General features: G+C 68.8%; 62 protein-coding genes (2 of these 62 cut by a window edge). 39 read left to right on the forward strand and 23 right to left on the reverse strand.

What is annotated here, in order from left to right; translation table 11 throughout:
- Positions 1–13, forward strand: partial view of an NAD-dependent epimerase/dehydratase family protein gene (locus AC1DWT_RS07055; protein ID WP_083395791.1) — the 3' end only. It extends 1,031 nt beyond the left edge of the window; only the last 13 of its 1,044 coding nucleotides appear in the window; its start codon lies beyond the left edge, outside the window; the stop codon is at positions 11–13.
- Positions 10–1,029: a lysophospholipid acyltransferase family protein gene (locus tag AC1DWT_RS07060; protein WP_072939868.1), complete on the forward strand. Its 1,020-nt coding sequence runs from the start codon at positions 10–12 to the stop codon at positions 1,027–1,029. The genes AC1DWT_RS07055 and AC1DWT_RS07060 overlap by 4 nt, the downstream gene beginning before the upstream one ends.
- 15 nt (positions 1,030–1,044) lie before the next feature.
- On the opposite strand, the gene AC1DWT_RS07065 is transcribed toward AC1DWT_RS07060, so the two are convergent.
- On the reverse strand, positions 1,045–2,031 hold the full coding sequence (locus tag AC1DWT_RS07065) for an HAD family hydrolase (RefSeq protein ID WP_072939871.1): 987 nt from the start codon (positions 2,029–2,031) through the stop codon (positions 1,045–1,047).
- 179 nt (positions 2,032–2,210) lie between these two features.
- On the opposite strand from AC1DWT_RS07065, the gene AC1DWT_RS07070 reads away from it, so the two are divergent.
- The 9 genes from AC1DWT_RS07070 (at position 2,211) to AC1DWT_RS07110 (ending at position 10,260) form a co-directional block, all read left to right on the forward strand.
- Positions 2,211–2,471: a glutaredoxin family protein gene (locus tag AC1DWT_RS07070; protein WP_072939874.1), complete on the forward strand. Its 261-nt coding sequence runs from the start codon at positions 2,211–2,213 to the stop codon at positions 2,469–2,471.
- Positions 2,472–2,611: 140 nt separating this feature from the next.
- Positions 2,612–3,466, forward strand: a complete 855-nt coding sequence (locus AC1DWT_RS07075; protein ID WP_072939876.1) for a redox-sensing transcriptional repressor Rex — start codon at positions 2,612–2,614, stop codon at positions 3,464–3,466.
- On the forward strand, positions 3,463–4,899 hold the full coding sequence (locus AC1DWT_RS07080; RefSeq protein ID WP_378686498.1) for a glutamyl-tRNA reductase: 1,437 nt from the start codon (positions 3,463–3,465) through the stop codon (positions 4,897–4,899). Before AC1DWT_RS07075 ends, AC1DWT_RS07080 begins: the two co-directional genes overlap by 4 nt.
- Complete coding sequence (gene hemC, locus AC1DWT_RS07085) at positions 4,896–5,861, forward strand: hydroxymethylbilane synthase (RefSeq protein ID WP_072939883.1); 966 nt, start codon at positions 4,896–4,898, stop codon at positions 5,859–5,861. Before AC1DWT_RS07080 ends, hemC begins: the two co-directional genes overlap by 4 nt.
- Before the next feature lie 75 nt (positions 5,862–5,936).
- A complete protein-coding gene (locus tag AC1DWT_RS07090) occupies positions 5,937–7,502 on the forward strand; it encodes a bifunctional uroporphyrinogen-III C-methyltransferase/uroporphyrinogen-III synthase (protein ID WP_005251986.1) in 1,566 nt (521 codons plus the stop codon).
- 78 nt (positions 7,503–7,580) lie between these two features.
- Positions 7,581–8,555 carry a porphobilinogen synthase gene (gene hemB, locus AC1DWT_RS07095; RefSeq protein WP_072940421.1) on the forward strand — a complete coding sequence of 325 codons (975 nt, stop codon included), beginning with the start codon at positions 7,581–7,583 and terminating at the stop codon, positions 8,553–8,555.
- Between the two features lie 28 nt (positions 8,556–8,583).
- Complete coding sequence (locus AC1DWT_RS07100) at positions 8,584–9,189, forward strand: hypothetical protein (protein WP_072939885.1); 606 nt, start codon at positions 8,584–8,586, stop codon at positions 9,187–9,189.
- Positions 9,190–9,445: 256 nt separating this feature from the next.
- Entirely contained in the window at positions 9,446–9,928 is a 483-nt protein-coding gene (locus AC1DWT_RS07105) for a hypothetical protein (RefSeq protein ID WP_477920069.1), read from the forward strand.
- Positions 9,925–10,260: a hypothetical protein gene (locus AC1DWT_RS07110; protein WP_477920071.1), complete on the forward strand. Its 336-nt coding sequence runs from the start codon at positions 9,925–9,927 to the stop codon at positions 10,258–10,260. The genes AC1DWT_RS07105 and AC1DWT_RS07110 overlap by 4 nt, the downstream gene beginning before the upstream one ends.
- On the opposite strand, the gene AC1DWT_RS07115 is transcribed toward AC1DWT_RS07110, so the two are convergent.
- On the reverse strand, positions 10,192–12,138 hold the full coding sequence (locus tag AC1DWT_RS07115) for an acyl-CoA dehydrogenase family protein (protein ID WP_477920072.1): 1,947 nt from the start codon (positions 12,136–12,138) through the stop codon (positions 10,192–10,194). The genes AC1DWT_RS07110 and AC1DWT_RS07115 overlap by 69 nt on opposite strands.
- A gap of 224 nt (positions 12,139–12,362) precedes the next feature.
- Here AC1DWT_RS07115 and AC1DWT_RS07120 point away from each other — a divergent pair, with 224 nt between their 5' ends.
- On the forward strand, positions 12,363–12,695 hold the full coding sequence (locus AC1DWT_RS07120) for a DUF3099 domain-containing protein (protein WP_072939893.1): 333 nt from the start codon (positions 12,363–12,365) through the stop codon (positions 12,693–12,695).
- A gap of 18 nt (positions 12,696–12,713) precedes the next feature.
- On the opposite strand, the gene AC1DWT_RS07125 is transcribed toward AC1DWT_RS07120, so the two are convergent.
- Both AC1DWT_RS07125 and AC1DWT_RS07130 read right to left on the reverse strand, forming a co-directional pair.
- A complete protein-coding gene (locus AC1DWT_RS07125; RefSeq protein ID WP_072939897.1) occupies positions 12,714–13,217 on the reverse strand; it encodes a DUF427 domain-containing protein in 504 nt (167 codons plus the stop codon).
- A 19-nt stretch (positions 13,218–13,236) separates the two neighbouring features.
- The gene (locus tag AC1DWT_RS07130) at positions 13,237–14,079 is read right to left on the reverse strand and encodes an alpha/beta fold hydrolase (protein ID WP_072939900.1); all 843 of its coding nucleotides are present in this window, start codon (positions 14,077–14,079) and stop codon (positions 13,237–13,239) included.
- A gap of 78 nt (positions 14,080–14,157) precedes the next feature.
- On the opposite strand from AC1DWT_RS07130, the gene AC1DWT_RS07135 reads away from it, so the two are divergent.
- A complete protein-coding gene (locus AC1DWT_RS07135; RefSeq protein WP_179377614.1) occupies positions 14,158–14,616 on the forward strand; it encodes a MarR family winged helix-turn-helix transcriptional regulator in 459 nt (152 codons plus the stop codon).
- Here AC1DWT_RS07135 and AC1DWT_RS07140 read toward each other — a convergent pair.
- Positions 14,613–15,092, reverse strand: coding sequence for an Lrp/AsnC family transcriptional regulator (locus tag AC1DWT_RS07140; protein WP_012688922.1), 480 nt, complete (start codon positions 15,090–15,092; stop codon positions 14,613–14,615). The two genes, AC1DWT_RS07135 and AC1DWT_RS07140, sit on opposite strands and share 4 nt — an antisense overlap.
- Before the next feature lie 115 nt (positions 15,093–15,207).
- On the opposite strand from AC1DWT_RS07140, the gene hppD reads away from it, so the two are divergent.
- The 8 genes from hppD (at position 15,208) to AC1DWT_RS07180 (ending at position 24,136) form a co-directional block, all read left to right on the forward strand.
- A complete protein-coding gene (gene hppD, locus AC1DWT_RS07145; protein WP_477920075.1) occupies positions 15,208–16,416 on the forward strand; it encodes a 4-hydroxyphenylpyruvate dioxygenase in 1,209 nt (402 codons plus the stop codon).
- 180 nt (positions 16,417–16,596) lie between these two features.
- Positions 16,597–17,922: a glutamate-1-semialdehyde 2,1-aminomutase gene (gene hemL, locus AC1DWT_RS07150; protein WP_072939911.1), complete on the forward strand. Its 1,326-nt coding sequence runs from the start codon at positions 16,597–16,599 to the stop codon at positions 17,920–17,922.
- A gap of 79 nt (positions 17,923–18,001) precedes the next feature.
- Positions 18,002–18,661, forward strand: coding sequence for a histidine phosphatase family protein (locus tag AC1DWT_RS07155; RefSeq protein ID WP_043826371.1), 660 nt, complete (start codon positions 18,002–18,004; stop codon positions 18,659–18,661).
- Complete coding sequence (locus AC1DWT_RS07160) at positions 18,658–19,257, forward strand: TlpA disulfide reductase family protein (RefSeq protein ID WP_477920076.1); 600 nt, start codon at positions 18,658–18,660, stop codon at positions 19,255–19,257. The genes AC1DWT_RS07155 and AC1DWT_RS07160 overlap by 4 nt, the downstream gene beginning before the upstream one ends.
- A complete protein-coding gene (locus AC1DWT_RS07165) occupies positions 19,254–20,084 on the forward strand; it encodes a cytochrome c biogenesis CcdA family protein (protein ID WP_072939917.1) in 831 nt (276 codons plus the stop codon). The genes AC1DWT_RS07160 and AC1DWT_RS07165 overlap by 4 nt, the downstream gene beginning before the upstream one ends.
- On the forward strand, positions 20,081–21,745 hold the full coding sequence (gene resB / locus AC1DWT_RS07170; protein ID WP_477920077.1) for a cytochrome c biogenesis protein ResB: 1,665 nt from the start codon (positions 20,081–20,083) through the stop codon (positions 21,743–21,745). Before AC1DWT_RS07165 ends, resB begins: the two co-directional genes overlap by 4 nt.
- A complete protein-coding gene (ccsB, locus tag AC1DWT_RS07175; protein ID WP_477920078.1) occupies positions 21,742–22,719 on the forward strand; it encodes a c-type cytochrome biogenesis protein CcsB in 978 nt (325 codons plus the stop codon). Before resB ends, ccsB begins: the two co-directional genes overlap by 4 nt.
- Positions 22,720–22,813: 94 nt before the next feature.
- Complete coding sequence (locus AC1DWT_RS07180) at positions 22,814–24,136, forward strand: MinD/ParA family ATP-binding protein (RefSeq protein ID WP_072939924.1); 1,323 nt, start codon at positions 22,814–22,816, stop codon at positions 24,134–24,136.
- A gap of 47 nt (positions 24,137–24,183) precedes the next feature.
- Here the strand turns inward: AC1DWT_RS07180 and AC1DWT_RS07185 are convergent, their stop codons facing one another.
- Positions 24,184–24,387, reverse strand: a complete 204-nt coding sequence (locus AC1DWT_RS07185) for a hypothetical protein (protein ID WP_072939927.1) — start codon at positions 24,385–24,387, stop codon at positions 24,184–24,186.
- Positions 24,388–24,601: 214 nt separating this feature from the next.
- Positions 24,602–24,829, reverse strand: a complete 228-nt coding sequence (locus AC1DWT_RS07190; RefSeq protein ID WP_005252019.1) for a BldC family transcriptional regulator — start codon at positions 24,827–24,829, stop codon at positions 24,602–24,604.
- 187 nt (positions 24,830–25,016) lie between these two features.
- Here AC1DWT_RS07190 and AC1DWT_RS07195 point away from each other — a divergent pair, with 187 nt between their 5' ends.
- Both AC1DWT_RS07195 and cds1 read left to right on the forward strand, forming a co-directional pair.
- On the forward strand, positions 25,017–25,385 hold the full coding sequence (locus AC1DWT_RS07195) for a DUF4229 domain-containing protein (protein WP_072939929.1): 369 nt from the start codon (positions 25,017–25,019) through the stop codon (positions 25,383–25,385).
- On the forward strand, positions 25,382–26,491 hold the full coding sequence (gene cds1 / locus AC1DWT_RS07200) for an L-cysteine desulfhydrase Cds1 (protein ID WP_477920080.1): 1,110 nt from the start codon (positions 25,382–25,384) through the stop codon (positions 26,489–26,491). Before AC1DWT_RS07195 ends, cds1 begins: the two co-directional genes overlap by 4 nt.
- Here the strand turns inward: cds1 and AC1DWT_RS07205 are convergent.
- Positions 26,479–27,024, reverse strand: a complete 546-nt coding sequence (locus AC1DWT_RS07205; RefSeq protein WP_072939935.1) for a GNAT family N-acetyltransferase — start codon at positions 27,022–27,024, stop codon at positions 26,479–26,481. The genes cds1 and AC1DWT_RS07205 overlap by 13 nt on opposite strands.
- Before the next feature lie 126 nt (positions 27,025–27,150).
- Between AC1DWT_RS07205 and AC1DWT_RS07210 the strand changes: the two genes are divergently transcribed.
- The 4 genes from AC1DWT_RS07210 to AC1DWT_RS07225 all read left to right on the forward strand — a co-directional run bounded on the left by AC1DWT_RS07210 (position 27,151) and on the right by AC1DWT_RS07225 (position 29,185).
- Positions 27,151–27,903 carry a lysophospholipid acyltransferase family protein gene (locus AC1DWT_RS07210; protein ID WP_072939937.1) on the forward strand — a complete coding sequence of 251 codons (753 nt, stop codon included), beginning with the start codon at positions 27,151–27,153 and terminating at the stop codon, positions 27,901–27,903.
- A 64-nt stretch (positions 27,904–27,967) separates the two neighbouring features.
- Positions 27,968–28,183 (forward strand): hypothetical protein, encoded by a 216-nt coding sequence (locus tag AC1DWT_RS07215; RefSeq protein WP_005258323.1) that lies wholly within the window; start codon positions 27,968–27,970, stop codon positions 28,181–28,183.
- Positions 28,184–28,189: 6 nt separating this feature from the next.
- The gene (locus tag AC1DWT_RS07220) at positions 28,190–28,756 is read left to right on the forward strand and encodes a Clp protease N-terminal domain-containing protein (RefSeq protein WP_477920081.1); all 567 of its coding nucleotides are present in this window, start codon (positions 28,190–28,192) and stop codon (positions 28,754–28,756) included.
- Between the two features lie 48 nt (positions 28,757–28,804).
- Positions 28,805–29,185, forward strand: coding sequence for a phage holin family protein (locus AC1DWT_RS07225; RefSeq protein WP_072939943.1), 381 nt, complete (start codon positions 28,805–28,807; stop codon positions 29,183–29,185).
- A 9-nt stretch (positions 29,186–29,194) separates the two neighbouring features.
- Here AC1DWT_RS07225 and AC1DWT_RS07230 read toward each other — a convergent pair whose 3' ends face one another.
- On the reverse strand, positions 29,195–30,064 hold the full coding sequence (locus tag AC1DWT_RS07230) for a 1,4-dihydroxy-2-naphthoate polyprenyltransferase (protein ID WP_072939946.1): 870 nt from the start codon (positions 30,062–30,064) through the stop codon (positions 29,195–29,197).
- A 103-nt stretch (positions 30,065–30,167) separates the two neighbouring features.
- On the opposite strand from AC1DWT_RS07230, the gene AC1DWT_RS07235 reads away from it, so the two are divergent.
- Positions 30,168–33,470: an AfsR/SARP family transcriptional regulator gene (locus tag AC1DWT_RS07235; protein WP_477920093.1), complete on the forward strand. Its 3,303-nt coding sequence runs from the start codon at positions 30,168–30,170 to the stop codon at positions 33,468–33,470.
- Here the strand turns inward: AC1DWT_RS07235 and AC1DWT_RS07240 are convergent.
- Both AC1DWT_RS07240 and AC1DWT_RS07245 read right to left on the reverse strand, forming a co-directional pair.
- The gene (locus tag AC1DWT_RS07240; protein WP_477920082.1) at positions 33,426–34,169 is read right to left on the reverse strand and encodes an IclR family transcriptional regulator; all 744 of its coding nucleotides are present in this window, start codon (positions 34,167–34,169) and stop codon (positions 33,426–33,428) included. The genes AC1DWT_RS07235 and AC1DWT_RS07240 overlap by 45 nt on opposite strands.
- Positions 34,169–35,683 carry an APC family permease gene (locus tag AC1DWT_RS07245; protein WP_072939952.1) on the reverse strand — a complete coding sequence of 505 codons (1,515 nt, stop codon included), beginning with the start codon at positions 35,681–35,683 and terminating at the stop codon, positions 34,169–34,171. Before AC1DWT_RS07245 ends, AC1DWT_RS07240 begins: the two co-directional genes overlap by 1 nt.
- A gap of 226 nt (positions 35,684–35,909) precedes the next feature.
- Here AC1DWT_RS07245 and AC1DWT_RS07250 point away from each other — a divergent pair, with 226 nt between their 5' ends.
- From AC1DWT_RS07250 to tatA, 3 genes are read left to right on the forward strand one after another with little or no spacing between them, the layout of a single operon-like run.
- Entirely contained in the window at positions 35,910–37,490 is a 1,581-nt protein-coding gene (locus AC1DWT_RS07250) for a flavin monoamine oxidase family protein (RefSeq protein WP_477920094.1), read from the forward strand.
- Positions 37,491–37,520: 30 nt separating this feature from the next.
- Complete coding sequence (locus AC1DWT_RS07255; protein WP_072939958.1) at positions 37,521–38,195, forward strand: Rid family hydrolase; 675 nt, start codon at positions 37,521–37,523, stop codon at positions 38,193–38,195.
- On the forward strand, positions 38,195–38,362 hold the full coding sequence (tatA, locus tag AC1DWT_RS07260) for a Sec-independent protein translocase subunit TatA (protein WP_005252050.1): 168 nt from the start codon (positions 38,195–38,197) through the stop codon (positions 38,360–38,362). Before AC1DWT_RS07255 ends, tatA begins: the two co-directional genes overlap by 1 nt.
- A gap of 53 nt (positions 38,363–38,415) precedes the next feature.
- Here the strand turns inward: tatA and AC1DWT_RS07265 are convergent, their stop codons facing one another.
- Positions 38,416–39,246: an ABC transporter permease gene (locus AC1DWT_RS07265; protein WP_072939961.1), complete on the reverse strand. Its 831-nt coding sequence runs from the start codon at positions 39,244–39,246 to the stop codon at positions 38,416–38,418.
- Positions 39,243–40,235 carry an ATP-binding cassette domain-containing protein gene (locus tag AC1DWT_RS07270; RefSeq protein ID WP_072940429.1) on the reverse strand — a complete coding sequence of 331 codons (993 nt, stop codon included), beginning with the start codon at positions 40,233–40,235 and terminating at the stop codon, positions 39,243–39,245. The genes AC1DWT_RS07265 and AC1DWT_RS07270 overlap by 4 nt, the downstream gene beginning before the upstream one ends.
- A 237-nt stretch (positions 40,236–40,472) precedes the next feature.
- On the opposite strand from AC1DWT_RS07270, the gene AC1DWT_RS07275 reads away from it, so the two are divergent.
- The gene (locus AC1DWT_RS07275; protein WP_477920084.1) at positions 40,473–41,387 is read left to right on the forward strand and encodes a hypothetical protein; all 915 of its coding nucleotides are present in this window, start codon (positions 40,473–40,475) and stop codon (positions 41,385–41,387) included.
- A 92-nt stretch (positions 41,388–41,479) separates the two neighbouring features.
- Here AC1DWT_RS07275 and menE read toward each other — a convergent pair whose 3' ends face one another.
- The 7 genes from menE to AC1DWT_RS07310 all read right to left on the reverse strand — a co-directional run bounded on the left by menE (position 41,480) and on the right by AC1DWT_RS07310 (position 45,801).
- Complete coding sequence (menE, locus tag AC1DWT_RS07280) at positions 41,480–42,625, reverse strand: o-succinylbenzoate--CoA ligase (RefSeq protein ID WP_477920085.1); 1,146 nt, start codon at positions 42,623–42,625, stop codon at positions 41,480–41,482.
- 60 nt (positions 42,626–42,685) lie between these two features.
- Complete coding sequence (locus AC1DWT_RS07285) at positions 42,686–42,985, reverse strand: DUF3349 domain-containing protein (protein ID WP_005252058.1); 300 nt, start codon at positions 42,983–42,985, stop codon at positions 42,686–42,688.
- Positions 42,986–42,987: 2 nt separating this feature from the next.
- Complete coding sequence (locus AC1DWT_RS07290; RefSeq protein WP_072939967.1) at positions 42,988–43,341, reverse strand: DUF3349 domain-containing protein; 354 nt, start codon at positions 43,339–43,341, stop codon at positions 42,988–42,990.
- 46 nt (positions 43,342–43,387) lie between these two features.
- Positions 43,388–43,654, reverse strand: coding sequence for a hypothetical protein (locus AC1DWT_RS07295; protein WP_072939970.1), 267 nt, complete (start codon positions 43,652–43,654; stop codon positions 43,388–43,390).
- Between the two features lie 10 nt (positions 43,655–43,664).
- Positions 43,665–44,873 carry an inorganic phosphate transporter gene (locus AC1DWT_RS07300; protein ID WP_072939972.1) on the reverse strand — a complete coding sequence of 403 codons (1,209 nt, stop codon included), beginning with the start codon at positions 44,871–44,873 and terminating at the stop codon, positions 43,665–43,667.
- 79 nt (positions 44,874–44,952) lie between these two features.
- Complete coding sequence (locus tag AC1DWT_RS07305; RefSeq protein WP_072939974.1) at positions 44,953–45,348, reverse strand: VOC family protein; 396 nt, start codon at positions 45,346–45,348, stop codon at positions 44,953–44,955.
- Between the two features lie 3 nt (positions 45,349–45,351).
- Positions 45,352–45,801: a hypothetical protein gene (locus AC1DWT_RS07310; RefSeq protein WP_072940431.1), complete on the reverse strand. Its 450-nt coding sequence runs from the start codon at positions 45,799–45,801 to the stop codon at positions 45,352–45,354.
- A 153-nt stretch (positions 45,802–45,954) separates the two neighbouring features.
- On the opposite strand from AC1DWT_RS07310, the gene AC1DWT_RS07315 reads away from it, so the two are divergent.
- Complete coding sequence (locus AC1DWT_RS07315) at positions 45,955–48,282, forward strand: arylsulfatase (RefSeq protein WP_477920087.1); 2,328 nt, start codon at positions 45,955–45,957, stop codon at positions 48,280–48,282.
- 12 nt (positions 48,283–48,294) lie between these two features.
- Here AC1DWT_RS07315 and AC1DWT_RS07320 read toward each other — a convergent pair whose 3' ends face one another.
- Positions 48,295–49,188 carry a 1,4-dihydroxy-2-naphthoyl-CoA synthase gene (locus AC1DWT_RS07320; RefSeq protein WP_072939980.1) on the reverse strand — a complete coding sequence of 298 codons (894 nt, stop codon included), beginning with the start codon at positions 49,186–49,188 and terminating at the stop codon, positions 48,295–48,297.
- A gap of 73 nt (positions 49,189–49,261) precedes the next feature.
- Between AC1DWT_RS07320 and AC1DWT_RS07325 the strand changes: the two genes are divergently transcribed.
- Genes AC1DWT_RS07325 through AC1DWT_RS07335 form a run of 3 tightly spaced genes read left to right on the forward strand, consistent with a single transcriptional unit; the run spans position 49,262 to position 51,412 of the window.
- Entirely contained in the window at positions 49,262–49,915 is a 654-nt protein-coding gene (locus AC1DWT_RS07325; protein ID WP_072939983.1) for a PaaI family thioesterase, read from the forward strand.
- Positions 49,916–49,918: 3 nt separating this feature from the next.
- Complete coding sequence (locus AC1DWT_RS07330) at positions 49,919–50,920, forward strand: o-succinylbenzoate synthase (protein ID WP_387491058.1); 1,002 nt, start codon at positions 49,919–49,921, stop codon at positions 50,918–50,920.
- Between the two features lie 45 nt (positions 50,921–50,965).
- Positions 50,966–51,412 (forward strand): DUF6918 family protein, encoded by a 447-nt coding sequence (locus AC1DWT_RS07335; RefSeq protein ID WP_477920089.1) that lies wholly within the window; start codon positions 50,966–50,968, stop codon positions 51,410–51,412.
- A 54-nt stretch (positions 51,413–51,466) separates the two neighbouring features.
- Here the strand turns inward: AC1DWT_RS07335 and AC1DWT_RS07340 are convergent, their stop codons facing one another.
- On the reverse strand, positions 51,467–52,294 hold the full coding sequence (locus AC1DWT_RS07340; protein WP_095862573.1) for a siderophore-interacting protein: 828 nt from the start codon (positions 52,292–52,294) through the stop codon (positions 51,467–51,469).
- A 60-nt stretch (positions 52,295–52,354) separates the two neighbouring features.
- On the reverse strand, positions 52,355–52,951 hold the full coding sequence (locus AC1DWT_RS07345; RefSeq protein WP_378685230.1) for a flavin reductase family protein: 597 nt from the start codon (positions 52,949–52,951) through the stop codon (positions 52,355–52,357).
- Positions 52,952–53,044: 93 nt separating this feature from the next.
- Here AC1DWT_RS07345 and menD point away from each other — a divergent pair, with 93 nt between their 5' ends.
- The 3 genes from menD to AC1DWT_RS07360 form a co-directional block, all read left to right on the forward strand.
- Positions 53,045–54,667, forward strand: coding sequence for a 2-succinyl-5-enolpyruvyl-6-hydroxy-3-cyclohexene-1-carboxylic-acid synthase (gene menD, locus AC1DWT_RS07350; RefSeq protein ID WP_477920090.1), 1,623 nt, complete (start codon positions 53,045–53,047; stop codon positions 54,665–54,667).
- A complete protein-coding gene (locus tag AC1DWT_RS07355) occupies positions 54,664–55,104 on the forward strand; it encodes a DUF3592 domain-containing protein (RefSeq protein ID WP_072939998.1) in 441 nt (146 codons plus the stop codon). Before menD ends, AC1DWT_RS07355 begins: the two co-directional genes overlap by 4 nt.
- 72 nt (positions 55,105–55,176) lie before the next feature.
- Positions 55,177–55,707, forward strand: the 5' end (the start) of a protein-coding gene (locus AC1DWT_RS07360) for a glycosyltransferase family 4 protein (RefSeq protein WP_206013061.1). It continues 615 nt past the right edge of the window; only the first 531 of its 1,146 coding nucleotides appear in the window; it begins with the start codon at positions 55,177–55,179; its stop codon lies beyond the right edge, outside the window.

A 55,707-nucleotide genomic window follows, 5' to 3' on the forward strand; every position in this document is an offset into this window, starting at 1 on the left:
AGGGGAGAGGTGAACGAAGTGGCGAAGGTCATTCCGTTGCACGGTGCGACAGCCGCGCGCGGGACCGCTATCGGACGTTCGAGGCGTGAGCAGAGCGAGAGCAGACATCCGTCCGCGATGCCGCCGCCCTCCGTGATCACCCCACCCCAGCCCGTCACCGAGTCCTCGGCGGTCGACGCCGTCCGCCACGCCCTGGCCGAGCAGATCGTCAACACCGCCGAGTTCGTGCGCCGCCGGCTCTCGGGCGACTATCACGTCGACGACTTCGGCTACGACCCCCACTTCGCCGAGAACGTGTGGCTCCCCATCCTGCGTCCGCTGTTCGACAAGTGGTTCCGCGTGGAGGTCAGCGGTCTGGAGAACATTCCATCGACCGGCGGTGCGCTGGTGGTCGCCAACCATGCCGGTGTGCTGCCCATCGACGGCCTGATGACCTCGGTCGCCGTTCACGACCATCACCCTGCGCATCGCCCGCTGCGGATGCTGGCCGCCGATCTCGCGTTCGAGATGCCGCTCGTCGGTGGTGTCGCACGCAAGGCCGGGCACACGCTCGCGTGCCACCCGGACGCCGTGCGCCTGCTGCAGGACGGGGAGGTCGCGGCCGTGTTCCCCGAAGGTTTCAAGGGCATCGGCAAACCGTTCAGCGAACGGTACAAGTTGCAGCGGTTCGGCCGCGGTGGCTTCGTGTCCGCCGCCATGCGGACCGGTGCGCCGATCATTCCGTGCTCGATCGTGGGGTCCGAGGAGATCTACCCGAAGATCGGTGAACTCGGGACGCTCGCCCGACTGCTGGGGATGCCGTACTTCCCGGTGACCCCGCTCTTCCCGCACTTCGGGCCGCTCGGGCTCGTGCCGTTGCCGTCGAAGTGGTACATCGAGTTCGGCAAGCCGATCGTCACCGACACGTACGACGCGTCGGCGGCCGACGACCCGATGGAACTGTTCGAGGTCACCGACCACGTCCGGGAGACCATCCAGCAGACGCTGTACCGGCTCCTCGCGAAGCGCCGGAACGTGTTCCTGGGCTGAGCCGCGGCGGGCGGCTCAGGCCGCCTGTTCGCGGCGGCGCGCGACGACGGCGGCGAGTGCGCCGCCTGCCGCGCCGAGGAGCAGCGCGGTGGGAACGCCGATCTTGGCGGCCTTGCGTCCGGTCCGGAAGTCGCGGATCTCCCAGCCCCGGTTCTTGGCGAGCTCACGCAGATCGGTGTCGGGGTTGATCGCGACCGCGGTCCCGACGAGCGACAGCATCGGCACGTCGTTGTGGCTGTCCGAGTAGGCGGTGCAGCGCTTGAGGTTGAGGCCCTCGCGGACCGCGAGGGCACGCACGGCGTGTGCCTTGCCGAGGCCGTGCAGGATGTCGCCGACCAGACGTCCGGTGAACATCCCGTCCTCGCTCTCGGCGACCGTGCCGAGGGCGCCGGTGAGGCCGAGGCGTTTCGCGATGACCTGCGCCAGTTCCACCGGGGTCGCGGTGACGAGCCACACCTGCTGTCCGGCGTCGAGGTGCATCTGCGCCAGCGCCCGGGTGCCGGGCCAGATCTTGTCGGCGATCACCTCGTCGTAGATCTCCTCACCGAGGCGGGCGAGTTCGGCCGTCGACCGTCCGGAGACGAACGACAGGGCCTTCTCCCGGCCGGAGGCGACGTCGTCGCTGCTCTCCTTGCCGGTGACGCGGAACTTGACCTGCTTCCACGCGAAGTCGAGGAGGTCGGACGTCTTCAGATACTTGCGGGCGGCGAGCCCGCGCGCGAAGTGGATGATCGAGGCGCCCTGGACCATCGTGTTGTCGACGTCGAAGAACGCGGCGGCCGTCAGGTCGAGGGGAACGTCGTGTTCGACCAGTTCGGTGTCCTCGCCGGACGCGACGTGAAGTGCGAGGGCCGCGTCGGCGCTCGCCTCACCTGCGACGTTGGCACGTACCTCGGCTTCGCTGGGTCCCAGCGGATTCCTGAACTGGCGTCGGCCCGGGAGGATGATCCCCGCCAGACCTGAACCGAAACCCGAGCCGTTCGGTAGTGATCGCGCAGGCACTCGCACCTCCCGTATCGCAGAAGCCTCTGGGAGCAGCCTATCCCCCGAATCGGGGACGGGGCGGGTGGATGGCCCCGCGGGGGGAACTGTGTGACGTTCATCTCCGAGCCGATTGGCGTCCGCGGACCCCGAAACGGCACAGTGACTCCACCGGAGGCGTCGAAAGGAAGTGGCGGGGCATGAGCACGGGTGGACACGAGGTGACGCTTCTCACGAGGGCGGGGTGCGGTGCGTGCGCGCCGGCCCGCGAGCGGTTGCTGGTTCTGTGCGAGGAGTTCGGGCTGGAACTGACGTGCATAGACGTCGACGCGGCGGCGGCCACGGACCCCGAAATCCGGGCCGAATTCGGCGACCGGTTGCCGGTGGTGTTGCTCGACGGACGTGAGCACAGTTACTGGGAGGTCGACGAAGAGCGCCTTCGCTCGGATTTACGCAAGTAAGGGAACCCTAAAAGTGGGATCGTCCGATGCCGTGCAGGTAGGACCGCATGTCGCGCAGTCGCAGCGACTTTGTGCATGGGTTCACAAGCAGTTACCGTGGTGTGAACAATTCCCCGGAGCATCGTGAAGAACGGCATCGAATGCCGGTCGGACGAGGAGCCAACGACGTGACCGAAACGCACCAGACGCATGGGTCTGTGGCCCCTGGCGTCACGGGGGCGGTCGGGCAGTCTGTGGTCGGGTCGCCGGCCCCCTCGGGCACCGGCGCGGCCCCGCTCGCCGAATCGCGGGACATCCCCCAGGCTACGGTGACGCGCCTCGCGACATACCTGCGGGTCCTCGGAGTGCTGACCGAACGCGGCACGATCATCGTCTCGAGCGAGGAACTCGCCGCCGCCTCCGGTGTCGGCTCCGCGAAGCTTCGCAAGGACCTTTCCTTCCTGGGCCCGAATGGTGTGCGGGGCGTCGGTTACGACGTGACGCGCCTGCGGGCCCGCATCGAGCGGGCGCTCGGCCTGGACCGCGGACACAAGGTGGTGCTCGTCGGCGTCGGGAACCTCGGCCAGGCGCTCGCCGGCTACGGCGGTTTCGGCCGGCGCGGGTTCTCCATGGTCGGACTGTTCGACAGCGACCCGGCGCGGGTCGGTGCGCCGGTGGGCGACCTCACCGTGCGGCACGTCGACGAACTCGAGCAGGCCTGCGCCGAACTCGAGGCCACCATCGGAGTCATCTCGACCCCCGACGAGGCGGCGCAGGAAGTCGCCGACCGTCTCGTGCGCGCCGGACTGCGCTGCATCCTCAGCTTCTCGCCCACCTCCCTCGACGTCCCCGATCACGTCGAGATGCGCCGCGTCGACCTCGCGGTCGAAATGCAGGTCCTGTCGTTCAACAGCGCACGCAACACGGAATCGGTACCCACCGCTCCCCGCGTCCGCATCGGACATTCGGCTGTCCCGTCCACCGCACCAAGAAACGGATCAGTGATCGCGCCGTGAGTGTTCTGCTTGTCGGGGTCTCGCACAGGACGGCCCCGGTGCCGGTTCTCGAGCGGGTGGCTGTCACCGACACCGATCGCCCGAAGTTGACGGACAAGCTTCTGGCGTCGTCGCACATCTCGGAGGCGATGATCGTCTCCACCTGCAACCGGGTGGAGATCTACGCCGTCGTCGATGCGTTCCACGGTGCGCTGGCCGAGGTCGGCGAACTGCTCGCCGACCATTCGGGGCTCGATCTGACCGATCTGCACCGGCACGCGTACGTCCGCTACAGCGAGGCTGCGGCGGAGCACCTGTTCGCCGTGGCCAGTGGTCTCGACTCGATGGTGATCGGCGAGCAGCAGATCCTGGGGCAGATCCGGACCGCGTACGCGTCCTCCGACGCCCAGCAGGCCGCGGGCCGCACGCTGCACGAACTCGCGCAGCAGGCGCTGCGCGTCGGCAAGCGGGTGCACTCGGAGACCGGTATCGACTCCGCGGGCGCGTCCGTCGTGTCCGTGGCCCTCGACCGCGCCGCCGGCATCGTCGGCGCAGGCGGACTGACCGGACGGACCGCAGTCGTGGTCGGCGCCGGATCGATGGGCGGATTGTCCGTCGCACACCTCACGCGTGCCGGGATCGGCCGCATCGTCGTCGTGAACCGCACCAAGGAGCGCGCCGAACACCTCGCCGACACGGCCCGGTCCAACGGCGTCGTGGCGGAGGCCCTCGACCTGGCCGAACTCGCGGACGCGATGGCCCAGGCGGATGTCCTCGTGACCTGTACCGGCGCGGTCGGCGCCGTCGTCACGCTCGCGGACACCCACCGCGCGCTGGCGCAGCCCGGCCGCGCTCCCGAACGCCCCCTCGTCATCTGCGACCTCGGACTGCCCCGCGACGTCGAACCCGCCGTGTCCGGTCTGCCCGGGGTCACCGTCCTCGACATGGAATCGCTGCAGCGCGATCCCGCCGCGGGCGCGGCCGCATCCGACGCCGACGCCGCCCGGACGATCGTCGCCGCCGAACTCGCCAACTACCTCGCAGGCCAGCGGCTGGCGGAGGTCACGCCGACCGTCACGGCCCTGCGCCAGCGCGCGGCGGACGTGGTCGAGGCGGAGCTCATGCGACTGGATTCGCGTCTGCCCGGACTCGACGATCCCGAGCGCGACGAGGTCGCCCGCACGGTGCGGCGAGTGGTCGACAAGCTCCTGCACGCGCCCACCGTCCGCGTGAAACAGCTCGCCTCCGCGCCCGGTGGCGACTCCTACGCCGCCGCTCTGCGCGAATTGTTCGAACTCAGCCCCGGATCCGTCGAGGCCGTAGCGAAGCCCACCGAACTCGGTGGCGCCGACCTGGGTGCCATCGACATCACCGACGGCTTCATCGCAGGCCAGGACCCGCGCCTGCGCCGCTTCGTCGGAGACGACAACCATGGGAAGGAATCGCAGGCATGAGCGCCGTCGGCACCCGTACGCTGCGGATCGGAACCCGTGGGAGTGAGCTCGCGACCACCCAGGCCGGAACCGTGCGCGACGCACTGATCTCGGCCGGGCACGACGCCGAACTCGTCATCATCAAGACCAAGGGCGACCAGTCCATGGAATCGGTGGAGAAGATCGGTGTCGGCGTCTTCACCGCCGAACTCCGGGAAGCGCTCGCCGACGGCCGGGTCGACGTGGCCGTCCACTCCTACAAGGACCTGCCGACCGCCCGCGACGAGCGGTTCACGATCGCGGCCATTCCGCCGCGCGAGGATCCCCGCGACGCGCTCGTGGCCCGCGACGGACTGGTCCTCGGTGAGCTGCCCGCCGGTTCGAAGGTCGGCACGTCCGCACCTCGGCGCACGTCGCAGTTGCGGGCGCTGGGCCTCGGCCTCGACATCCAGCCGCTGCGCGGCAACCTGCAGCGGCGCCTCGGCAAGGTCGAATCCGGTGAACTCGACGCCGTGATCCTGGCCCGGGCGGGCCTGGCGCGGATCGGGCGACTGGACCTGATCACCGAGTCCCTCGAACCGGTCCAGATGCTGCCCGCACCCGCGCAGGGCGCGCTCGCCGTCGAATGCCTGTCGGTGAACACGGCCCTCGTGGCGATCCTGTCCGAGCTCGACGACCCGAACAGCCGCGCCGCCGTCACGGCGGAACGTGCCTTGCTCGCGGAACTCGAGGCCGGTTGCACCGCGCCCGTCGGCGCCATCGCCGAGGTCGTCGAATCCCTCGACGACGACGGCCGCATCTTCGACGAACTGTCCGTCCGGGGCTGCGCCGCGGCCATCGACGGTTCCGACGTCATACGCACGGGGGCCGTGGGCTCCCCGGAGAACGCCGAAGAACTCGGCCGCTCCGTCGCGCGGGAGCTTCTCGAGCTCGGTGCGCGGGAGCTGATGAATGTCACCGAGGCCGGTGATGCCGATGTTTGATGTGCGAAGGCCGACTGATCGGCCGATCCGCTTCCTGTACCCATCTCGACACATGATCGCACTGGAGAATTACCGATGAGCCGAGTCCGTAAGAACACCCCCGGACGAATCCTGTTCGTGGGATCCGGACCGGGCGATCCGGCACTGCTCACCGTGCACGCACGGGACGTCCTTGCCGCAGCCACCCTCGCCTTCACCGACCCCGACGTCGACAAGGGCGTCACCGTTCTGGTGGGCACCGACCTGGGCGTCGACGCCGAGACCGGTGAGCCGCTCGCCGAGGTCCGTCCCGCACTGGGGGAGCCGGCGGAGGTCGCGAAGACCCTCGTCCACGAGGCGAGGAACGGCCACGACGTCGTGCGTCTGGTGTCCGGCGACCCGCTGACCACCGACTCCGTGATCGCCGAGGTCACCGCCGTCGCCCGCACCCAGGTGCAGTTCGAGGTCCTGCCGGGCCTGCCGTCCGCGTCCGCCGTCCCCTCCTACGCCGGTATGGCACTGGGGTCGGGACACACCGAGGCCGACGTCCGCGGCGAGGTCGACTGGGCAGCCCTGGCCGCCGCACCCGGACCGCTGGTCCTGCACGCCACGTCGGGTCACCTCGCCGAGACGGCGAGCGCCCTCGTCGAGCACGGTCTGGCCCCGCAGACCCCGGCCGCCATCACTGTCCGCGGCACCACCCGCCAGCAGCGCACGGTGGAAGCCACCCTCGCGACGCTGAACGAGGCCGGTTCGGAACTGGTCGGTTCGCTGGTCGTGACGGTCGGCAAGGTCGTCGCCCAGCGCAACAAGATGTCCTGGTGGGAGTCGCGCGCGCTGTACGGCTGGAAGGTCCTGGTGCCGCGCACCAAGGATCAAGCAGGCGAGATGAGCGACCGCCTCGTCACCCACGGCGCCATCCCGATCGAGGTGCCCACCATCGCCGTCGAGCCGCCCCGCAGCCCGGCACAGATGGAACGGTCCGTGAAGGGCCTCGTCGACGGCCGCTACCAGTGGGTGGTCTTCACCTCCACCAACGCGGTGCGTGCGGTGTGGGAGAAGTTCGAGGAGTTCGGGCTCGACGCCCGCGCGTTCTCCGGCGTCAAGATCGCCTGCATCGGCGAGGCCACCGCAGCCAAGGTGCGCTCGTTCGGAATCAACCCCGAACTCGTGCCGTCCGGTGAGCAGTCGAGCGAAGGCCTGCTGGCCGAATTCGCCCCGTACGACGATGTTTTCGACCCGGTCAACCGGGTTCTGCTGCCCCGCGCCGACATCGCCACCGAGACGCTCGCCGAGGGCCTGCGCGAACGCGGCTGGGAAATCGACGACGTCACCGCGTACCGCACCGTCCGGGCTGCGCCGCCGCCGGCCGAGACCCGCGAGATGATCAAGACCGGTGGGTTCGACGCCGTCTGCTTCACCTCGTCCTCGACGGTCCGCAACCTCGTCGGTATCGCCGGAAAGCCGCACGCGCGCACCCTCGTCGCCTGCATCGGTCCCAAGACCGCCGAGACGGCCATCGAGTTCGGTCTGCGCGTGGACGTGCAGCCGGAGACCGCTCAGGTCGGCCCGCTGGTGGAGGCTCTCGCAGAGCACGCCGCGCGCCTGCGCGCCGAGGGCGCACTGCCCCCGCCGCGCAAGAAGTCCCGCGCTCGGCGATAGGCGCTACGCGCCTGTGAGTGGTTGAGGAGTCCAGGGACTCGTCAACCACTCACAGGCCCGACGAAGGAGGGCATGTCCGTGTTTCCGACCCACCGCCCGCGACGGCTCCGCCGGACGCCGGCGCTTCGCCGGCTCGTGGCCGAGACTTCGCTCGAGCCACGGCATCTCGTGTTGCCGATGTTCGTCGCGGACGGGATCGACGAGCCTCGTGAGATCTCGTCGATGCCCGGCGTGTTCCAGCACACCCCCGACTCGCTGCGGCGGGCGGCCACGGAAGCGGCCGAGGCGGGGCTCGGCGGGCTCATGCTCTTCGGGGTGCCGCGTCCCGACGACAAGGATCCCGAGGGTTCGGGTGCGTCCGATCCGGACGGTATTCTGAACCGCGGATTGCGCTGGCTCGCAGACGAAGTCGGCGACGCGACGGTGATCATGGCGGACACCTGCCTGGACGAGTTCACCGACCATGGCCATTGCGGTGTTCTCGACGCGAACGGTGCGGTGGACAACGATCTCACGCTGCAGCGGTACGTCGACATGGCGGTCGCGCAGGCCGAGGCCGGTGCGCATCTGCTCGGGCCGAGCGGAATGATGGACGGCCAGGTCGGCGCCATCCGGAAGGCGCTCGACGGCGAGGGTTACACCGACGTCGGTCAGCTCGCGTACTCGGCGAAGTACGCCTCCGCGTTCTACGGGCCGTTCCGTGAGGCGGTCGGTTCGTCGTTGCAGGGCGATCGCCGTACGTACCAACAGGATTCGGCGAACCGCCGCGAATCGTTGCGTGAGGTGGACCTCGACGTCGACGAGGGTGCCGACATGGTGATGGTGAAGCCGGCGATGTCGTACCTGGACATCCTGCGCGAGACGGCGGACCGCTCGCCGGTGCCCGTTGCGGCGTATCAGATCTCGGGTGAGTACTCGATGATCACGGCCGCCGCGCAGAACGGCTGGATCGACAGGGACGCCGCGATCCTCGAATCGCTCACCAGCATCCGCCGCGCGGGCGCCGACGTCGTGCTGACCTACTGGGCGACCGAAGCGGCGGGCTGGTTGTGATCGCCTCGCAGGCGGATACGGTGGTGCCATGACCCAGCAGTGGCCACCGACACCGCCGCACCAGGCCCCGCATCAGCAGAGCCCGTCCCCGCACAATTTCCCGTACCCCCCGCCGGTGCCGCAGCCGAAGCCCGAACGTCCGGCACCGGTCGACGTCGGCACCGCGGCCCAGTTGCTGTGGGTGGTGGCCGTGCTCGGTCTGGTCCAGGCGCTGGCCGCGATGGTTCTCGTGGTGGGGGAGAAGTCGACGTTCGTCGACGAACTGATGAAGAACCCCAGCTTCACGTCCGGCGAGGTCGATATGACCCGCGACGGTGTGGAGAAGCTGTTCTACGTGGGTATCGGGTTCACGGTCGTCCTCATTCTGATCCTCACCGGGCTTTTCGTCCTGTTCGTGCACTTCATGCGGAAGGGCCGGAACTGGGCCAGGATGCTGATCACCATCGCGTGCGTGATGATGGTGGTGTGGACGATCCCGGTGCTCTTCGGTATCGGATCGGACGGAAGCGCTTCCGCGCTCGCACTCGGCGGCGTGCAGATCCTGCAGGCCGTGGTGGCAGTCGGCGCCGTCGTGCTGATGCACCGGAAGGATTCCAACAGCTACTTCCTGAGGTTGCCACCCTCCGCCGAGTAGCTTCGATTTGCTCGTGAAATATAAAGATGTACCGTGAAGTACGTCACAAGGGTAGAACGGCAGACTTCATTTCGACCGAAGGACTTTTCTCCATGCGCGCTGACGATCGAGCACACGGGTCTCGCAAAGAAGCAATGATGTTCGCGATCATCGTGGCCTTCGTGCTACTGACTCTGTTGCTCGTCGTGATCCCCGGCGTGCTGTCCTGACGAGCCCCACGTATTCCTCGCGGACCGCGATGTCGCAGGATGAGCGTGTGAGCGAAACTGCCGTCCTGTTCAGTGAGCCGGGCGCCCGCTGGCGGATGCTGGCGTTCGGTCCGGTGTTCTGCCTGATCGCCTTGATCATCGAACTTCTGACCGGCCCTGTGGTGCACTGGTTCGCGCTGTCGCTGTTCGCGGTGCTGCTCAGCGGGTTCGTCTACGTGCAGGTGGTGGCCGCGCGCAGGCATGCGAGCGTCGAACTCACGACGTCGTCGTTGCGGCAGGGCACCGAAGACCTGCCGATCACTGAGATTCTGAAGATCATGCCCCCCGCCGACCCCGAGTCGTACGAGCAGCAGCCGTGGGAAACCGCCCGGAGTCTGGGCGAACTGTCCGCGGTTCCGCGACGCCGGAAGGGCATCGGACTGCGACTGCGGGGCGGCGCCCTCGTGCAGGCGTGGGCGAAGGACGAGGTGGCACTGCGCGCGCAACTCGAATCGCTGCTCGCGAATTCGGCGGGAGGATCTTCCGAATGAACCGCCGGACCGTGACGGCGGCAGCGGAGTGGCTCGGCGCCGTGGTCGCCCTCGCCGTCGCAGTGTGGTGCTGGATCCACGCCCGGGTCACGTCGGAATTCGGTCCCGTCGCGCCGGGTGCGCCCTCGTTCGAGGGCACCGCGTATTCGGGGTCGTGGATCGCCGTCGCCGCCGCACTGGTGGCGGTCGCCGGACTGCTGGTGATCGATTCGGTGCGCCGGCTACGACCCGGCCCGGCGGGCGAACCCGCCGAGCCGGCCCCGTCACCGGAAGATCTGGGTCTTGCGGACGGTGTCGGTCCCGGGACCGTCGAGCATCGCGGAGCCGAGTAGCGCCTCGGGAACCCCGAGCCCCTCGATGAGCGTCTTCGCGTGCGGCCGCAACGACCGGCACCGCTCGTTGATTCCCCTCTGCACCGCCTTCGACCGCTCCACCGACAGTTGCCGGTGTTCCATGAACCACGCCTTGTCCTCCTCGATCACGCTCAGCGCGTAGAGGTCGCAGACATCGCTCAGCAGGTCGCGGGCCTCGTCGTCCTCGCACTCGTCGATGCCGGCGACGAACGCCTCGAGCACGATCCGGTCGATGTGAGCCTGCGCGGCGTGCAGCACATGATCCTGCACGAAATTGAAGGCGTCGAACGGGTTCTCCTCGCGCTTCTGCGCACCCTGCAGGCGGCGGGCGGCGGTCGACAGCAGGTACTGCTCCCGATCCTCGAACATCGTGAGCTGGGTGCCGCGGTTGAAGAGGCTGCCGTCCTCCTCGTTGTCCTGCCTCGTGTCGAGGATCGTCTGGATGATCTGCTGTGCGGCGGTGCGCTTCTTGACGACGTCGGAGACCGTCGTGGCCGCGAACCGCATCCATTCGACGGGGCTCATGCCGCGCACCTCGTCCGCATACGACGTGAGCAGTTCCTTGGCCACCAGCTGAGTCAGGACGTGGTTGTCGCCCTCGAACGTGGTGAACACGTCGGTGTCCGCCTTCAGCGCCGTGAGCCGGTTCTCGGCCATGTACCCGGCGCCGCCGCACGCTTCCCGGGCCTCCTGGATCGCGCGGGTGGCGTGCCAGGTGTTCGCCACCTTGAGCCCGGCGGCGCGGCCCTCGAGTTCGCGCTGTTCCTGGGGGTCGGCGTCGTCACGGCTCTGGATCTCGTGCATCGTGGCGACGAGTTCGTTCTGGGCGAATTGCAGTGCGTAGGAGCGTGCGATCAGCGGGAACAGCCTGCGCTGGTGCACGAGATAGTCCATGAGCAGCACTTCGTCCTCGGCCTGAGGCGCGTTGAACTGCCTGCGCTGCAAGGCATAACGGGTCGCGATCGACAGCGCGACACGGGCGGCGGCGCCCGCGGACCCGCCGACGGTGACGCGTCCGCGCACGAGAGTGCCCACCATCGTGAAGAAGCGGCGGTTCGCGTTGTCGATCGGTGATGTGTACGTGCCGTCCGGCTCGACATCGGCGTACTTGTTGAGTAGGTTCTCCCGCGGAATTCTCACCTGGTCGAACGTGATCCGGCCGTTGTCGACCCCGGGGAGGCCACCCTTGTAGCCGCAGTCCGACGTGTGGACGCCGGGGAGGTCGTTGCCCTCCTCGTCCCGGATCGGCACCACGAAGCAGTGCACGCCCCGGGACTCGCCGCCCGTGATCAACTGCGCGAACACCGCGGCCGTCGTCGCGTGCTGCGCCGCGCCGCCGATGTAATCCTTGCGCGAGGACGGTGTGGGGGAGTGGACGACGAATTCGGCTGTCTCCGGGTCGTACGTGGCGGTGGTCTCGAGCGCCTGCACGTCGCTGCCGTGACCCGTCTCCGTCATCGCGAAACAACCCAGCAGATCCAGGTCGACGAGACGCTTCACGTACGCCTCGTGATGGCGCGCCGTGCCGAGATTCTCGATCGCGCCGCCGAAAAGTCCCCACTGCACGCCGGCCTTGACCATCAGCGACAGGTCGGACATCGCCAGCATCTCGATGCTCGTGACGGCGGCGCCGGCGTCACCGGTGCCACCATGGTCTTTCGCGAATCCGGCGGCCGCGTAGCCGTTGCTCGCGAGCACGCGCAACTGTGCCAGCGCCTTGGCGCGGGCCTCGTCGAGGTCGGGGGTGTAGTGCGGGGCGAAGTCGGGGGCGCCGGACAATTCCGCCCTGACGCGCTCGCGTACCTCCCGCCAGCGTCCGTCGAGTGTGCTTCTCAAGTGGTCAGCTGTGGTGGCCATGACTCGACAGTAGCCGTCGCTGTGAGGCGCGCGGCGTCGGTCGCGGAACCGGCGATACCGATACCGCCGAGAAGCATTCTTGCTCTAAGCATCTGCGGTCGCCTAGGAGTGGGACACCTCCGATGTCGCACCCTTCAACCTGTACAACGTGATCTGGCGGATCCAGCACTGGATTCGCAGCGGCATCCGCGACTGACCGGGACGGTATCGGGTACTCCCGTGCGGTGAGCTTTTCCCACGCACTACGGTCCGCCGTCACAGGTGCAGGCGCTCGGTGGGCCTCCGCGCCGAGTGGCACCGCACGCCACCCGATCAGCATCACCACGGCGTCGGTGTCACTCGAGGAACAGCATCGGCGACGGGTGCGGAAGTACCTGGTCGTGGCGTCCGGCAGGACTTTCGCATTCCTGCTGTCGGCGGTGGTCTACGGAGTCACCGGCAACCCGTGGGCGGCTGTGGCGATCATCAGTGTGTCGCTTCCGCTGCCGTGGTTCGTCGCCCTGATCGTCGACGACTTGCCGCCGTGGGAGAAGGACGAGTCTCACGATAGTGGGTGAGGCGTGTGACCGCGGCGATCACCAGAAACGACTGTCGGGCCCACCCTTGAAGGGGCCGACCACCCGATCGGTGATCCAGCCGCCGTAGAACCCTCCCGCCTGGGGTCGCGCCCGCTCGCCGTCGACGAAACAGCCGTCCATCGGTCCGGGCGTGACCGCCACGTGCCCGAGAAGGAGGTCGTAGCCGGCAACCGGCCGCGGATAGTGCCACGCCGCACGCTCGGCGACGTGTCCGCCCGCGACGACGTCGAAATAGTCCGCCCGCCCCTTCCACTCGCACACCGTGCTCCCGGCGACCGGACGCAGGACGCCGTCGGCGAAGCACGACCGCGGCAGGTAGTACGTCGGCGGGTGGCTCGTCTCGAGCACTCGCAACGGGGTGCGGGTGCGCGCGACGAGTTGTCCGCCGAACCACACCTCCACCAGCTCGTCGCTCCGCCGGACCGCGGGCGGTCGCGGGTAGTCCCACACCGACTCCTGTCCCGGACCGACGGGGTCCGGCACCGGACGGCCGCTCGTCACGGGAGGTCCGCCGACGTGATCACAGCGCGGCCAGGTATCGCACCGGGTCGCGCCAGAACGCGGTGATCACGTCGGCGAGGGTGGCCGGATCCGCGATCAGTGGTGTGACGTGGCCGGCGCCGTCCACCGCGGTGGCCGCGCCGTGCGGCAAAGTCGCCGCGGCGGCACGTGCCTGCTCGAGGGAGATCATCGTGTCTGCGCGGGGGACGATCATCAGCGTCGGTGCACCGATCCGGGGGAGAAGCGGGTCCAGCCCCTCGCGGTGCAGCATGATCGACTGCATCGCCTCGTGCATGCCACGCCGCGGCGCCTGCCGGAAGGTCCGGGAGACGGCCTGGAACTGCTGCGGGTGCGTCCGTGAAAGCTCTTTGCCGAGAAGGACGTTCATCACCGCGGTCGTGAGCGGTGGAATCGGCCCGGCGATGCGGTAGGCCCACACCATCGGCACGATCCTGGCGCGTTCCCGTCGGGTGAGGGCTTGGGTCGGTGTCCCGATCGTCACGACGGTGCGGCACCGGTCGGGACTGTGGGCGGCCGCGACGAGTCCGACGTGTCCACCCCAGGCGTTGCCCACCCAGTCGACGGGTTCGATGATGTCGAGCGCGTCGAGGACGGCGACGGCCGCCGCGGCGCACTCCTCCAGCGTGAACCGTCGCTGCACGGCGGTGCTCTCCCCGTGGCCGGGTCCGTCGATCGAGATCAGCCGCCGATCCGCGACCAGGTGGCTGCGCAGGGGAGCCCACGTCGTCGAGTCGACGAAAAGGCTGTGCCAGAGCACGGTCGGCGGTCCGCTGCCGGTGACGTGGACGGCGAGGTTCCCGACGCTCGTCGGGATCGTGCGGGTGATCGTTCGTGTGTCCATGGGATGCCCCAGATGAGTGACGTCTCGAGAATTGCTTCGGAAACCGAAACTTCGGTAACCGTAGTATTCTCCTGTGTCATGGAACGGTCAAGAGGTCTGCCGACCGATCGGCCGGCGGTGGGACAGTTGCTGGTCCGTCTGCTGCACGAGTTCCGCCGGGAGTTGAGCGAACCCATGGCGGAGCGCGGGTACGGCGACATCCGGCCACCGCATCTGCAGATCTTCGGCAACATCGGCTGGGACGGGCGGCGGCTGACCGAGATCGCCGCCCGGGCCGAACTGAGTCTGTCCGCCGCGTCCGAACTGATCAACGATCTCGAGGAACTCGGGTACGTCGAGCGGGTGCCGGACACGCGGGATCGGCGGGCGAAACTCGTCGTCCCGACCACGCGGGGGCGGCAGGCGCTGCAGGACGCCGCGATACGGGTCGCCGAGATCGAGCGCCACTGGGGCGGCCTCGTCGGCCACGACCGTTTCGACGACGCCTGCTACCTGCTTAGTGCACTGCTGGACGAGCTGGGTTCCGAGGACCCCTAGGCGCGCGGTGGTGGGACCGCGGCGCGGACCAGCTGGTCGTGCCGCAGCGCGATCTGGGTCTGCGTCGCGATGACCGTCGACGAACGAAGGACGTTGTGCCCGTCGACGATCGAGTTGATCACCCGCTGCAGGTCGGCRTGGGTGCGGGCCACCACCCGGACCAGGACGTCGCCGGCGCCGGTGATCGTGTGCGCTTCCAGCACTTCGGGAATGGCGGTCAGATGCTCGACGACGGCGGCGTGTCCGTTGCCCTGGGCGATCTCGAGGGTGGCGAACGCGACCACGGGAAACCCCAGCGCCTCCGGGTCGAGGGTCGGTGCCGAACTGGTGATCACGCCGGTGCGTTCGAGCCGGTCGAGTCGCGCCTGAACCGTGCCGCGCGCCACCCCCAGGCGTCGCGACGCCTCCAGCACGCCGACCTTCGGCTCGGCATGGAGCAGGTCGAGCAGTGCGGCGTCGAGTTGATCGATGTTCATGGCGTCCCTGGTCAATATGTAGGGTCGATCCGTATTTTGATCCAGCATTCTGTACAGAGTGAACAGCGTCAAGAAGCACCGTTGCGCAGCGGTGTGTGCTGGATCACAGTGAAGTATGACTATCGCCGACATCCGCCTGACGCCGCACGAAGTGGCCGCACACCTGGAGACCGACGAGCTCCGGCAGCTGGTCGGGCTCGTCGAACACGACGACACCGCGGACCCGTTTCCCGTGGTCGCGATGGACGCCGTCGTGTTCGTGTGCGGCAATGCGACGCAGAGCATGCAGTACTTCGTCTCCACCTGGGGCATGACCCTCGTCGCCTATGCCGGGCCGGAGACCGGGCAGCGCTCGCACAAGTCGTTCGTCCTCGAATCCGGAACGGCGCGGTTCGTGCTGCACGGCGCCGTGGACCCGAAGAGCCCGCTCGCCGACCACCACCGGGCCCATGGCGACGGCGTGGTGGACCTGGCCATGGAGGTGCTCGACGTCGACCGCTGCATCGCACACGCACGCTCCCAGGGGGCCACCATCCTCGAGGAACCACGAGACGTCACCGATCAGCACGGCACCGTGCGGCTCGCGGCGATCGCCACCTACGGCAGCACCCGGCACACCCTCGTCGACCGCAGCCGGTACGACGGCCCCTACCTACCGGGATTCGTCTCGCGCTCGAGCGGTTACGCGGCGCGGCCGGGGAAACCGGCTCGCCTGTTCCAGGCGCTCGACCATGCGGTCGGCAACGTCGAGATGGGCCGGATGGATCACTGGGTGCGGTTCTACAACCGGGTCATGGGATTCACGAACRTGGCCGAATTCGTCGGCGACGACATCGCCACCGAGTACTCGGCGCTCATGTCGAAGGTCGTGGCGAACGGCAACCACCGGGTGAAGTTCCCGCTCAACGAACCGGCGGTGGGGAAGAAGAAGTCGCAGATCGACGAATACCTCGAGTTCTACGGTGAGCCGGGCTGCCAGCATCTTGCCCTCGCCACCGGCGACATCCTCGCGACCGTCGACGCGCTGCGGGCTGAGGGCGTCGAGTTCCTGGCCACCCCCGACGCCTATTACGAGGATCCGCAACTCCGAGCCCGCATCGGCACGGTGCGGGTGCCGGTGGGGGAACTGCAGAAACGCGGAATCCTCGTCGACCGCGACGAGGACGGGTACCTCCTGCAGGTCTTCACCAAACCGCTCGGCGACCGGCCGACGGTGTTCTTCGAGGTGATCGAACGGCACGGATCGCTGGGGTTCGGGGCGGGTAACTTCCGGGCCCTCTTCGAATCCATCGAGCGCGAACAGGCGGCCCGCGGCAATCTGTGAGCTCCGGTCGGCACGCGGTGCATCATCGACGGATGGCGATGATGGCGATGATGGCGATGCGGGCGATGTTCGCCTCGCTCGTCCCGGAACGTCCCGGCGCGACGGATCGGGCAGAGTGATCCTGGCCACCCACTACACCCTGTCGTTGGCAAATTCGACAGAACTGGGACACTGGAGGCCGTGACTGTTTCCTCCGGTGACCCCGACGTGCACGCTTCCCGCTCCGCCCAGCTCTTCGAGAGGGCTGATCTGGTCATTCCCGGCGGTGTCAACTCCCCGGTGCGGGCGTTCCACTCGGTCGGCGGCACCCCGCGGTTCATCAGGGAAGCGTCCGGCTACACGCTCACCGACGTCGACGGCAACGACTACGTCGACCTCATCTGCTCCTGGGGACCGATGATCCTCGGGCACGCGCACCCCGCCGTCGTCGAGGCCGTGCAGAAGGCGGCCACCACCGGCCTGTCGTTCGGCGCGCCCACCGAGGGCGAGATCGAACTGGCCGAGGAGATCGTCCGCCGCGTCGCACCGGTGGAGAAGGTGCGTTTGGTCAACTCCGGCACCGAGGCCACCATGAGCGCCGTCCGCCTCGCCCGCGGATTCACCGGCCGGACCAAGGTCCTCAAGTTCTCCGGCTGCTACCACGGACACGTCGACGCGCTGCTCGCCGACGCCGGCTCGGGTCTGGCCACGTTCGGCCTCCCCACGTCGCCCGGCGTGACGGGCGCGCAGGCCGAGGACACCATCGTCGTGCCCTACAACGATCTCGACGCCGTCGCCCAGGCGTTCGCCGCGAACGAGGGCCAGATCGCGTGCGTCATCACCGAGGCCGCCGCGGGCAACATGGGCGCGGTGGCGCCGCAGCCCGGATTCAACGAGGGCCTGCGCAAGCTGACCCGCGACAACGGCGCACTGCTCATCATGGACGAGGTGATGACCGGATTCCGGGTCAGCTCCGCCGGCTGGTTCGGGCTCGACGGCGTCGCCGGCGACCTCTACACGTTCGGCAAGGTGATGAGCGGTGGTCTGCCCGCCGCCGCGTTCGGTGGCCGCGCCGACGTCATGGCCCACCTCGCCCCCGCGGGACCCGTCTACCAGGCAGGCACCCTGTCCGGGAACCCGGTCGCCGTCGCCGCCGGGCTCGCCAGCCTGCGCGCCGCGGACCAGGGTGTGTACGACGCCCTCGAACGCAACAGCGCCACCCTGCGGACGCTGCTGTCCGACGCACTGACCGCGGCGAGCGTGCCGCACCGCGTGCAGACCGCGGGCACCATGCTCAGCGTGTTCTTCAGCGAAGACCCGGTCACCAACTACGCCGAGGCCAAGGCCGCCCAGACCTGGCGCTTCCCGGCCTTCTTCCACGGACTGCTCTCTCGCGGGGTGTACCCGCCGCCGAGCGCGTTCGAGGCGTGGTTCGTCTCCGCCGCCATGGACGACAGAGCGTTCTCGATCATCGCCGACGCCCTGCCGCACGCCGCGAAGGCCGCCGCCGCGGCCGTCCAGCCCTGACGAGTCTTCCCCTCCGGGGGCCGGCGGCCCCGCCGCCGACACCCACCTGACCTCCCGCCCCGACCCGAGGAACCGCAACGTGACCGAAGCCGATCATCCCGACCACACACAGACCCGCACCATCGTGCACGTGCTCCGGCACGGCGAGGTGCACAACCCGCGAGGGATCCTCTACGGCAGGCTCCCCGGGTTCCGGCTGTCGGTGACGGGTGAGGCGCAGGCCCGCGCGGTGGCGTCGGTGCTGGCCAAGCACGACATCACGCACGTGGTGTCCTCACCGCTGCAGCGGGCGCAGGAGACGGCCGCCCCGATCGCCGACGCACACGGCGTCGACATCGCGACGGACGAGAACCTCATCGAGGCCGGCAACGAATTCGAGGGACTCAAGGTCTCCGTCGGCGACGGCGCGCTGTCCCGTCCCCGGCACTGGTGGAAACTGCGCGACCCGTTCACACCGTCCTGGGGCGAGCCGTACCTGCAGATCGCGCACCGCATGCTGGCCGCCGTCAACACCGCCCGCGTGTCGGCGGTCGGACACGAGGCCGTCGTCGTCAGCCACCAACTCCCCGTCTGGACCCTCCGCCGGTTCCTGCAGGGGGAGCGGCTGTGGCACGATCCGCGCCACCGGCAGTGCGGTCTCGCGTCGCTGACGTCGCTCGTCTACGAGGGCGACACCCTCATCGACATCGTGTACTCGGAGCCCGCGGGCGCGTCGGATCCGAGGGTGACCGGGGCATGAACCGAGGGCGCTTCGCCGGGCTTCTCGCGGTGATCTGTACGGCCGCGGCGTCGCTGTCGGCGTGTGCGTCCGGCGACGACGCCGTGGCCCAGGGCGGCACGTTCGACTTCGTGTCGCCGGGCGGTCAGACGGAGATCTTCTACGACCCGCCTGCCGACCGCGGCACCATCGGCACGGTGTCCGGACCCGATCTGATGACCGAGGGTAAGACCACCTCGATCGACGATTTCGAAGGTCAGGTCGTGGTCCTCAACGTGTGGGGGCAGTGGTGCGGCCCGTGCCGGGGTGAGGCGAACGACCTCGAGCAGGTGTACGAGGAGACCAAGGACCAGGGCGTGTCGTTCCTCGGGATCAACGTGCGGGACAACCAGCAGGACAAGGCGCAGGACTTCGTGATCGACAACAAGGTGTCGTACCCGTCGATCTACGACCCCGCCATGCGGACGATGATCGCGCTGGGCCAGAACTACCCCACGAGCGTCATCCCCACCACGATCGTGCTCGACCGGGAACACCGCGTGGCCGCGGTGTTCCTGAAGGAACTGCTCGTCGAGGACCTGAAGCCGGTGGTCGAACGGGTGGCACAGGAATCGTGAACACCAGCACTGCCCTTCTCGCCGGCGGCGTCGGCGACGCCTTCCAGTCCACCGCGGCCACCGGGCCGCTGCTGCTCGCGCTCGGCGCGTGCGTCCTCGCCGGTCTGGTGTCGTTCGCGTCGCCGTGCGTCGTGCCGCTCGTCCCCGGTTACCTGTCCTACCTCGCGGGTGTCGTCGGTGCGGACGCCCCGGCCGTCACCGCTGAGGAAGCAGCCACCCGGACGAAGACCGTGTCGGACGGACGGTTGCGGGTCGCGGGCGCCGCGGCCCTGTTCGTCGCCGGTTTCACTGTGGTGTTCGTGCTGGCCACCGCGTCGGTGTTCGGTGCCATCTCGGCCCTCGCGATCAACCGCGACGTCCTGATGCGGGTCGGCGGAGTGGTCACCATCGCCATGGGCCTGGTGTTCATCGGTCTGATCCCGGCCCTGCAGCGCGACACCCGGCTCGAGCCGCGGCGCATCTCCAGCCTGGCCGGGGCCCCGCTGCTCGGTGCCGTCTTCGCGCTGGGCTGGACGCCGTGCCTCGGACCGACCCTGGCGGGCGTCATCTCCCTCGCCGCGGGCACCGACGGTGCCACCGCGGCCCGCGGAGTGGCCCTGATCGTCGCGTACTGCCTCGGCCTCGGGTTGCCGTTCGTGATCCTCGCGCTCGGCTCGTCCCGCGCGCTGCGCGGCGTCGGCTGGCTGCGCCGCAACGCGCGCACGATTCAAATCTTCGGCGGAATCATGCTGGTGGCCGTGGGTATCGCCCTCGTCACCGGCGCGTGGGACCAGTTCGTCGGCTGGGTTCGCGACGCCTTTATCTCGGAAGTGACCCTGCCGATATGAGCGACACCCAGACCTCCGAGGCCCCGGAAGCGGCACCGGTGCCCCGTCAATCGTTGCCGGGCCGCGCGTTCGCGCTGGTCCGCAACACGTGGCGCGGCCTCACGTCCATGCGCACGGCGCTGGTGCTGCTGTTCCTGCTCGCCCTCGCCGCGATCCCGGGCGCGCTGCTGCCGCAGCGCAGCCTCAACGCAGGCAAGGTCGACGAGTACATCGCGAACCGGCCGACCCTCGGTCCGTGGATGGACAAGCTCGAACTGTTCGACGTGTTCGGCAGTTTCTGGTTCACCGCGATCTACGTCCTGCTCTTCATCTCCCTCGTCGGCTGCATCCTGCCCCGCTGCGTCGACCACGCCAAGGCGCTGCGCACCCGTCCGGTGCCCGCCCCGCGGAACCTCGCGCGACTGCCGCACCACCACGAGGACCGGGTCGACGAGACACCGGAGGAACTCGCCGCGCGCATCCGCACCCACCTGAAGGGGTGGCGGGTCGAGACCCGCGCGGGCGGGGAACGGGCCGCCCACGATGGCGAGATCACCATCTCCGCGGAGAAGGGCTACTTCCGCGAACTCGGCAACCTCGTCTTCCACCTGTCGCTCGTCGCGCTGCTCGTCGCGATCGCCGTCGGCAAGCTGTTCGGCTACGAGGGCAACGTGATCGTCGTCGCCAACGACGGTCCGGGGTTCTGCACCACGTCGCCTGCGGTGTTCGACTCGTTCAAGGCGGGCAACACCCAGGACGGCACCGGCATGACGCCGCTGTGCATCAAGGTGAAGGACTTCGCCGCCGACTACCTCGACAGCGGTCAGGCCGAGATGTTCACGTCCAACATCGCCTACCAGGCCGGCGACGACCTCGAGACGAACACCTGGCGGGACGGGCAGTTGCAGGTGAACCATCCGCTGCGCGTCGAGGGTGACCGCGTCTACCTTCAGGGACACGGGTACGCGCCGACGTTCACCGTCACGTTCCCGAACGGGGAAACCCGCACCGAGACGCTGCAGTGGCGTCCCGACGACGCGACGACGTTCCTGAGCAGCGGCGCGATGCGGTTCGACCCGCCCGGCGGCATGTACACCGACACCGACGAGCGCCGGAAGAACCAGATCGCGATCGAGGGGCTGTTCGCCCCGACCGCGCTGCTGCACGGCAACCTGCTGGCGTCGAGTTTCCCGGCGATGAACGACCCGGCCGTCGCCATCGACATCTACAAGGGCGACACCGGCCTCGACACCGGCAACCCGCAGTCGCTGTTCTCGCTCAACACGGAACTGATCAACCAGGGCCGGCTCGTGAAGCAGGACCGGGTGAATCTGAAGCCGGGGGAGAGTTCGACCCTGTCCGACGGCACCCAGGTACGGTTCGACGGCGCCGTGGACTTCGTGAACCTGCAGGTGTCGCACGACCCGGCGCAGCAGTGGGTGCTGGTGTCGGCCCTGACGATGATGGCGGGACTGCTCGTCTCACTGCTGGTCAAGCGCCGCCGGATCTGGGCCCGCATCTACCCCGCGGACGCCGCCGAGCCGCGGCCACGACGTACTGTAGTAGAGCTTGGTGGACTCGCCCGGACCGATCAGGCCGGCTGGGGCGACGAGTTCGGCCGGCTCTGCACCCGTCTGCTCACGGACGACACGAAGCCTGACGCGCAGGAGAGCCAACGATGACGACCAACGAGACACTGGCGCAATACAGCGACTGGGCCTTCCGATCAGCCTTCACCGTGCTGGTGCTGGCGCTCGTGCTGCTCATCGTGCAGTACGCGTCCACCCGTGCGCAGGCCGTGCAGGACCGGGAACTCGTGTCGGCCGGATCCGGCGCTCGCCCGTCCGAAGCGCCCGACGTCCCCGGTCGGGTGGTCGAGCAGCCGAAGAAGCCCCTGTCCGAGCGTTTCGGCGGCATGGGCGCCGCCGTGCTCGTCGTCGGCACGGTACTGATCTTCGCGTCGATCGTGCTGCGCGGATTCGCGACCGAGCGGTTCCCGCTCGGCAACATGTACGAGTTCGTGACCATGGCCTGCGCCGCCGCGCTCGTCGTCGGTCTCGCACTGCTGTCGAAGCCGGCGTACCGGTCGATGTGGGTGTTCCTGCTCGTTCCCGTCCTGATCCTGATGTTCCTCGCCGCCACCGTGCTGTACGCGGACGCGGCACCCGTGGTGCCCGCGCTGCGGTCGTACTGGCTGCCGATCCACGTCACCATCGTGAGTGTCGGTTCCGGTGTGTTCCTCGTGTCGGGCATCGCGAGCCTGTTGTTCCTGCTGCGCATGCGGTACCCGCACGGCGAGGAGGGGACGAGCGTGTTCGCGCGGATCGCGGAGCGGTTGCCGGACGCGCAGACACTGGACCGCCTGGCATACAAGACCACCATCATCGGGTTCCCGCTGTTCGGTGCCGGAGTCATCCTCGGCGCGATCTGGGCCGAGGCCGCGTGGGGCCGATTCTGGGGCTGGGACCCCAAGGAGACGGTGTCGTTCATCGCCTGGGTGATCTACGCCGCCTACCTGCACGCCCGCGCGACGTCCGGATGGCGCGACACCAAGGCCGCATGGATCAACGTGGCGGGCTTCGTCGCAATGCTGTTCAACCTGTTCATCATCAACATGGTGGTGTCGGGATTGCACTCGTACGCGGGCCTGAACTGACGGTCGCCACCGACTGATATCCTTCCGCCGCGACGTCTCCGACCGGTGAGATCCGGTGGGGACGATGGAGACTTCACGAGGGGGACGTTCAGCCATGTCCGAAAACAACTCCGGCATGTGGGAGCCGGTACGGCCTGCATCGAATCCGCCCGCGGACGACACCGGATCGACCGTCGCCTGGAACGCCGCGCGGCAGGCCCCGTACGTTCAGCCGCAGGGTCCCAATCCGTTCGCACAGCCCGCCGCCCAGGCCCCCGCCGCCGCACCCGTGCGGCCGCAGACCCAGGCCCCCGCCCCGCAGCAGGCGCCGGCTGCCCCCGCCGTACCGCAGGCTCAGGCACCCCAGCCGGCGGCGTTCACGCCCCCGCAGCAGCCGCCGGTCCAGCACACACCCCCGCCGCAGCCGGGTGCGTTCGCGCCTCAGCAGCCCGCGAATCGTCCGCACAACACGAACGCCGATCAGCAGTACGCGGTGTCCGCCCGTGACCTGTCGACGTCGCTGCTCCTCAAGCAGGTCAAGCCCGCCCCCACCACCGGGTGGCGCAAGGCGCTGTACCAACTGTCCGGCCGCTACATCAACGTCGGGAACAGCGCGAAGGAACAGCGGCGGATCGAGCTGACCAAGCAGGTCAACCAGCCGCTGCAGGGGTGCTACAAGATCGCGCTGCTCAGCCTCAAGGGCGGAGTCGGCAAGACCACGACCACCGCGACCCTCGGCTCTACGTTCGCATCACTGCGCGGCGACCGCGTCATCGCCGTCGACGCCAACCCCGACCGCGGCACGCTGAGTCAGAAGATTCCGCTCGAGACCCCCGCGACGGTGCGGAACCTGCTGCGCGACGAGAAGAGCATCGAAAAGTACAGCGACGTCCGCAGTTACACGTCGCAGAGCCGGCACCGGCTCGAGGTGCTCGCATCCGACAGCGACCCGGCCGTCTCGGAGGCGTTCAGCGCCGACGACTACTCGCGGACCGTCACGATGCTCGAGAAGTTCTACAGCATCGTCCTCACCGACTGCGGCACCGGACTGATGCACTCCGCGATGCAGACCATCCTCGAAGAGGCCGACGCACTCGTGGTGGTCAGTTCGGGATCCGTCGACGGCGCCCGAAGCGCCTCCGCCACACTCGACTGGCTTGACGCCCACGGATACCGCGAACTCGTGGCCCGGTCGGTGGCCGTCGTCAATGCGGTGCGCCCCAGGTCGGGCAAGGTGGATCTGCCGAAGGTCGTCGAGCACTTCGAGCAGCGATGCCGCCTCGTGCGGCTGATTCCGTTCGACCCGCACCTCGAAGAGGGCGCCGAGATCGAACTCGAGCGGCTGCGTCCGAAGACGCGCAACGCACTCCTCGAACTGGCCGCCGCGGTGGCCTCCGACTTCCCGGCGTCGAGTTTCGCGCTACAGGACCGTCGCTGAGGCAGTGACGCCGATGGTGCCGGCCCAACCGGCACCACGGCTGTTTCTCATCCGGCCGGGTCCGCCGGACCGGCATCGGGTTCGTCGGACTTCTTCCGACGCGTCTCCCGATCCACCTTCCACAGGAAATCCGGATCGTCGTCCGGTCCCTGCACCCGCGTGCTCAGCACGGGCCTCGTATTCGGGCCGAACGCCTTCCACATCAGGACCGCCACTGTCACGAGCCCGATGAGTGCCAACAGATAGATCACCGCGCACCTCCTTACACCGCTCGAGGGTAGCCGGTATTCCTCGAGCGTAGCCGCGTCGGCAGCAGAGGGCACCTACCCGGTCGCAGGGCGTCCGGGCAGTGCGGTGTTACTCGGCGAACCTCAGGGTCGGCCCGCCTACAGCGTCAGGGTCGGGCCCGCCTGCAGCGTCAGGGTCGGGCCCGCCTGCAGCGTCAGGGTCGGCCCGCCTGCAGCGTCAGGGTCGGCCCGCCTCCGTCGTGAGGGAGCGGAGCAGCTGCATGACCTCGGCCTCGCGGAAGCGGCGGTGCCCGCCGGGGGTGCGCAGCGATCCGAGCCGCCCCGCGTGCGCCCAACGCGTCACGGTCTTCGGATCGACATGGAACAGGGCAGCCACCTGGCCCGGGGTCATGAGGGCTTCGTTGGATCCGCTGAATCCGGGTCCGTTGTAGGTGGGTGCGCTCATCGACGATCCTCCACTGCTTTCGACTGGTCTGTGCTGAAGCCGGCCGCTGTTGCGACTGATCTCGGTCATCGTGACATCCGAGACCCCGGGTACTCGAACGATCTAATGTTGGTAAAGGGGAGGTAATAGACAAATCGGATAAGTCGGACGTGTGAGGAGCCCCCTCGGCGGTGGGTAACCTGGGACCGTGAGCGAGTCATCCGAGAAGCCAGAAGACCAGGTCGAGCCCGCGAATTCGAGCGCGAAAGCGAAGCAGGACGGGCGGGTGACCAAGGGGCAGCTGGCGCGCGACGTCGCGATCTATTCGATCGCCCGGCTGCTGCTGGTCGTCGTCATCGGCGCCATCATCCTCGGGGTGGCCGCACTCGTCGGGGTCGCCGTTCCGTTGCTCGTCGCCGCGATCTTCGCGGTCCTCATCGCGCTCCCGCTGTCGCTGCTGCTGTTCGCGAAACTCCGTAAGCGGGTCAACGAGGGGATCGCCACATTCGACGCGCAGCGCCGCGCGGACCAGGCCGACCTGCGTGCCCGGCTCCGCGGTGAGGGCACATCCCGGTGACGGTCGACGACTGCGTCGTCATCGACCGGAGCTTGCCGCGCGACTGGGTCGACAACGCTGTCCGCCTCATCGACGCGGACGCGCAGCGCAGCGCCGACACGCACCTGCTGCGGTACCCGCTGCCCGTCGACTGGGGTGTGCAGCTCTATCTGAAGGACGAGTCGACCCACATCACGGGCAGCCTCAAGCACAGGCTGGCCCGGTCGCTGTTCCTGTACGCGATCTGCAACGGCTGGATCACCGAGGGAACGACGGTCATCGAGGCGTCGTCGGGATCGACGGCCGTCAGTGAGGCGTACTTCGCGAAGATGCTCGGGCTCGACTTCGTGGCCGTCGTGCCGCGCAGCACGAGCGGCGCGAAGATTGCCCTCATCGAGGCGCAGGGCGGTCGCTGCCACTTCATCGACCACCCGCCGGAGATCTACAGCGAGGCCCGTCGGCTCGCCGCGGAGACGAACGGTCACTTCATGGACCAGTTCACGCACGCGGAACGGGCCACCGACTGGCGCGGCAACAACAACATCGCCGAGTCGATCTACCAGCAGATGATTCAGGAAGAGCACCCGGTGCCGGAGTGGCTCGTCATGAGCGCCGGGACCGGCGGCACCAGCGCGACGCTGGGCCGGTACATCCGGTACCGCAGGCACGCGACCCGCCTTCTCGTCGTGGACCCCGAGAACTCCGCGTTCTTCGGCGGCTACGAGAGCAACTCCTGCGAATACGCGACAGGAATGCCCTCGCGGATCGAGGGCATCGGCCGGCCGCGGGTGGAGCCGTCCTTCGTCGGGCAGGTCATCGACCGCATGATGCGGGTGCCCGACGCCGCGTCCATCGCGACGGCCCGGCACGCCAGTTCGGTGCTGGGCCGCCGGGTCGGCGGGTCGACGGGCACGAACTTGTGGGGCGCGTTCACCGTCGTCGCGGAGATGCTCGCGGCCGGACGGTCCGGCAGTGTCGTCACCGTCCTGTGCGACGGCGGCGAACGGTACGCCGACACCTACTTCGACGACGACTGGGTGGCAGGCGAGGGCATCGACCTCTCAGGCCCGACCGTGGTGCTCGACCGGTTCGCGGCGACCGGGGAGTGGCCCGGTCAGCCCGGCTGAGGCGCGGTGGCGGCGGTGCGCACCGGTGCGGTCACCGCGCGGGACATCGTGACCCGCGGCCACGCGGCGAGACCGTGCCGGGCCTCGTCGTCGCGGATGCGTGACAGGCCCGGAGTGAGGTCGGTCTCCGGCAGGGGGCGAAAACCCAGCCGCTCGTAATATGGGGCGTTCCACGGGACGTCGACGAACGTGGTGAGAGTGAGGGCGGGCAGTCCGCGGACGGCCGCCCACGACGAGATCTCGTCGAGCAGCAGGGCGCCGAGGCCCTGGCGGGCGTGGCCGGGGTGGACCGAAACCTGCTCGATGTGCGCGCCGCCGTCGACGACGGCGACGAGTGCGTAGGCGACCGGGGCATCGTCTGCGTCGACCGCGACCCAGATGCATTCCAGCTGGAGGTATTCGGTCAGCTCGTCGAGTGAGAACGGGGGATCGTCGGCGACGGCGTCCATGCCGATGTCGCGGAACGGCGCACCCGCCGCGATTTCGATGTCTTGCAGAGCGGGCAGGTCGGTGGAAATGGCCGGGCGGATCACAGGTCTTTTGTACCCGAAATCGTGCTGTTCGCACAGTTTCCCTGCACTTCCCAATACCTACTCCTCCGTAGGCTACGCAACCGTAGGTTGGTAGCCTGGCGTGAGGACGACGGAGCGGGGATACGCATGAACAAGCCCGAGGTGACTCTCGAGAACTACGAAGCGGTGTACGCGTACTACCGCGACCACCGGCAGAATCGGGTGCTCGCCAAGCTGGCGTACGCGTCGCTGTATGCGAAGTACCGGCCGCGGATCGTCTACGCGGACGACGCGAAGGCGCAGCTCGCCGGGCTGGTGAAGTCCGGCAGGGTGCTGATCGTCGCCGCCAATCACGTGACCCACAGCGATCAGTACACGCTGGCGGCGACGGCCTGGAACACGCCGTTGCGCCGCGCGATCGGACGCACCCGGGTGCTCGCGAAAGACGAATTGTTCGTCGACCCCGACCTGCACAAGAAGGTCGACATGATGGGCGGTATCCCGGTGTTCCGCAGTAAGAACTACGGGCTCCGGGCGGTCGCCGATGCGGGCAGGCTCATGATGGACATCTCCGCCGAGCGGCTCTGTCGCGGTGACAACCTGGCGATCTTTCCCGAGGGCACGTGCAACGAGGACGATCCGACCCGGCTGCAGCACATCAACAGCGGCATCGGTCACATCGCGAAACGTGCGGCGGACCGCGGAGTCTCGCCCGTGCTGCTGTCCATTGGCATCAGTTACGGGCCGGACGCCCACGGGCCCGACCCCGAGAACGTGAAGTCGGCCAGCGTGTTCGTGTCGGAGCCGGTATTCGACCTTCCGGCGAAACCGATGGACATCGCGCACGTCGTGCAGAAGGACCTGCAGATCGCCGTCGACGGGGCAGTCGCCGCGTACTGACGGCCTTCCCGAAATCTGTCAATCAGGGTTGACACCCGGTCGGTGTCAACCTAAATTGACATGCATGACCGAAGCAACCACGCTCGCCGCAGCGGCGGGCAGCCCCGACCCCGCCGAGGGGTTGCGGGCCGTGCGTGCGCTGCGGCGTCTCCTCGAACGGCTCGAGGCCATCCAGGTCGCCAACGCCCGCGCCCAGGGCTGGTCCTGGCAGGCGATCGCCGACTCCCTCGAGGTGAGCAGGCAGGCCGTCCACCAGAAACACAACCGGAGAGGAAGGTAACGGCGCATGTTCGAACGATTCTCGACGGACGCCCGGGCCGTGGTGATCGGCGCGCAACAGGAAGCGCGCGACGTGAAGTCACCGCAGATYGGGCCCGAACACCTCGTGCTCGCCCTGCTGTCCGTGAAAACCGAACCCGTCCACGGCATCCTCGCCGACGCCGGCATCGAGGAGGACACCGCGCGATCAACCGTCGCGGCCCACGGCACCGCCCTGAGCGACGCCGACGCGGAAGCACTCGAATCGATCGGGATCGACCTCGACGCCGTGCGGCAGAGTCTCGAGCAGAACTTCGGCAAGGGCGTGCTCGATCCGGAACAGCCCTCGGAGAAGCGCGGCTGGTTCGGCCGGAAGTCGGGACACATCGGGTTCACCCGCGACGCGAAGAAGGCGATCGAACTCTCACTGCGGGAGACGCTGGCGCGCAAGGACGATCACATCGGCGCCGAGCACATCTTCCTCGGGGTGCTGCGCGTCGCCGAGGGCACGACGAAGGAGATCCTCGAGGTCCGGGTCGGGGTCGGCGAACTCCGCCGCCGCGTGCACGCGGCGCTCGACGACCGCGCTGCCTGACCGGTCGCCCGGTTCCCGTTTGTCCAATCGGTGTGCCAGCATGCACGCATGACCTTCTTGGTACGCCTCGTCATCAACGCGTTCGCGATCTGGCTGGCGGCAGCCTGGGTGTCGGGTATCGACATCTCCAGTTCGGGCAACGGAACCGGCTGGGACATCGTGGTGCTGCTCGGCATCGCGCTGGTGTTCACCGTCGTCAACATCTTCGTCAAGCCGCTGGTGAAGTTGCTGTCGCTGCCGCTGCTGATCCTGACGCTCGGCCTGTTCACCCTGGTGATCAACGCCCTGATGCTGCTGCTCACCGCCTGGCTGAGCTCCCAGACCGAGTACGGCCTGACCGTCGACGGCTTCTGGACGGCCGTGTGGGGCGGCCTGATCATCTCGATCGTCAACTTCGTCCTCGGCATCCTGCTGCCGGACGGCGACTGACGCGGAGGCTCAGGCGGCCGACAGTGCCACGGCCGTGGCGGCGCCCCAGATCAGCATCGCCAGCCCCGAATCCCGCAGCGCGGGAATCAGAGCGAGACCCAGGCCGCCCGAGCGGACGGGGGCGTTCGCCCGGACGGCGAGGGGCAGCGCGAGCAGTCCGACGAGCGCCCACGGAGTGCGCAGCACCAGGACCAGGGTCACGACGAACGGGACCGTCAGCGTGACCAGGTGCAGGATGCGGGTACGCGAGTCGCCGAGCCGGACGGCGAGCGTGCGTTTGCCGGATTCGGTGTCGGTGGGAATGTCCCGCAGATTGTTGGCGACGAGAACCGCGCTCGAGAACGACCCGACGGCGACCGCGGACACCACACCGGCCCAATCGATCGTCTCGGCCTGCACGTACTGGGTGCCCAGGACGGCGACGAGACCGAAGAACACGAAGACGGCGACCTCGCCGAAGCCGCTGTACCCGTACGGCTTCTTGCCGCCCGTGTAGAACCAGGCGCCCACGATGCACAGGGCGCCGATCAGTACGAGCCACCACGCGGTGGTGACCGCGAGGACGAGGCCGGCCACCGCGGCGACCGCGAAGCAAGCGATGGCCGCCGCCTTCACCGCCGACGGTTTCACCAGCTTGGACCCGACGAGCCGCAGCGGTCCGACGCGCTCGTCGTCGGTGCCGCGAATCCCGTCCGAGTAGTCGTTGGCGAAATTGACTCCCACGATCAACGCGAGAGAGACCACCAGTGCCAGTACCGCCTTCCACCACACCGCGCCGCCGAGCGATGCCGCGGCGCCGGTGCCCACGAGCACCGGGGCGATCGCGTTCGGGAGGGTGCGCGGACGAGCGCCTTCGATCCATTGAGCAGCCGTTGCCATGCACCGATCTTTGCACCGAGCGAGAAGGCGCCCGCACCCACACCGAACTTCGAGAAGTTCGCGTCCGCTCGGTGCAATACCATCGAACGCGGTGGACCAGCAGATGAGCGTGGACGAGACGGTGGCACCGGCAAGCGCACCGATCCAGGTCGCCTTGTTGGGTGAGGTATCGACGCGGCGATCGGGCGCGCTCGCACCGCTCCCCGGCACCCGCGCGCGCAGCCTGCTCGTTGCCCTCGCCCGCGAGCCCGGCCGGAGCCGGTCCGCGCAGGCTCTCATCGACGAAGTGTGGGGCGAGGATCCGCCGCGGTCCCCGATGAACGCGCTGCACACGCAGGTCTCCCGGCTGCGGGCGGCGTTGCCGGATGGGGCGCTGGAGATCGGCCCGGCCGGATACCGGCTGGCGGTATCGCGGGACGCCGTCGACCTGACCCGCGCGGAGGACGTGGCCCGCCGACTACAGGGCCGGGGTCACGTCGGCGGCGCCGGGCCGGACGAGATCCGCGACGCGCTCGCGCTGTGGCGGGGCGACCCGGGCGCCGACCTGCCCGAGGGTGCGGCCGCAACGGAACTCGCAGCGGACGCCGCGGTGATCCGGGGCCGGCTCGAGGCCGCGGACCGGGCGGCGCTGGTGGAGGCGGGAGACTGGGCGACCGCTCTGCCGAAGGCGCAGGCCCACGTGGCCGCGGAACCCCTCGACGAGCGGGCGCACGCCGACCTCATGCGCGTGCTCGCCGGGCTCGGGCGTGACAACGAGGCGCTGGATGTGTTCGCGACCTTCCGCAGGCGGCTGGTGGATCGGCTGGGGGCAGACCCGTCGCCCGCCCTCGTCGCCCTGCACGCCGAGATCCTGCGCGGCGACGGCGCACCCGAGTCGGACGGCAGGCGCCCCGCGGCGCCGGACCGCACGGCGATCGGCCTCCGGGCAGCACCGAACGCCTTGCTGGGGCGTGACATCGACGTGGTGGAGATCGAGGGACTGCTCACGTCCTCGCGTGTCGTGACCATCCTCGGACCGGGCGGTGCGGGCAAGACCCGGCTCGCGCACGAACTGGGTGCGCGGGCCGCCGCGCGGACGTCCGTGGCCCTGGTGGAACTCGCGTCGTTGCGCAGCAGTGAGGACGTCGTCGCGGCGATCAGCAGCACCCTCGGTCTCAGCGAAATCGACATCGCGCCGGGACGGCTCACCCTCGGCCGCATCCATTCCGCGCGGGAAAAGCTCCGGGAAGCGCTGTCGGCGGGGCCGATGCTCCTGATTCTCGACAACTGCGAGCACGTCGTCGGGGCCTGCTCCGAGATCGTGGCCGATCTGGTGGCCGCAGGCGATCAGCTGACCGTCCTCGCGACCAGCCGATCACCGCTCATGCTCGCATCCGAGGCGGTGTACCCACTGCCGCCGCTGGCGATCGACGACGCCGATGCGCCCGCCGTGCAATTGTTCACGGCCCGGGCCCGCGCCGTACGGCCCACGGCGCGTCTCGACCCGGAGACCGTGCGCAGTGTCTGCCGCACCCTCGACGGCCTTCCGCTCGCAATCGAACTGGCCGCCGCGCGGGTACGCAGCATGAGCGTCGAGGACATCGGACGAAGGCTTGAGCACCGGTTCGCGCTGCTGCGCTCACACGACCCGACGTCGCCCGAACGGCACCGCACCCTGCACGCCGTCATCGATTGGAGCTGGCAGCTTCTGGGCGAGCAGCAGCAGATCGCGCTGCGCAGACTCTGCCGGTTCCCGGCCGGTTTCACCCTCGACGCCGCCCGGACGATCGCGGAGTGGGACGGCGTCGATGATGTCGTGGAGGCTGTCGAGGGCCTCGTGAATCAATCCCTGCTGTCCGTGTCCGAGACGTCGGACACGCTGCGCTACTACATGCTCGAGACGGTGCGGGAATACGGCGAGGAGCGACTCGCCGAGGCTGCCGAGGAGCCGGAAGTGTTTGCCCGCCAGCGAGTGTGGGCACACGCGTTCGCGTCGGAGGCGCTGGTGCGGTGCCGTGCCGACCAGGTCGCGCTCGCCGACGACATCGACGCCGACCACGACAACTTCCTCGCCGTGCTCCGGTGGGCTGTGGAACGCGGCGACGCCGAGACGGTTGCGATCGTGTTCCCGGTGCTCGGTGGCCTGTGGGCCATCCGGGGCGCGCACTCGGAGGTGATGAACTGGACGCCGCGGATCCTCGCGGCAACGGAAGACGCGGATCTGAGTGACGTCGACTCGGAATTGGTGGCGTACACGTTCCTGCTCGCGGCGATGCATCTGGTGTTCGGCGGTCAGGCCCGCACCCTCGCCCGCACCCGGACGCGATTGCGGCACCTCCTCTGCGGGCGCGCCGATCTGCCGCCGGTCTCGTCCTTCGCGGTGACGGTCATCCTGTCTCTGGGTTCGGGGCGGCGGCACGCCAGGGCGGTCGCGGAAGGGGTGCGCTCGCACGATCGGGAAACCCATGCGGCGGCGCTGGCAGCACGAGCCAGCATGCGTGAGAACCTCGGCGATTTCCGGGGTGCCGTGCGCGACGCGCAGGCCGTCTCCGAACTGTGCGCCGCGATCGGTGACGTGTGGGGCACGGCGATGGCGGCACAGTTCCTCGGCTCGCTGTACAGCCAGTCCGGACGATACCGGGACGCGGTGGGGCTCTATCAGGTCGCGGTCGAGAAGTTGCGGAAACTGGGCGCGCAGGAGGAGGCGAATCAGCTGTGGGGTTTCCAGGCCTCCGCGCTGATCGCGGACGGCGACGTGGAGGCGGGCCGGAAGGTGCTGGCCGAGACTCTGCTCGAGCATCGCGGTCCCGGCGCGGGGACCGACGACCAGCAGGACGAATGGCGGATAGCCGCCATCGGCAGTCTCGCGGAAGCCGATCTGGCGGACGGCGACGTCGAACGGGGGCTCGCCCGGTACCGGGAGGCGCTGGACCTGATGTACCCCCGGATCACGGCCGCGCCCTACGCCGATCCGTACGGACTCGTGCTGACGGCCTCGGTGGTGTCCGCCCACGTGCTGCACGGCCGGTCCGAGATGATGGTGGACGTCGTTCCGCAACTCGCGGAGTGGGCACGGTCCCGGCTGGGTGTGGGCGCATATCCGGATCTGCCGGTCACCGGCGCCGTCGCGGCGGGCATCGGATGTTTCGAGATCGCGCGCGGTGATTCCGACCGCGGTCTCGCGCTGCTGGCACTGTCCGTCCCGGCGCGCGCCCGGCAGGACAGCGTCTCGCTGCAACACCACCGGCACGTCGCGTTCGCACTCGAGAACGTCGAGGCGGACCACTGGACGTCGGCGCAGGCGAGGTTCGGCACCTGGTCACGTCGTGCGGTGCACACCGAGATTCTGGATGTGCTCGCCGCCGTGAGTCGCGACCTCGCGTCAGGCGGGCACCCGGCCGCCGACCCGCGCCGCGCCGGAACGTAGGAGGTCGGTCAGCTCCGGGTCGTCGACCGCCAGCCGTCCCGTCTTCCCGATCGCCGCGAGGCAACCGGTCACCGCGTTCTGCGCGTCGTGCACCGGGACGGCGACAGCGCTGCGGCCGACGCGCACCTCGTCGACCTCGCGGGCCGAACCGGTGTGCCGGACGGCGTCGAGTTCGGTCCGCAGCGCGCCGAAGTCGGTGATGGTCGACGACGTCACCCTGCGCAGGCTCRGCGGCACCAGTTCGGGACGGGACGCGAGGAGGACCTTGCCGATGGCGGACGCGTGCAGGTGCGCGGCGATCGTGTTCTCGCCGCTGAGTTCGTGGTCGGGATCCCGGTCGATCAGTCGCACCCGGCTGCCCGCGAACGATGCCAGATGGATCCCGAAACGCACCTGCTCCCGCAGTTCCTCGAGCACGGCGTGGTGGTCGACCGGGTCCGGCGCCGCATCCGCCCCCGCCAGCTGCCGGGTCCTGCGGCCCAGCGCGAACCCGGACAGATCGGCGATCCGCACCAGATAGCCGTCGGCGGTCAAAAGATTGAGCAGCCGGTACGCCGTGGCCTGGGGGATCCCCGCGTGTGCGGCGATGTCTCTCGCCGTCGCCCCGGACCCGAGCTGAGCCACGGCCTCCAGCAGGGCGAGTGCCTTCTGCACGGCGCGTGGTTCGTGGCCCGCGATCTCCCCGGCTCGGGCGCCCATCACCGGGACCCGGGAGTGCGTCCAGCCGCCGTCAACGCGAGGTTCCCGGCGGCATCGGTCGCGTACACCCCGGCCCCCGGCAGCACGTCGTCCGTCTCGGCGGTGTCGAACACCCCCATCGACCGTAGACTCGCCGGGTGGCGCCACCGCAGGTACAACTGCCACGCCGAACCCGACAGCAACAGGGCCAGCACCACGGCGGGGACCATCGAGAATCCGTGGGCCACGTTCACGAACAGCATGTAGGCCAGGACGATTCCGCCGGCGGCGCTGCCTGCGACTCCCGCCGCCAGGACGAGCGGGGTGTGCTCCCCGATCCGGCTGAGGAACCGCACCGACGCCACGGCCACCAGCACGTACGCCGCGACCACCGCAGTCCTGGCGATCAACTGCACGTGAGAAAATCCGGTCGATTTCCCGACGATGCTGAACGTCGCGGCACCCGCACACACGGCGCACACGATGACCGCCAGCGCCGCGTACGGGGTGCGGTGGCTGCGGTGCACCCGGGCGAACAGACGCGGGACTACCCGTTCGATGCCCATCGAATACAGCAGGCGCGACGCGGCATTCGACGACGCCATCGCCGACGCCAGCCACGACGTGCCCAACCCGAGGTTCAGGGCGATCACCACGGCCGGGTCGACACCGGTAGCGGTGCCGTGGAGGTACGCGTTCACCAGGGTGTCGGCGCGACCGGACCAGGCGGCCCACGCCGAGAAGATGAACAGGCCGCCGCAGATCATCGGAGTGAGCATCACGGTGCGGGTCACCGTGGCGAGCGGGCGCTTGGCCTCCGGGCCGAAGAACGTGGCACTCTCGAAGCCGGCCAGCGCGAACACCGCGGCCAGAGTCATGAGCAGCGGTCCGTACGCGGAATCGGACGGCGGCACCGTTGCGTGCTGGCCGCCCGCGCCGGTCACGATCATCAGACCGGCGATGAACAGCAACGAGCACGATTCGACGGCGAGGATCGCGAGAGCCGCGAACCGCACCCCACGGACCAGGCAGCCGAGGATCACGATCGCGATCCCGGCGTACACGAGAAGGCGCTCGGTGGGCCCGCGCAACTCCACCCCGAAGAAGCCGAGCGTCGCGATCACGGCTTGGCCGCCGTGATACAGCGTCATCACCGCACTGCCCACGTACTTGGTCAGCATCGCGACGCCCGCCGTCAGCGCGGCCCGGGTGCCGAGGCCCTGGAACACGAAACTGTAGAGACCGCCCGCGGCCGCCATGCGCCGCGTGAACTGCGAGACGCACACCGCGATCAGGGACACCACCACCGTCGCGACGACGATCGTAATCAGACCGCTGAGCAGCATCTGGTGGGTGAACATGGTGACGGGAAGCACCACCATCGACACCGCAGGCGCCGTCGTCGCCACCGATTGGGCGAGAACCTCGACGCCCGACAGTTGTCGCCTGCCTAGCGCACGCAACGGCGACAGGGCCGCACGTGCGGGCTCGCCGGTGGCGAATGAACGCGCGATGGCGTCGGAAAGGGCTGACATGCGCGTGAAACTAGCCGGGTCGTGTTGCCGAAAAGTTTCGGTTTCGGGTCGAACTGCGACTCGGGAGTGAGAACGGCACACACCCGTTCTCGCTCGCCGGCCTCAGACTGTTTCGCCGCCGACAACTTCCCGACTCGCTTGCCTCCCAGGATGAATCCGGACACGTGACCCGGGTCGCCGGGCGCAAGAATGGGAGCGCGAATTGGCATTCACACGTAGATCTTTCATGAAGGGCCTCGGGGCCACTGGGGGCGCAGGACTCGCGTACGGCGCGATGTCGACGCTCGGGCTCGCACCGTCGACCGCCGCGCCCGCCCGCACCTTCCAGTCGCTCGCGGCCGGCGACCTCATCGGCAAGGTGAAGGGCAGCCACTCCGTGGTCGTGCTCGGCGGCGGCCCCGCCGGACTGTGTTCGGCATTCGAACTGCAGAAGGCCGGATACACGGTGACGGTCCTCGAGGCCCGCACCCGGCCCGGCGGCCGCGTCTGGACCGCCCGGGGCGGCACCGAGGAGACCGACCTGAACGGCGAGACCCAGAAGTGCACGTTCTCGGACGGCCACTTCTACAACGTCGGCGCCACCCGCATCCCGCAGAGCCACATCACACTCGACTACTGCCGCGAACTCGGCGTCGAGATCCAGGGCTTCGGCAACCAGAACGCCAACACGTTCGTGAACTACGCGAGCGACACGTCCCTGTCGGGACAGTCCGTCACCTACCGGGCGGCGAAGGCCGACACGTTCGGCTACATGTCCGAACTGCTGAAGAAGGCCACCGATCAGGGCGCCCTGGACCAGGTACTGACCCGGGAGGACAAGGACGCGCTGTCGGAATTCCTCAGCGACTTCGGCGACCTGTCCGACGACGGCCGCTACCTCGGATCATCCCGTCGCGGTTACGATTCCGAGCCCGGAGCCGGCCTGAACTTCGGCACCGAAAAGAAGCCGTTCGCGATGCAGGAAGTGATCCGCAGCGGCATCGGCCGCAACTTCAGCTTCGACTTCGGCTACGACCAGGCGATGATGATGTTCACCCCGGTCGGCGGGATGGACCGGATCTACTACGCGTTCCAGGACCGGATCGGCACCGACAACATCGTCTTCGGCGCCGAGGTCACGTCGATGAAGAACGTGTCCGGCGGTGTCACGGTCGAATACACCGCAGGCGGCGCGAAGAAGTCGATCACCGCCGACTACGCGATCTGCACGATCCCGCCGCACTTCGTCGGCCGACTGCAGAACAACCTGCCCGCCGACGTGCTCACCGCGCTGAAGGCGGCGAAACCGTCGTCGTCGGGAAAGCTCGGCATCGAGTACTCGCGCCGGTGGTGGGAGACGGAAGAGCGCATCTACGGCGGCGCGTCCAACACGGACAAGGACATCTCGCAGATCATGTTCCCGTACGACCACTACAACTCCGACCGGGGTGTGGTCGTCGCCTACTACAGCAGCGGCAAGCGGCAGGAGGCGTTCGAGTCGCTCACTCACCGCCAGCGGCTCGCCAAGGCGATCGCGGAGGGCTCGGAGATCCACGGCGAGAAGTACACCCGCGACATCTCCTCGTCGTTCTCGGGGAGCTGGCGCCGCACCAAGTACTCCGAGAGTGCCTGGGCCAACTGGGCGGGCAGCGGCGGCTCGCACGGCGGGGCGGCCACTCCCGAATACGAGAAGCTGCTCGAACCCGTCGACAAGATCTACTTCGCCGGCGACCACCTGTCCAACGCCATCGCCTGGCAACACGGCGCGCTGACATCCGCCCGCGGCGTCGTCACCCACATCCACGAGCGCGTCGCCCAGGAAGCCTGACCCATTCCCCCTAACCAGGAGTTGTGCACTGTGAAGTCTTTTCGTACCAAGGCCGTGACCGCCGCACTCGCCGCATCCGCTCTGATCGCCGGGGCGACGTCGTGCTCCTCCGAAGAGGCGGCGGCTGAGGCACCTGGCAGCACGTTCGTCTCCAAGTCCGTTCTCGAAGCCGGGGAGGCGAATCCGATGATCGCGCAGGGTGTCGCGATCGGCGGCGGCACCGCCGTCTACAAATCGAGCGGCATCGGCCCGGGCGCGTCCAACAAGGCCGCACCCGAGGGCACCCCCGAGTCGTACATCGACACCGACGTGTTCTCCGGCGGCGCACTCCCGGCCGGAGTCACCATCACCGAAGCGCAGGGCATCAACGCGCTGAAGCGGATTCGCGACAATCTCGAGGCACAGGGACTGACGCTCGAGGACGTCGTGACCATGCGGGTGTTCCTCGACAACGCCCCCGGCACCGACCGCGCCGACTACGCCGGCTGGAACCGCGCCTACCGGCAGTTCTTCGCGAACACCAACCTCGACACCGGCGACACTGAACTCGTCCCGCTCGGCACCGCCGAACCGGCCGCCCCGATGGAGCGGAACTCCGCACGGCCCAGCCGGTTCGCGCTCGAGGTCGCGAGCCTGCCCGCCGCCGGCTGGCTCGTCGAGGTCGAGGTGGACGCCGTGTACCCCGACGGTGAGGAGCCGCAGTAGTGGGGGCGCTGAGCCCGAGCCACTGGGCGATCATCGCGGTGGTGCTTGTGGTGCTGTTCGGGTCGAAGAAGCTCCCGGACGCCGCCCGCGGCCTGGGACGGTCGATGCGGATCCTCAAGACCGAGGTGGGGGAGTTGCAAGCGGACGCCCCCGAACTGGAGAAATAGGCGAAGCGAGCCGGTGGACCCCGCGTCCACCGGCTCGCTTCGTTCTCGAGGTGTCAGGCCTTACGCATGTAGGTACGGACCGTCAGCGGTGCCATGATCGCGACGATCACGGCGGCGCCGAGCAGCGACCACACGACGTGCACACCGAAGTGGCCGTCGTTGACGAGTTCCCGCACCGCGGTCACGACGTGAGACACGGGGTTGACGTTCACGAACGCCTGCATCCAGCCCGGCATCGTGTCGGCAGGCACGAACGCGTTGGACATGAACGTCAGCGGGAACAGGATCAGCATCGAAATGCCCTGCACCGAGGACGCTTTGCTCATGAGGACGCCCATCAGCGCGAAGATCCAGCTGATCGAGAAGGCGCAGACGACGACGAGCACACCGGCCGACACCACCCCGACGACGCCGCCGCCCGGCCGGTACCCCATCGCGATACCGACAGTGAACGTGATGGTCGTGGCGATGCCGTACCGCACGACGTCGGCGAGGAGAGCGCCGGACAGCGGCGCGATGCGGGCGATCGGCAGCGACTTGAAGCGGTCGAAGACGCCCTTGTCCATGTCTTCCCGCAACTGGGTGCCGGTCACGATCGACGTGGTGATCACCGTCTGAACCAGGATGCCCGGGATGATGATCGGCAGATACGACGCCACGTCGCCGGAGATGGCGCCACCGAAGATGTACGTGAACATCAACGTGAAGATGATCGGCTGGACGACGACGTCGAACAGTTGCTCCGGGTTGTGCTTGATCTTGAGTAGTCCCCGGTACGCCATGGTCAGCGTGTTGGCGACGGACTGTTCGAGGCTGATCCGGTTCCGGGCCTCCGGAATCGGTTGCGGGCCCGCGTGTGCGCGGGATTCGAGGGCGGTGGTCATGCGACGCTCCGTTCGGTATCGGCGTCGGCGGCAGTGTCTTCTGCGCCGTGGCCGGTGATGGTCAGGAAGACCTCGTCGAGACTCGGCTTCTGGACGGTGATCTCGTCGACGGCGATCCCGTGGTCGCGCAACCGGATCAGGAGTTCCACGGTGAGCGACGGATCGGTCATCGGTGCGGTGAGGCGGCCGATCTCCGGTGTGATCGCCACATCCACGCCGAGGGTGTGTGCGATCACCGAACGCGCGTCGTCGATCTGTCCGCGATCGGCCAGGGTCAACTGCAGCGACGAGACGCCGACGGACGCCTTCAACTCGTCGGCCGTGCCGTCCGCGATCACCTTCCCGCGGTCGATGACGGCGATCCGATCCGCCAGCTGGTCCGCCTCGTCGAGGTACTGCGTGGTCAGCAGCACCGTCGACCCGTCCGCGACCAGCCGGCGGATGGTGTCCCACATCTGGGCACGAGTCCGCGGGTCCAGGCCCGTCGTCGGCTCGTCGAGGAACAACAGCGGCGGATGGGCGATCAGGCTGGCCGCCAGGTCCAGGCGCCGTCGCATGCCGCCCGAGAAATTCTTCAGCGGCTTCGTCGCCGCCTCGGTGAGGTCGAACTCCTCGAGCAGTTCCGTGCACTTGCGTCGTGCGTCGCCCCGGCTCAGGCCGAGCAACCGGGCGAAGATCACCAGATTCTCGACCGCCGACAGGTCCTCGTCGACGGACGCATACTGGCCCGTGACACCGACCAGCGAGCGCACCGCGTTCGGTTCACGCACCACGTCGTGGCCGAAGATCCGGGCCTCGCCGCCGTCCGGGCGCAACAAGGTCGCAAGCATCCGCACCGTGGTGGTCTTGCCCGCGCCGTTCGGGCCGAGCACTCCGTACACCGACCCGGTCGGCACGGACAGGCTCACGCCGTCGACGGCGCGCTGGCGGCCGAAGAGCTTCACGAGGCCGTCGGCCTCGATGGCTGGGGGAGTTGCAGTGAGGTTCATGCCGTAGACGATGCASCCCCCCACTTGCAGCGGGCTTGCACGCCTCTTGCACGGGCTCACGAGGGTTGTTGTCCTGCGGATTCACAGGCATTCGCCGGAATCAGCCGCAATTGCGGGGGCATCTGACGAATCGGTGTGCGGATGTGGAATTCCACAGCCCCTCGGTTATCCACAGGCCGACTGTTTCCCCTGGTCGGAGGCGGCGACCGGCGTCGAGCTCGGGGCACGATGCTCGATATGAGAGCACAGGACCTGATCTTTCGCCGTCATGCACTGGCCGACGGAATGACCGACCCGGAACTGCGTCGCGCCAGGACGACGGGACAACTGGTTTCCGTGGCTGCGGGCGCCTACCTGGACAGCGACCACTCGGCAGCACTGGACCCGGGCGGGATGCACCGCGCACGGGTCGCGGCGGCCGTGGTGGCGCACGGTGGTGGGATCGTGGTCAGCCATGCGTCCGCCGCCGTCTTCCACGGACTCGACGTCGGTGCGGTGAACCTCGACCGGGTGCATCTGAGCCGGGAGCGACGATCGGGCGGGCGACGTACCGCGACGCTGCACATGCATATCGCTCCGCTCGGCCGTGACGACGTCACCGAGATCGACGGCGTGGCGGTGACGTCGCTCGCCCGGACCGTGGCGGACGTTGCGCGTTCGGAATTTCTGGACGAGGCCGTCGTGATCGGCGACTCCGCCCTGCGCCGCGGCGTCGTGTCGATCGACGATGTCCGGGCGGTACTGGACCGTCACGGCCGGCGGAAAGGCATAGGTGCGGCGCGACGCGCGGTGGCACTGTTCGATGAACGCAGCGAGAGTCCCGGCGAGTCGCTCAGCCGAATCAGGATGCGCGAATGCGGGATGCCGGCGCCCGATCTGCAGCACGAAGTCCGCACCTGCGGTGGCGCGTTCGCCGGCCGCGTCGACTTCTTCTGGGAGCGCTGGGGAGTAGTCGGCGAGTTCGACGGCATGGGCAAGTACCGATTCGGCTCCGGGCAGGCGGGCGACATCGTGGCGAGGGAGAAGTTGCGGGAGGACGCGATACGGGACACGGGCCTCGAGGTGATCAGGTGGGTGTGGGCGGACCTCGGACGGTTCGACGCCGTGAAGGCGCGATTCGAGCGAGCGTGTGCCCGCTCCCGGCGCCGATGAGCCGTCGCTTCCCACCGAATTGCCGGAAGCACACGCAATTGCGCGGGAATCCGACGAATCGGTGTGCAACTCCGCGCGCACGGGCGAACCTGCTAGCCGAACCGCGCTTCCAGCGCGCGCCGGTCGACCTTGCCGGGACCGCGGAGGGGGAGGGCGTCGACGAGGTGGAGTTCGCGGGGGGCGGCGGTGGAGTCGAGGGTGCGTTCGACGAAGGTGCGGAGTTCGGCGAGTGTCGGTGCGGTGCCGGGTTCGGCGACGACGACGGCGGCGACGCGGCGTCCCAGTCGTTCGTCGGGGAGTCCGATCACCGCGCATTCCCGGACCGCGGGGTGCGCGACGAGGGCCGCCTCGACCACCTGCGGGACGACGGTGAGACCGCCGGTGGAGATGGCCTCGTCGAGTCTGCCGGAGATGGCGAGGACGCCGTCGGTGACGGTGCCTGCGTCGTCGGTGCGGAACCAGCCGGGCTCCGCGAACGCCGGATGGTCGGGGAGTCCGCGGTACCCGGAGGCCAGCATGGGGCCGCCGAGGAGGACTCGGCCGTCGCCGTCGATTCGCACGCGGGCGCCGTCGAGGGGCACCCCGTCGTACACGCACCCACCGCACGTCTCGCTCATTCCATACGTGCGGACGACGGTGATCCCGGCGTCGACGGCGCGTCGCAGGACCGGGGCAGGGGTCGCGGCGCCGCCGAGGAGGACGGCGTCGAGCGCGGCCAGCGACGTCACGGCTTCGGGGTGGTCGAGCGCCTTGACCAGCTGGGTCGGGACGAGCGAGGTGTAGCGGCGGGGTCCGGACATCGACTCGACGGCGTTCGGCAGCGCGCCGGGGTCGAAGCCGTCGGACACGTCGATCACCACCGGGTCGGACCCTGCGAGGACACTGCGCAGCAACACCTGCATGCCCGCGATGTGGTGGGCGGGAAGGGTCAGGAGCCAGGCGCCCGGGCCGCCGAGCCGCGCGTGCGTCGCCTCACCGCTGGCACGGAGGGCTGCCGCGGACAGCATCGCACCCTTCGGCACGCCCGTCGTCCCGGACGTCGCGACCACGAGTGCGACACCGTCGTCGATCGGATCCCCGGGCCGCAGTGCGTCCGTCAGCCGCCGGGTCTCCCTCTCGTCCGCGGCGGGCACGGGAAGCGCGGCGGGCGCGGTCCCGTCCAGGATCGCCGACAGTTGCGGCAGGATGCCGAGAGCCCCGGCACCAGGTGGGACGGGCAGGACCCGCAATTCGCTCACTGGGCCGGCCCGGCAAGCGGCCATCGCATCACTGGGCCGGCCCGGCAAGCGGCCATCGCATCACTGGGCCGGCCCGGCAAGCGGCCAGCCGCCCGCGGCGAGGTTGCTGCGCACCCGGTCGACGTCCGATTCCAGCGGCAACTCGTCGGTGACCTTGGTGATGAGCACCTGGATGTCGGTCTTCTCGATGGGCAGGTCGCCCTCCTCGACGAGGGCGTCGGCGACGGCATCCACCTCGTCTTCCGACAGGCGGCGGGTGAGCAGCGCGAACAACGGAATGTAGTCCTGCTCGGGCACGCCGTTCGGGTAGCCGGCACGCAGCCAGCCGATGATGGAGGAGAGAAACGGTGGAAGGCTCATGGCTAGCCTGCGTCGCGGGTTTCTTCCGTGTCGCCGGTGTCGTCGCCGCTCTCGGCGTCGGTACCGACCGGCCAGCCCCCGGCCTCGAGGTTCTCCGTCACCCGGGCAACGTCCTCCTCGGACGGTTCCTCGTGGGTGATCTCGCTGATGAGGCGTCGGATGTTGTCGTAGTCGACGTGGCGTTGCGGTGTCTCGTGGGCGGTTTCGATCGACAGCGCGACGACCTGTTCGATCTCCTCGTCGGTGAGACGGCGACGCAGCACGGCCAGCAACGCGAAATGGTCCTTCGCCGGGACTCCCTCGGGGTACCCGGCGCGTAGCCAGTCGAGCACGGAGCTAAGTGAGTTCTTGGGCACGCGTTCGGCCTCTTTCGTCGATGGAACGGGGACTCGTGGTCGCCGCTCAGAAGATGTGGATACCGAAGCTGCTGGCCAGGAAGTCCTTCATCAACAGAAGTATCCCAGTGATGATCGCGATCAGCACCACGGCGAAGCAGGCACAGGCGCCGATCCGGCCTGCGACGGTCGGCTGCGAGGTGCCCTCGGCGGTGTCCGCGCCGCCGAGCGACCGCAGTCCGAGCGCGAAGATCGCGGGCAGACCGGCGCCGAACAGCAGACCGACGAGGACGACCTGCCAGAGCGATTGAACGGTGGTGGTCAGCAGTGTCATGGGAGCCCCCTCAGCGGTTCGCGGCGGGACCGGCGGAGTCCGCGGTCTCGGCCACTTCCGGTTCGGTGGGTTCGGCGGGAGCGGCGGCGTCGCCGGACTCCCACTCGGCGTTCACGTTGCCGGATGTCACCGGTTGCAGGCGGGAGCGCAGGTACATGAACCCGGCGAGCAGGATCAGGGCGGCGAACACGACCAGAACGCCTGGCAGACCGCCGATCAGGTGGGCGATGACCCAGCACACCGCGCCGACGATCGCCGCCGACGGCAGCGTGACCAGCCACGCGACGGCCATGCGTCCGGCGATGCCCCAGCGGACCTCGGCGCCCTTGCGTCCGAGTCCGGTGCCGAGGATGGATCCGGTCGCGACGTGGGTGGTGGACAGCGGCAGTCCGAGGTGGCTGGAGGTGAGGATGATGGCGGCGGACGAGGACTCCGCGGCCATGCCCTGCGGAGCGGCGATCTCCACGAGTCCCTTGCCGAGGGTGCGGATGATGCGCCAGCCACCGAGGTACGTCCCGAGGGCGATGGCGATCGCGCAACTGAGCTTCACCCAGAACGGCATCTCGTCGTCGGCGGACAGGCTTCCGTGCGCGACCAGTGCGAGGAAGATCACGCCCATCGTCTTCTGGGCGTCGTTGGTTCCGTGGGCCAGCGACACGAGGGAAGCGGAACCGATCTGGCCGATGCGGAACCCGTGCTCCTTGGTGTCCTCCCGGACGCCCGAGGTGATCCGGTAGACCAGCTTGGTGCCCGCGGTGGCGACCAGCGCCGCGACCACGGGGGCGAGAACGGCGGGAACGACGACCTTGCTGAGCACCCCACCCCACTCGACACCGCTCATGCCGATGGACGCGATGGCCGCACCGATCAGACCGCCGAACAGTGCGTGCGAAGAGCTGGACGGCAGGCCGAGCAGCCACGTCGCCAGATTCCAGATGATGCCGCCGACCAGGCCCGCGAACACGATGAGCAGCAGATCCTCGCCGCCCACTTCTCCCAGGTTCACCACGCCCTTCGCGACTGTCGCCGCAACCTCCACGGACAGGAACGCGCCGACGAGATTCAACGATGCGGAGAGCGCGACAGCGACCTTGGGTCGCAGAGCTCCCGTCGCGATCGAGGTGGCCATTGCATTGCCGGTGTCGTGAAATCCGTTCGTGAAATCGAAAGCGAGGGCGGTGACGACTACCACCAGGAGAACTACGAGCTCTGCGGTCACACCCAGATTGTGCGGATTTCAACTGAAAAAGTACAGCTGACGTCAGGTGTACAGAATCACTCCTGCGTATGGCCTTTCGTCAGTTCTGACTCTTCGGGCGGGTGTCGCGGCGGATGGGGTGATCCTCCGGAACCTGCACCAGCACGATCGGGATGCCGTCGGGGTCCGCGATCCACATCTCGAACAGCCCCCACGGTTCCTGTCGGGCCTCCCGGTCGATCTTCACCCCCGCGAGGACCAGCTCGGTCTGGACCGCGGTGAGGTCACGAACCTGCAGCCAGAGGGCGCCGTCGAAGGACGTCGACTCACCCGTTCCGCCGTGCGCGGCAACCTCGATCAGGCCCTGACCGGCGAAGAACACGGTGCCCCCCGGGTATTCGCGGGCGGTGGCCAGCCCGAGGATGTCGCGGTAGAAGCTCAGCGTCGTCGCGTAGTCGCGCGGCCGCAGAATCGTCCTGCTGCTGAGGATTTCCACCCGTCACCCTCCTTCGCCGGGGCGGGCTTCGTGTCCCGTCCGGCCGTGTGTGCGTCGATCTTCCTTCATCTCTGCCTCGAACAGGTGCCGCCGTCCGTCCGCGAGTTCGTGACGTGCGCCACGTTCGTGCTCGCGCAGCGGCGACCAGTACTGGTCGTCGAACTCCTCGACGATCTGGAATGTCCACCGGCCCTCGACGACGTTTCGGCCGACGAGCTCGGACTGCACCCGGTCCGCGACGTCGGTGTGACCCGCGTCCCGCAGTGCGTCGACGGCCTCACCGAGCTGGAGATCGGCGTGGCCGATCAGCTGATGGAACGAGTAGAGGTGGCCGCGGGCGCGTTCGACTGTTTCGAGGGCCTCGGACAGCTTCCCGAGCGCGGCGACGGTGTCGTCACTCACTCCGGGCGGACGGCGATGTTCCGGCGCGGGGAGCTCGCGGTCGATGCTCATGTGGGTCAGTGTGCCCGAATCGGGCACGCCGCGCCCCCTCTCCTGCCGACGCGGCGAATCCGGGCGCGTAATTCACCCTCCGAGGGTCTACTCCCACGCGCTCGCCCGGTGCTGGACTGGATTGACGGCTGTGGACGACGAGGGGATTGGGCCATGAGTTCGAGCGTGACAGGGAAGCCGATACCGGGTGGCGAGTCGTTACCGTTCCCGCCGACGCCGTCGGGAAGCATCGCGGGCCGGACCATGCAGGAGTCGGTGTACAGCCCGAGTCCCAAGGAGCGGCGCCTCCACGACGACGCCCCGAACATTCTGATCGTCCTCATCGACGACGCCGGGCCGGGCCTGCCGAGCGGGCTCGGAGGTGAGGTGAACACCCCGACACTCGACGCGATGCTGCAGGACGGTGTCGGCTACAACCGATTCCATACGACCGCAATGTGTTCACCGACCCGTGCGTCGCTGCTGACCGGGCGCAACCATCACCGCGTCGGGAACGGGCAGATCGCGGAGCTGGCCAACGACTGGGACGGCTACTCCGGCCACATCCCGCGGTCGAGCGCGACGGGGGCCGAGGTGCTGCGCCAGTACGGCTACAGCACCGCCGCATTCGGGAAATGGCACAACACTCCCGCCGAGGAGACCACCGCAGCAGGTCCGTTCGACAACTGGCCGACCGGTCTCGGGTTCGAGTACTTCTACGGCTTCCTCGCCGGCGAGGCGTCGCAGTACGAACCGAACCTGGTGCGGAACACGACGGTGGTGCTGCCCCCGAAGACCCCGGAGCAGGGCTATCACCTCAGCGAGGATCTCGCGGACGACGCGATCGGCTGGCTGCGCAGGCACAAGGCGTTCGAGGCGGACAAGCCGTTCTTCATGTACTGGGCCAGCGGCTGCCTGCACGGACCGCACCACATCATGAAGCCGTGGGCCGACAAGTACGCCGGGAAGTTCGACGACGGCTGGGACGCGTACCGGGAGCGGGTCTTCGCGAGGGCGAAGGAGAAGGGCTGGATTCCCCCCGAGGCGGAGCTGACCGACCGCGACCCGACCATGGCGGCGTGGGACGACATTCCCGAGGACGAGAAACCGTTCCAGCGCCGGCTGATGGAGGTGGCCGCCGGGTACGCCGAGCACTGTGACGTCCAGGTGGGCAGGCTGTTCGACGAACTGGACCGCCTGGGGTACCGGGACGACACCCTGGTCCTGTACATCTGGGGCGACAACGGCTCGTCCGGTGAGGGCCAGAACGGCACGATCAGTGAACTGTTGGCGCAGAACGGCATTCCGACCACACCGGCGCAGCACATCGCAGCGCTCGAGGAGCTCGGTGGCCTCGACGTCCTGGGGTCGCCGAAGACCGACAACATGTATCACGCGGGCTGGGCGTGGGCGGGCAGCGCACCGTACAAGGGGATGAAACTGCTGGCCTCCCATCTCGGTGGCACCCGCAACCCGATGGTCGCCCGGTGGCCGGCGAAGGTGGCACCGGACCCGGCACCCCGTACGCATTTCCTGCACTGCAACGACGTGATGCCGACGCTGTTCGACATCGTCGGGATCACTCCGCCGCGGACGGTGAACGGTGTTCCGCAGGACCCGATCGACGGCGCCGGCTTCGCGCAGACTCTCGTCGACCGCGATGCCTCCGGAGGGAAGCTCACCCAGTACTTCGAGATCATGGGCAGCCGGGCGATCTACCACGACGGCTGGATGGCGTCCGCGTTCGGGCCGCGCGCACCCTGGGCGGCGGGTATGCCGGGCGGCATCCGCGACTGGAGTCCGGACGACGACGTGTGGGAGCTCTACAACCTGGACGAGGACTGGACCCAGAACCGGGATCTCGCCGAGCAGCATCCGGAGAAGTTGGCGCAACTGCGGGAACTGTTCGTGATCGAGGCGGCGAAGAACAATGCGCTCCCCGTCGGTGGCGGGCTGTGGGTGGTCGCACTGCATCCCGAGCAGCGGATCACGACGCCGTACACGAGCTGGGAGTTCTCCGGCGACACGATCCGCATGCCCGAGTTCTGCGCTCCCGGTCTGGGCAACAAGAACAACCGGGTCACCCTCGACCTCACCGCGCCGGAGAGCCCGAGCGGAGTGCTGTACGCACTGGGGAGCAACGCGGGCGGGCTGACGTGCTTCGTCGACGACGGCTACCTCTGTTACGAATACAACCTGTTCATCCTGATGCGGACGAAGATTCGTTCGACCGTGCCGCTCCCGCCGGGCACGCGAAAGGTGGAGGTGGTCACGGAATTCGTGGAGGCGAGGCCCGGTGGCCCGCTGAACGTGAAGCTCTGCGTCGACGGCAGTGTCGTCGGGGAGGGGCAGGTGCCGGTGAGTGTGCCGTTGCTGTTCACAGCCAACGACTGCCTCGACGTCGGCACCTGCCTCGGTTCCCCGGTGTCGCTGGACTACTACGACCGGGCGCCGTTCCCGTTCAACGGCACGATCGACCGCATGTCGGTCGAGTACATATAGCTACAGGTCGCGTCAGAAGTACCAGGGGTACGGCTTCCAGTCGGGTTCGCGCTTTTCGAGGAAGGAGTCGCGGCCCTCGACCGCCTCGTCGGTCATGTACGCCATTCGGGTTGCCTCGCCCGCGAACAATTGCTGCCCGACGAGGCCGTCGTCCTGCAGGTTGAACGCGTATTTGAGCATGCGCTGTGCCTGCGGGGACTTGCCGTTGATCTTGGTGGCCCAGTCGATCGCGACGTCCTCGAGTTCGGCGTGGTCGACGACCTTGTTGACGGCGCCCATCTGATGCATTTCCTCCGCGGTGTACGTCTCGCCGAGGAAGAAGATTTCGCGGGCGAACTTCTGGCCGACCATCTTGGCGAGGTAGGCGCTGCCGTAGCCGCCGTCGAAGCTGCCGACGTCGGCGTCGGTCTGCTTGAACCGGGCGTGTTCGCGGCTGGCGAGCGTCAGGTCGCACACGACGTGCAGGCTGTGACCGCCGCCCGCGGCCCAGCCGTTGACGAGGCAGATGACGACTTTCGGCATGAACCGGATCAGCCGCTGGACCTCGAGGATGTGGAGTCGTCCGGCGCGGGCCTTGTCGACGGTGTCCGCGGTTTCGCCTTCCGCATACTGGTATCCGCTGCGCCCGCGGATGCGCTGGTCGCCGCCGGAGCAGAACGCCCAGCCTTCGTCCTTGGGGCTCGGACCGTTGCCGGTGAGCAGCACGGCACCCACGTCGGACGTCATCCGGGCGTGGTCGAGCGCCCGGTACAACTCGTCGACGGTGTGCGGGCGGAAGGCGTTGCGTACTTCGGGACGGTCGAACGCCACCCGGACGATTCCCTGGGTGACATGCCGGTGGTACGTGATGTCGGTCAGGTTCTCGAAACCGGGAACCGGTCGCCAGTGCTGCGGGTTGAAAGTCACGGCTCCGAGGTTATCGGGTGCCGTTGGCGGGTGTCCGCGCGCGCAGGAGTTTGCCCGGGTTTACCGTGCAGGTATGAGCGAACAGGCTGCGGACGTCACCCGTCTCGATTACGACGGCGACGACGAGTACGAGCACCACGGCGGGTTCCCCAAGTACGAGCCGGTGACGCCCGGTCCCGACTGGGCCCGGTTCGTCGACGGAATGCGCACGCTGCAGGACCTCGCGGTGTCCGTGGACGCCCCGGACGACGTGCTCGCCGCGGCCGCGGACCAGGTGGAGAAACTGGCCGAACTGCTCGGGCCGCACGTCGCGCCCGAGGGGCGGTCGCCGGCGGGCCGCACGATCGAACTGCCCGGCAGGGGGAGTCTCCTTCTGCCGCCGTGGAACATCGAGAAGTTCGGGCCCGACGGGGTGCGAAGCACCGGAATGTTCCGCCGCTACCACCTCGGGGGGAACGGCGCCGCGCACGGCGGCACGCTGCCGCTGCTGTTCGACGACCTGATGGGCATGATCGTCCACGCGTACGGCCGGCCCATCAGCCGCACCGCGTACCTGCACGTCGACTACCGCGCGATCACACCGCTGAACACCACGCTCGCCATCGAAGGCAAGGTGGACCGCGTCGACGGGCGCAAGACTTACATCACCGCCCGGATGACACACGGTGAGACGCTCCTCGCCGAATGCGAGGCGCTCATGCTGGTGCTCCTGCCCGGGCAGCCCTGACCCGTGACGTCCCTGCCCTCCGTCGGGGAGGTTCTGGCCGACGCGGTCGTGGTGAGTCTGCCCATGCGCGTGCGGTTCCGCGGCATCACGACGCGAGAAGCATTGCTGCTGCGCGGTCCCGCGGGATGGGGCGAGTTCGCACCGTTTCCCGAATACGCGGACGACGAGGCGGCGCACTGGTTGCAGTCGGCGATCGAGGACGCCTGGCTCGGACCGCCGCCCGCGGTGCGAACGCGGGTACCGATCAACGCGACCGTCCCCGCCGTCGACGCCGCCCGGGTGCCCGACGTGCTCGCGCGGTACCCCGGTGCACGGACCGCGAAAGTGAAAGTGGCCGAAGGCGGTCAGACCCTCGACGACGACGTCGCGCGGGTGCGGGCGGTCCGCGCGCTCGTCCCGAACGTGCGCGTCGACGCCAACGGCGGCTGGTCGGTCGACGAGGCCGAGGCCGCGCTGCGGGCACTGACCGCCGACGGTCCGCTCGAATACGCCGAGCAGCCGTGCGCGAGCGTGCCCGAGTTGGTGGAGGTCCGCAGGCGGATGCCCGACGTGCGGGTGGCCGCCGACGAGAGCATCCGGCGGGCCGAGGATCCGCTGAAGGTCGTGCGGGCAGGCGGCGCGGACGTGGCCGTCGTGAAGGTCGCCCCGCTCGGCGGGATGCGGCGACTGCTGGCGCTCGCCGACGAGTTGTCCTCGCACGGTGTGCCGGTGGTCGTGTCGAGCGCCCTGGACACCGCCGTCGGCATCGCTGCCGGTGTCGCAGCCGCCGCGGCCCTCCCCGAATTGCAGTTCGCGTGCGGTCTCGGTACCGGGGGACTGTTCGAGGCGGACGTGGCCCGCGCCCGCGAACCGGTCGCCGGTGAACTCACCGTCGAAGCGGTGGTGCCCGACGTCGAACGTGTCACGACTCTCGCCGCGTCCGCTGAGCGTTCACGCTGGTGGATCGAGCGGGCGCGCCGGTGCCATGGCCTGCTCGAACAACGCGGCGTCCGGTTTTTCGTATAGTGTCTGGCCGGACCTGATCGCTCAGTCAATACGGAGGCATTGAAAGTGGTTGCAGCTCTGAACGAAACCCTGCTCGACGAGTCGCGCGTTCCTGCGGTCATCGCAGACGTCCAGGCTCTCATCGACGCGGAGGTTTCGGACAAGTCGGGGGCCTCGGGACTGGCACTCAAGGGTGGATACGGCGCCGTCAAGAAGGTGGGACCGTCGATCGTGCCGGACGCCATCGAGGGTCTGCTGCCGGCGTTCGTCACCAAGCTCGAACCGTACTGGCAGTCGTTCACCGCCAGCGGTGAGGCCGGATTCTCCGAGTACCTGGTCGCGCGTAGCGACGAGGTCGCGGACTCGCTGCTCGGTGTGACCGACGRGCGCATCGAGGGCAGCGACCGCGGCGCTGTCAAGAAGGTGTACTCGTCGCTGCGCCCGTCGGCGAAGAAGAATGTGATCGAGGCACTTCCGCGTCTGGGCGCCCTCGTCCAGAAGCACGCCAACTGAGAACCCAGGTGAGTGGCAAAGCGTGCCCCGGCACTCTTTGCCACTCACCTGTGGTCAGTTGGCCGCGTGACCGAAGCGCCAGTACCCGGTGAACGAAATGTTCGACTTCGGGATGCGGCGCTCGTTCACCAGGTGGCGCCGCAACGCCGTCGTCAGCTCGCTCTCGCCTGCGACGAACGTGTAGGAGGGCCCGGCGGGCAATTCCGCCTGCTTCACCGTGTTCAGTGCGAGCACCCCCGGGCGGGCGTCGGCGTCCTCGCGGACCAGCCAGTGCACGTTCACGCCGTCACCCACCGAAACGTCCTGAGCGTCTTCGGCATCGGGAATCTCGACGAACACCTCGGCCCGCAGGTCCTGTGGTGCCGAACGCAGGATCCCGACGATTGCGGGAAGCGCGCTCTCGTCCCCGACGAGCAGCTGCCACTCGGCGTCCGGAGTCGGGTTGTAGATCAGGCCCTCGTCGAGGATCGCCACCTCGTCACCGGCCGCCGCCGCGTTCGCCCACGCCGACGCGGGACCGAGGTCGCCGTGCGAGGCGAAGTCGATGTCGATCTCGGTGGTGTCGCCGAACGCTCCCGACCCTGCGACGCGGAGTTCGCGGACCGTGTAGTTGCGCACTACCGGCCGGGTGTCCTTGGACATCAGCTTGTACTGGGCGTACCAGAGGTTGCTCGCGCTGGTCGGTAGCCGCAGGGCGCTCTGACCCTGCTGGGGGATGAACATCCGGAACCACTGGTCGAAGCCCATGGGGCTGACGGAGTCGAGTTCCTCACCCGCGATGGTGACGCGGACGAAGTTCGGGCTGATCTGCTTGCCTGCGACCACTCGTGCGGACGCGATCCGGCGACTCTGAGGTTTGACGAACTTGCTGCGCTGGGCCATGTCGGTGGTAGCTCCCCCGGTTGCGGTGCGGTTATCAGGTAAGCCTAACCAATTGATCCGTCACTCGGGGCGGTGCGGGCGGTCCAGCATCACGACCCTCGGCGGCAGACCCCACTCATTGCGGCCGAGGCGGCTGAGCGGGGCGAGTTCGGTGAAGTCCGGAAGCCCGTCGTCGGCGAGCGCCTCGGGACGCACCGCGATCGTGACGACGTCGCCCATCACCACGAACGAGTCGCCGACCGGGGTCACCCCGTGCAGGGTGCATTCGATGGCGACCGGCGAACCCGCGACCCGGACCGGCCGGACCCGCTCGCTGGGCTCGGTCTCGATGCCCAGCGCGGCGAACTCGTCGACATCACTGCGGTAGGTGGCGGAACTGGCGTTGACGGCCGCCACCAGGGGCTCCGTCGCCAGGTTGATCACGAACTCACCCGTCGCCTCGATGTTCCGGAGGCTGTCCTTGCGGGTGACGGACGTGAACTGCACCACCGGCGGCTGCGTGCTGGACACCGAGAAGAAGCTGTACGGGGCCAGGTTGGCCACCCCGTCCGCCGAGACCGTGGACACCCACGCGATCGGTCGCGGCACCACCGAGGCGGTCAGCACCTGGTAGATGCGGCGTGGAGGTAGCTCGGCGGGATCGAAGAGAGTGCGCATGCCCACATGGTGTCAGCGCCCGGAATGTGGCCGTGAACTCACCCGGCCAGGTCGCCGGACGGGGGTGCCGGAGTATCTGACACTCTTGATGGCGTGAACCCGTCCACTGCTCAAGCCACCGCGGTCGTCGACGAACTGGTCCGCGGGGGAGTACGCGAGGTCGTGCTCTGCCCGGGTTCGCGGAATGCGCCGCTGGCGTTCGCCCTGCAGGCCGCCGACCTCGAGGGCCGACTGCGTCTGCACATGCGCATCGACGAGCGCACCGCGGGATTCCTCGCGCTCGGCCTGGCCGTGGCAGGCAAGCGTCCCGTTCCGATCGTCATGACGTCCGGCACCGCGGTCGCCAATCTCGGTCCCGCCGTCCTCGAGGCCAACTACGCCCGGGTGCCGCTCGTGGTGCTCAGCGCCAACCGCCCGTACGAGATGCTCGGCACCGGCGCCAACCAGACCATCGAGCAACTCGGCCTGTTCGGAAGCCAGGTGCGCGCGACCGTCAGCCTCGGCCTGGCCGAGGACGACGCGCAGAACAGCCAGTGGCGTTCGGCGGTCTGCCGGGTCCTCGCCGCCGCGCGCGGCACGAGGTCGGGCAACGCCGGACCCGTGCACTTCGACATCCCGCTCCGGGAACCGCTCGTCCCCGACGTGCACGCGCAGGGCCCGGTCCCGCAGGGACGGCCGGGTGGGGCGGCGTGGACCACCACCCAGCACGCGACGCTCGACGTGGCGATGGACCTCGACATCACCGCGGACACCATCGTGATCTCCGGGCACGGATCGGCGCTTCGGCCGGAACTCGCCGGCCTTCCGACGGTCGCCGAGCCGACCGCGCCCCTGCACGGCATCCCGGTGCATCCGATGGCGCTGCCCCAGCTCAAGCCGCGGCAGGCCGTCATCACCGGACGCCCCACCCTGCACCGGTCCGTGTCGAAGGTCCTCGCCGATCCGGCGGTGGCCGTCTACGCGCTCACCACCGGCCCCCGCTGGCCCGACGTGTCCGGGAACGTGCTGGCCACCGGAACCCGCGCGGTGGTGACCGGTGAACCCGACCGGGCCTGGATCAACAGGTGCCGCACGCTGTCCGAACACACCGACAAGGCGGTGCGCGCGCAACTCGCCGCCCACCCGAAGGCGACGGGCCTCCATGTGGCGGCCGCCGTCATGGACGCCCTCACCGACGGCGACCAGTTGCTGCTCGGCGCGTCCAACCCTGTCCGGGACGCCGCACTGGTCAGCTATCCGGCGCCGAAGGTCCGGGTGCTGTCCAACCGGGGTATCGCCGGGATCGACGGCACCGTGTCCGCCGCCGTCGGGGCGGCGCTCGCCTACGAGGAGGGACGCACGGTGGCCCTGCTCGGCGACCTCACGTTCCTGCACGACGCGTCCGGGCTGCTCATCGGCTCGGGCGAACCGCGGCCCCGGGACCTGACGATCGTCGTCGCCAACGACGACGGCGGTGGCATCTTCGAATTGCTCGAACAGGGCGATCCGCAGTACGCCGGGGTGTTCGAGCGGGTCTTCGGCACTCCTCACGGGATGGATCTCGCCGCACTCTGCGCCGCCTACCGGGTGGAGCATCACCTGGTGGGGGTGGGTGAGCTGTCGACGCGGCTGAGCACGCCCGACGCGCCCGGCGACCGCGGAATCCGGGTGCTCGAGGTGACCACCGAACGTTCCGGGCTGCGCGAACTGCACGCCGCGGTGCGGGCACAACTGTGAATGCGCGGGTGACGCGGCGGGTCCGGCGCGGGGTGCTGGTGGCGGCGATCGGCATCTCGATCCTGGCCGTGCTCCTCGTCCTCGCCGCCTGGCGCAACGACCACACCATTCAATCCGACCGCGGCGTGGCCACGGCGGAGGTGCTGTCGGCCGGATCGTTGCGGTCGGCCATCAGCTTCGTCACCCCGGACGGCGTGACGCACAACCCCGAACTCGGTGTGTTGTACCCGACCAACCTCACGGTGGGTCAGCGGATCGACGTCGAGTACGCGCGCAGCGACCCCGACCTGGTGCGCGTGTCCGGGCGCGACGCCAGCGTGGCCGTGATCCCCGCCGGTTCGCTGATCGTGGTGACGTGGCTGATCGCGGGACCGGTGCTCTGGTATCTCCGGCGCCGCGAGATCTCGGCGGAGTCCGCGCCGGCAGTGTCATCCTGAATTTCCCGGAACTTCGCGCGACAGTCACGTCGATCTCGCTGCTGTGACCACGAGCACTGCCACGCTGAGCGCGTGAGAGTAGCCATCGTCGCGGAATCGTTTCTTCCCAACATGAACGGTGTGACCAACTCGGTGCTGCGGGTTCTCGACCATCTGCAGCGCACCGGACACCAGGCGATGGTCGTCGCCCCGGACACGGTCGGATCGCAGGCACCGGCGCCGACCGAACACGACGGTGTGCCCGTCCACCGGGTGCCCGCGGTGATGGTCCCCAAGGTCAGTTCGCTCCCGGTGGGTCTGCCGCAGCCCGGACTCACCGCCGCGCTGCGGTCGTTCGACCCCGACGTCGTGCACCTGGCGTCGCCGTTCCTCCTCGGGGCGGGCGGGCTCGGTGCGGCGCACCGGCTCGACGTCCCCACGGTCGCGGTGTACCAGACGGACGTGGCGGGGTTCGCCGAAAGCTACGGCCTCGGCATCACCAGCCGGGCGGCGTGGGCCTGGACGCGGCGCATCCACCGGGGCTGCACGCGCACCCTCGCGCCGTCCACGTCGGCGGTCGAGGCCCTGGCCGAGCAGCGGATTCCGAGGGTCCACCGCTGGGCG

This window comes from Rhodococcus sp. P4_B6, assembly GCF_056402215.1.

Excerpts from the sequence above, each read along its gene's own strand:
- AC1DWT_RS07310 (WP_072940431.1), bottom strand. The coding sequence starts at position 45,801 with ATGAGCATCGACCGCGAGCTCCCCGCGCCGGAACATCGCCGTCCGCCC.
- AC1DWT_RS07110 (WP_477920071.1), top strand. The coding sequence starts at position 9,925 with ATGAACCGCCGGACCGTGACGGCGGCAGCGGAGTGGCTCGGCGCCGTG.
- AC1DWT_RS07325 (WP_072939983.1), top strand. The coding sequence starts at position 49,262 with ATGAGCGAACAGGCTGCGGACGTCACCCGTCTCGATTACGACGGCGAC.
- AC1DWT_RS07215 (WP_005258323.1), top strand. The coding sequence starts at position 27,968 with ATGACCGAAGCAACCACGCTCGCCGCAGCGGCGGGCAGCCCCGACCCC.
- AC1DWT_RS07130 (WP_072939900.1), bottom strand. The coding sequence starts at position 14,079 with ATGGACACACGAACGATCACCCGCACGATCCCGACGAGCGTCGGGAAC.
- AC1DWT_RS07235 (WP_477920093.1), top strand. The coding sequence starts at position 30,168 with ATGAGCGTGGACGAGACGGTGGCACCGGCAAGCGCACCGATCCAGGTC.
- AC1DWT_RS07160 (WP_477920076.1), top strand. The coding sequence starts at position 18,658 with ATGAACCGAGGGCGCTTCGCCGGGCTTCTCGCGGTGATCTGTACGGCC.
- hemC (WP_072939883.1), top strand. The coding sequence starts at position 4,896 with ATGAGCGCCGTCGGCACCCGTACGCTGCGGATCGGAACCCGTGGGAGT.
- AC1DWT_RS07250 (WP_477920094.1), top strand. The coding sequence starts at position 35,910 with ATGAAGGGCCTCGGGGCCACTGGGGGCGCAGGACTCGCGTACGGCGCG.
- AC1DWT_RS07135 (WP_179377614.1), top strand. The coding sequence starts at position 14,158 with ATGGAACGGTCAAGAGGTCTGCCGACCGATCGGCCGGCGGTGGGACAG.
- ccsB (WP_477920078.1), top strand. The coding sequence starts at position 21,742 with ATGACGACCAACGAGACACTGGCGCAATACAGCGACTGGGCCTTCCGA.
- AC1DWT_RS07295 (WP_072939970.1), bottom strand. The coding sequence starts at position 43,654 with ATGACACTGCTGACCACCACCGTTCAATCGCTCTGGCAGGTCGTCCTC.
- AC1DWT_RS07340 (WP_095862573.1), bottom strand. The coding sequence starts at position 52,294 with ATGGCCCAGCGCAGCAAGTTCGTCAAACCTCAGAGTCGCCGGATCGCG.
- AC1DWT_RS07285 (WP_005252058.1), bottom strand. The coding sequence starts at position 42,985 with ATGAGCCTTCCACCGTTTCTCTCCTCCATCATCGGCTGGCTGCGTGCC.
- AC1DWT_RS07275 (WP_477920084.1), top strand. The coding sequence starts at position 40,473 with ATGAGAGCACAGGACCTGATCTTTCGCCGTCATGCACTGGCCGACGGA.
- AC1DWT_RS07345 (WP_378685230.1), bottom strand. The coding sequence starts at position 52,951 with ATGCGCACTCTCTTCGATCCCGCCGAGCTACCTCCACGCCGCATCTAC.
- AC1DWT_RS07075 (WP_072939876.1), top strand. The coding sequence starts at position 2,612 with ATGCCGGTCGGACGAGGAGCCAACGACGTGACCGAAACGCACCAGACG.
- AC1DWT_RS07230 (WP_072939946.1), bottom strand. The coding sequence starts at position 30,064 with ATGGCAACGGCTGCTCAATGGATCGAAGGCGCTCGTCCGCGCACCCTC.
- AC1DWT_RS07225 (WP_072939943.1), top strand. The coding sequence starts at position 28,805 with ATGACCTTCTTGGTACGCCTCGTCATCAACGCGTTCGCGATCTGGCTG.
- AC1DWT_RS07100 (WP_072939885.1), top strand. The coding sequence starts at position 8,584 with ATGACCCAGCAGTGGCCACCGACACCGCCGCACCAGGCCCCGCATCAG.
- AC1DWT_RS07190 (WP_005252019.1), bottom strand. The coding sequence starts at position 24,829 with ATGAGCGCACCCACCTACAACGGACCCGGATTCAGCGGATCCAACGAA.
- AC1DWT_RS07090 (WP_005251986.1), top strand. The coding sequence starts at position 5,937 with ATGAGCCGAGTCCGTAAGAACACCCCCGGACGAATCCTGTTCGTGGGA.
- AC1DWT_RS07315 (WP_477920087.1), top strand. The coding sequence starts at position 45,955 with ATGAGTTCGAGCGTGACAGGGAAGCCGATACCGGGTGGCGAGTCGTTA.
- AC1DWT_RS07070 (WP_072939874.1), top strand. The coding sequence starts at position 2,211 with ATGAGCACGGGTGGACACGAGGTGACGCTTCTCACGAGGGCGGGGTGC.
- AC1DWT_RS07245 (WP_072939952.1), bottom strand. The coding sequence starts at position 35,683 with ATGTCAGCCCTTTCCGACGCCATCGCGCGTTCATTCGCCACCGGCGAG.
- AC1DWT_RS07115 (WP_477920072.1), bottom strand. The coding sequence starts at position 12,138 with ATGGCCACCACAGCTGACCACTTGAGAAGCACACTCGACGGACGCTGG.
- AC1DWT_RS07265 (WP_072939961.1), bottom strand. The coding sequence starts at position 39,246 with ATGACCACCGCCCTCGAATCCCGCGCACACGCGGGCCCGCAACCGATT.
- AC1DWT_RS07210 (WP_072939937.1), top strand. The coding sequence starts at position 27,151 with ATGAACAAGCCCGAGGTGACTCTCGAGAACTACGAAGCGGTGTACGCG.
- resB (WP_477920077.1), top strand. The coding sequence starts at position 20,081 with ATGAGCGACACCCAGACCTCCGAGGCCCCGGAAGCGGCACCGGTGCCC.
- AC1DWT_RS07270 (WP_072940429.1), bottom strand. The coding sequence starts at position 40,235 with ATGAACCTCACTGCAACTCCCCCAGCCATCGAGGCCGACGGCCTCGTG.
- AC1DWT_RS07180 (WP_072939924.1), top strand. The coding sequence starts at position 22,814 with ATGTCCGAAAACAACTCCGGCATGTGGGAGCCGGTACGGCCTGCATCG.